This window comes from Pseudomonas sp. F2 (assembly GCF_057174385.1).
The window spans coordinates 1211104-1268774 of record NZ_CM169904.1 but is presented as its reverse complement, the minus strand read 5'-3'; the positions used below and the strand labels follow the sequence as shown (position 1 = coordinate 1268774).

The window sequence follows — 57671 nt, the reverse complement described above, 5'->3', positions numbered from 1 at the left end:
GCCCCGGACAGGCCATCGGCTTCTGTCTGGCCGTCTCCCTGTTTGAACTGCTGACCTACATGGCCAGCGACCTGATCATGCCGGCAATGCTGGCCGTTACCCTGGAATTAGAAGCAGACGCGCGGCACGTTCCCTACGCATTCAATCTGTACCTGATCGGTGGTGTCTGTCTGCAATGGCTGATAGGTCCACTCTCCGACCGTTTTGGCCGGCGGCGGCTGCTGTTGAGCGGGTGCCTGTTGTTCGGCGTGGCCTGTGCCGCGACCTTTGGCACCAGCAGCATTGAAGCGTTCAACCTGCTGCGGCTGATGCAGGGGATGGGCCTGGGCTTCGTTGTGGCCGTCAGTTATCCGGCCCTGCAGGAAGTTTTCCGTGAAGCGGATGCCGTGCGCTTGATGGCACTGCTGGGCAATGTGGCCTTGCTGTCGCCGCTGCTCGGGCCATTGCTTGGCAGCCTGCTGCTCGAATGGCTGAGCTGGCGGACGCTGTTTCTCGGCCTGGGCCTGGCGGCGGCCGTTGCCTGGCTGGGCCTGTATGTCTGCATGCCCGAAACCATCGACGTCATGCGCAACGACGGCCAACAACAGGCACCCGTTGCGTTCAACGCACGGCAGGTTGGACATCGCTATCTGACCCTGCTCGGCAACCGCCACTTCCTGTACGCCAGCCTCGCACTGGGCTTGATGAGCCTGCCGCTGATTGCCTGGATCGGGCTGTCGCCGCTGCTGCTGATGCAGTTGCTGGGCCTGTCCTCGCGCGAATACGGGCTGTGGCAGATCCCGATCTTTGGCGCCGTGATTGTCGGCAATCTGATCCTCGATCGTTTGCTCGCCAGCCACTCGTTGACCCGGGTCATTCGCATTGCGCTATGGCCACTGTGCCTGGGCCTGACCGGATTGATTGGCACAGCCCTGTCCAGCACTGCGCTGCCGCTGTTGATTGCCAGCCTGTCGCTGTATGCCATTGGCCTGGGCATGAGCAATACAGCGCTGTACCGGTTGGCACTCTTCGCCAGCGATGACAGCAAGGGCCTGGTTTCCGCGACCATCGGCATGCTCTCGATTGTCGTAATGGGCACGGGCGGTTCGCTGATAGCCGCTGTTGGCGGTGCCGACAGTCTCGAGGGTTTCGCCCTGTGCGCGGCACTCGCTGGTTTGCTGTGCCTGCCGCTGATCCAGCGCTTTGTGCACTTGTCAAAGCAACCCAGCCTTGCCCCGGCTACACCTGAGGAGGCCCGCTAATGCACCTTTTCCCTCACAGTGACGCACTCTGTGCATCCCCGGCCGCCTACTGTGCGGACTCGTTGGCGCCCGGTCTGTTTGATCGTGCGATGCTCGAAATCACCCGTTTTCACATCGAACAGACCCCAGGTTATGAGCGTTGGCTAAACGCCAATGGCATTGCATCCAAAGACCTCGAAACCCTGGAGGACTGGTCGCAGCTGCCACCGATTTTCGCCAATTTCTTCAAACAGCATTTGCTGCTCAGCCCCACGGGCGAGGACGCGCTGGAACTGACGTCCTCCGGCACCAGCGGGCAAAAAAGCCGCATGCGTTATGACGCGCGCAGCCTGGGTGCGGCGCAGTACATGGTCGAGCGGATCTTCGCGCAGTACGGCTGGATTACACCGCATACGCCCTGCAATTACCTGTTGCTGAGCTACGAACCCCAGGCGCGAATCACCTTGGGCACATCGTTCACCGATCAGTTTCTGTGTGGCTTTGCCCCCGTCAATCGGGTGGTGTATGCACTACGGGCCGACGGTGACGGCCATCGCTTCGATCTGTTCGGCGTGATAACAGCCCTGCAAGCCTTTGCTGAAGAAGGTTTGCCGGTGCGCATCTTCGGTTTCCCGGCCTTTCTCTGGGAAACCCTGCAACGCATGCGCGCCACCGGCGCGACGGATCTGCAACTGCCGGCCGGATCGCTGGCGTTCTTTGGTGGCGGCTGGAAAACCCGTGCCACCGAAGAAGTCCCCAAGCAACAGCTGTACGCGCGGATCCAGCAACAATTGGGCATTGATGCCAAAGACTGTCGCGATGGCTACGGCGCCGTCGAGCACGCGGTGCCTTACATCGAGTGCGCCCACCACCATTTTCATGTGCCGGTCTATTCGAAAGTGTACGTGCGCAGCCCCGTGGACTTTTCGGTCCTGCCCTATGGGCAGTGCGGCCTGCTCAGCCTGGTCTCGCCTTACATCTCGTCAAGTCCCGCCCACGCGGTGGTCATGAGTGACCTCGCCACGCTGCATCCCGCTGCAAGTTGCGGCTGCGGTCTGGCGAGCGACTGGTTCCAACTGCAAGGCCGTGCCGGCACGGCGGCCGCGCGAAGCTGCGCCATGGCCGCTTCGGAATTCCTGGGGAAACACTGATATGTACTTGATCAACGGAAAACTGCGCGGCGATTGCGATCTCGACAGTGCGTTGCAACAACTTTACCCGCTGCTGCCAAACCGGCTGCAGACGCCCCTTGAGACCTCCACTTTACTCACCGCTGCGCAGGCGTTCGCCGAACGCCTGCAACATCAATCTCTGGCGCTGTCACTCGACACCGGCCAGCGCCAAACCCTGATCGACTTTTGCCAGCCAGCGACGCTGCAGGCCAAGCTGGATCATGAGCTGGGCCTGCAACCCGATTCCCTGCGCCGCATCGACTATCGGCAGTCGCGTTTCGAGCGCTGGAGCCCTCTGGGACTGGTGGTTCACATCACGCCGGCCAACGCGCCGTTGCTGGCGTTCTGCGCAGTGCTGGAGGGTCTGTTGAGCGGCAACGTCAACTGGCTGCGGCCCAGCAGCAGCGACGGCGGACTCACTGCGCGCCTGCTCCAGAAGTTGCTGGAATGTGACCCGAGCGGGCAACTCGCTGGTTACGTCGCGGTGTTGCCGGCAACGACCGGACAAATCGGTCAGCTGTGCAGACACGCCAACGGTGTCTCCGCCTGGGGCGGCGACACCGCGCTGCAAGCCATCCGCCTGCAGATCCCGCCAGGCTGTCGCTGGATCGACTGGGGTCACCGCATCAGCTTCGCCTACTTGACCCCGGATGCGGCATCACCCGCCGTCCTCGATGCCATTGTCGATGAAGTCTGCCGCCTCGATCAGCAAGCCTGCTCCAGCCCGCAATGGTTGCTGGTCGACAGCGACGATGTGAGCGTATTGAACGATATCGGGGCGCAACTGGCTGCCGCGTTCGAGCGTCGCAGCGGGCACTGGCCGGCGCTCACCCCGACGCTCGAAGAAGCCTCACAAATCACCACCAGTACGGCGATGGCGCGGCTGGGGCAAAGTTTTGTCGGGCAGACCGGCCGGGTCTGGAGTACGCCGCACTGGCGGGTGATCTGGAGCCATGACCGTCAGCTCGAACCTTCTGCGCTGTTTCGCAGCCTGCTGCTCAAACCCCTGCCCCGCGAACTGCTGGGTACTACGTTGTTGCCGTGGCGCAACGTACTGCAAAGCTGTGCCTTGCTGTGTCCCGAGGCGCAAATCGCCGAACTGGCGCAGATGCTGATCGCCGCCGGTGTGACCCGCATCGCCCCGATTGAAGCCATCCACGACGGCTACGACGGCGAACCCCATGACGGTGTCTACGCCTTGCAGCGCCTGAGCCGTCGCGTGTCGGTCAGCCTGCCGCCGGACGCGCTGGCGGGGTGTGCCACGCTTGACCGCCAGCCGATTGCGCCAGCGCTATCAGGGGTGTCGATCATGGACAAGGCGACATTTGCAAGCCAGCCACCGAACGCCAAGGCACAACTGTACTTTCGGTCCGGCGGCAGCAGCGGTACGCCGACACTTTCCGCTTTCAGTTACCACGATTTCCAGCTTCAGATGCGTGCCACTGCCGACGGCCTGCTCGCGGCCGGCCTGGATCCGGCGCAAGACAATGTCATGAACCTGTTCTTCAGCGGCGGGCTGTACGGCGGATTTTCAAGTTTTGCCAAGGCGCTGGAACAACTGGAGGCCCGACACTGGCCCATGGGCGCTCCAGCGGATGACGATTACCGGGAGATCGCGCAACTGATCGTGGAACAACGGATCACGGTGCTGATCGGCATGCCCAGCACCGTGCACCGGTTGTTTCTCAATGAACAGCAGACGCTGCAGCGCTACGGCGCCATCGACAAGGTTTTTCTCGGTGGCGAGCACGTGAGCGCACCCACCCGCGAGTTGTTGCAACGCTGCGGAGTCAGGCTGATCCGGTCGGCAATTTACGGCAGTGTCGATGCCGGTCCGCTCGGCCATGCCTGCCAGGCCACGGCAGACGGTGTGTTCCACCTGATGAGCGACATCCAGCACCTGGAAATCGTCCATTTCGATCAGGACGCGCCGGTCGATCACGGTGAGTCGGGGCGTCTGCTGGTGACCTCCCGGGCGCGTCAGGGCCAGTCCGTGCAGCGCTATGACATCGGTGACAGCGGACGCTGGCTATCCGGCCCATGTCCCTGCGGTCTGACTTCGCCGCGCTTCGAGCTGCTGCAACGGCACGGCAAATTGCTGCGCATCGCCACTGACTTCATCTCGCTGGCAACGCTGGAGCAGCGCCTGCAAGCGCCGTTTCAACTGATCCTCGACCACGGCCCTGACGGCCGGGAACGCATGCGACTGCGCAGCCCACTGGAGCCGGCTCAGGCCCATCTTCAGCTGCAAGGCTATCAGACGCTGAGCACGCTGGTGCAGACCGGACTGCTCACCGTCGACGTCGAGCAATGTGCCGTTGCGCAATTTGCCCGAAACAGACACAGCGGCAAGACACCGTCCGTGATTGATTCACGCCGCTGAAAACGGGGCGCCTGCTTGCGCCCCACCGCTCCTTTCCATACGAAACCACCATGAACACCACCACAGATTTGAATGCCTTGCTCGATTTTGCCCGCCGACATTCGCCTTATTACCGTGATCACTTCAAGAACGTCCCAGTCCCCATCAACGGTTTGAACGAGCTGCCCCTGGTCGATCCCGGGCAGTACTGGCACGGCAGCCAGTCCCTGCAGCAGTGGTCGGCGTTGACCGGCCCGACCGCGGATGCGCTGGTGTTCCAGACCGGGGGGACCACCGGTTCAGGCAAACTGTCGCTGTTCACCCGCGGCGAATGGCAAACCCTGACGCGTGATTTCGGTAGCCACCTCACAGCACAACTGAACCCCGGCGACCGGGTCGCCAATCTGTTCTTCGTCGGTGACCTGTATGCCAGCTTCATTTTCGTCCACGATGCCCTGGCACATGTCGAGACACCCGTCAGCGAGTTTCCATTCACCGGGGCCGTCGATAGCGCTGTACTGGCCAGGTCGATCGTGGCGAACCGGATCAACGTGCTGGCTGGCGTGCCGGCGCAACTGTTGAAATTTGCCGCCTGGCTCGAGCGCCGGTCGCAGGTTCTGGAGGGTGTCGAGACCCTGCTCTACGGTGGCGAGAGCCTGTTCGAAGCACAGCTGCAAGTGCTGCGTCGGGTGCTTCCGAATGCGCGTATCGCCTCCATCGGTTACGCCAGCGTCGATGCCGGATTGATCGGCGTCAGCACTCGCGATTGCGCTCTGGGCGAACACCGAATGCTGGAGCGCCACAGCGTGCTGGAGATCATCGATGAGGTGAGCGGTACTGTCATCGAAGAATGCGACCGTAACGGCAAACTGGTCATGACCAATCTGACCCGTCGCCTGATGCCCGTCCTCCGCTATCCTGTCGGCGATCTGGCGTGCTGGCGTGAACCGCCCGGCACGCCCATGCGCAAATTCGCGCTGATGGGACGCAGCATGAGCAGCCAGCGCGTGCGGGTGGGCGTTTTGAGTCTGGACATGCGTGACATTGGCGATCTGGTGCAACGCCTCGGTAACCGCGCCGACTGGCAATTGGTCATCGAGCAACAGGGAAAAAAAGACCTGCTGAGTCTCAGATGGGTACCCGACAGGCACATGACTGATATCGCCCAGACCAGCGCAAACCTGCGCAGCACATTGATCGAGCAATATCCGTGGATCGAGAAGCTACAAGGCGAGCAATTGCTCGATCTGCATGTGATCGCCTGCGCCAGCGATGAACTGACGTGTCACCCACGTTCCGGCAAGCATCAGCGGGTCGTGGACCGGCGCGACTATCAGACTCCGTGCGAGCAGCAAGCCTGATGGCCAAGACCCTCCTGCGGCGTTATCGCATCACCGACGCACCGGCAGTCAGTGGCCTGTTCGAAGCCATTTACGGCACTCGTTATCCTCAACCGCATGTGTATCTGCCGTGCATGATCAATCAGAACCACAGTGACGGGCGCTGGCACTCGCTGGTGGCGGAGGTAAACGGGCAGATTCGCGGGCATGCCACCCTGTTTCGCCGGTCAGGCAGATCCTCACTGGCAGAACTGGCACTGACGGTGGTACATCCGGATACCCGCGGGCAGAACATCGCCACACGGTTGGGCCGGCAATTGCTGATTCATGCCCAGGCCCTGGATTGCCGGGGCGTCACCATCAAGCAGGTTACGCACCATCCGTACACTCAGCGTATGGCCGCCAGTCTCGGCTTTCACAGCTGCGGTCTGTTGCCGGATTACGCCGCTTCGCCCTTCGAAGGACAGGACCGAGAGAGCATCGTTGTCGGCCACTACGACATCGAGGGTTTTCGACGCCCGCTGCCCGCGCTGGCCTGGCCAACGGATTGTGGCGAATTGATGTCGCATCTGGAGGGGGCGTTTGGTACCACCGACAAAGCGGCGCCCTGGAGCGGCCCGAAGGTCCATGTCGAACACGCCTCGGGGCGCTATGACATTGTGCTCAAGGAACTCGATGACAACCTGCTCAGGCAACTTGAGCGACTGCCGGTGCAATGGCTGGTTTCGCTCAGACTCAGGCTCGCCCAAGGATTTCCCGGCTCACTGAGCCAACTTGCCGATGTGGGTTTCGCTTTCACCGGAATCGTTCCCGATGAGCGTAGCGAAGGCTGGCTTGGGCTGTTTCATCGCGGTTACCAGCCGTCAACGCTGACATTGCACTGTCCGCACATGCAACGCTTGCAGGACCAGGTCCGACAGGTCGGGCAAATGTACCGAGGCTGAAAAAAACGGCCCGCCCACAAAATGGGCGGGCCGTTTTCAAGATTCAGGCCTTGGCTTTGACGCCTTGATCCACAGGTTTCGGCGCGTTGCCTTCACCGTAGGTTTTCAGGTTCTGCAGCACGTAGATCGCCTTTTTGAATTCGGGGATCAGGTTCTTGCCGTAAGCGTTGCCATTGAGGCCATTGCTCTGGATCGCGTCGAGCTGGGTGGCGAAATATTCCAGTGCGTTGAATTTGGCATCGACGTCTTTGGTCACGCCGAACCGGTCGAACTTGTCACCGGCATTGAGCAAGGTGAACGAGGTGATCTCGGAGATCAGCCCGCGGCTGCGCAGGAAAACGCTCAGATTGCCCAGTTGTTTGACGGAAGTGTTCGACGGGTCGAAGCCCTTGATGTTCTTGCGCAGGCCCTGCTTGTCCATTTCTGCGGTGTTCAGCGCGTTCGGATCGTTGCCGACCATGGTCAGCATCTGCTGCACCTTGACGCTCTGACTCACCTGCTTTTTCGCGCCCGTATTGCGAACCAGCACCCCTGCCTTGCTTTCCCAACCACCGACAATGCCGATCGTCATGAGAAGACTCCCTGTGAAATAACCATGAAATGTCCTTGGTGACACTTTGAATGACGCGAAGTATCTACCGGCCAACTAGTGGCACCAACCCTTTTAGTGCAGTCGCTTACAATTTCTGTACATTCTCGATACAAATCACCGCAAGCTCACTATCACTGGGCTTCATGGCAGTTTGACGATGGCTGGCGATGCTTTTTCCGTACCGGTTAAACAGGCGGTCAATTCATTTGTATCAGGATCGATACGCCCCTTCTGTCAGCCCGAAACTTTCTTGCACGACAGTACCTAAAGCTTCCCCGCTCGCCGACGATACGCTGGTGTAACCCCGCCGTTTTTCCCTCGACCCCACAATAAGAATCGCAGCTCAAGGACCGGTCTCCATGCCCGCATTCCGCACCATTCAGGCTCGCTACACGTTATTTCTGGTTCTGTTCATCCTGCTGCTGTCGGTGCTGACCGTGGTCGGTATCAGCCAATTGGTCGCACCCAAGCTGCGACATACCGAAGAACAGGTGGTGCTCAATCGCATCGCCGAAGTCGCCGAGCAGATTCAGGGCGAACTCAATAAGGTTCAGTCGCAGCAACGCAGCATCACCCAGACCATTCCGCTGCTCGACAGCGCGGCCATCGACACGGTGTTGCCGGGGCTGGTGGATCAGTACGGCGAACTGAAAGTGTTTGGTGGCGGGATCTGGCCGTTGCCGGGCCAGCGCGAGGCCGGGCGTAACAAATTCAGCACGTTCTGGCACCGCGATGCCTCGGGCAAACTGGCGGTGAACACCTTCTGGAACAGCGACGCGGCGCCGAACTACTACGATCAGAGCTGGTACAAGGGTGGCATGCAGACCCCGCGCGGCCAGTGCGCCTGGGCGGCCGCCTATAAAGACGATGCGAGCGCCGAGCCGCGCACCAACTGCGCCATGGCGATCCAGAAAAATGGTGCAGCCTGGGGCGTATCGACCATCGACGTGACGCTGGGCTTCTTCAACGATCTGGTGGCGCGCAAGGAAAAAGACCTCAACGCTGAAATGCTGATCGTCGAGGCCGACGGCAAGATCATCAGCAACAGCTCGCGCATCAGCGGCCCGATCGTGCTGAAGAACATCAGCGAACTGACCGCTGGCTCGACCTTCGCCAGTCAGGTCAAAGCGGGTCTGCAAAACCGTGATCAGGCGCAACGTGTCGAGTTCGACAACAATGGCGAGGCCAGCACGTTCTTCATGCGCCCGATCGAAGGCACGCCGTGGTTCCTCGCCACCGCCCTGCCAACAAAAATGCTCACCGCGCAGCGTGACGACGTGCTCAGCAGCCTGAGCCTGCTGCAGATTCCGCTGGTGATTCTGCTGGTGCTGTTGCAGGTGTATGCGATCCGCCAACTGGTGTCGCGAATGAAAGCGCTCAAGGCCAATATCGACTCGTTGTCCAGCGGCGATGCCGATCTGACCCGGCGCATCACCATCCGCGCCGAAGATGAACTGGGCGCCATCGGCCACTCGGTCAATACCTTTATTGCCTACCTGCAGAACATGATCGGTGAAGTGACGCAGGCCACCGGCGCCATGGCCTCAAGCCTCGACGATCTGCAACGCACATCGGCCAACACCAGCCAGATTCTGCTGCGCCATGCATCGGAAACCGATCAGACCGTTACCGCCATCACCGAGATGAGCTCGACGGCTGAAAGCGTCGCGCAGAACGCCGCAGAAACCGCAGCGTTCACCCAACGCGCCAACGAAAACGCCGACCGTTCGCGGGTGGTCGTCGGTGAAGCCACCAACAGCGTGGTGGCCTTGATCGATGAAGTGGCCAGCGCCACCAAAAAAGTCGAGAACATGCAGCAGGACGCGCAGCGCATCACCGAGATTCTCGGAGTGATCGGCGCCATCGCCGGCCAGACCAACCTGCTGGCGCTCAACGCCGCCATCGAAGCCGCCCGGGCCGGTGAACAGGGTCGCGGCTTTGCCGTGGTGGCCGACGAAGTCCGCGCCCTCGCCGCCCGCACTCAGGCCAGCACCTCGGAGATCAACGAAATGCTGACTCGCCTGACCCAAGGCGTGAGCTCCTCGGTCAGCGCCATGGAAAACACCCAGGCCAGTTGCCAGTCTGCCGCCGACGCCACGGCGCGGGTCAACTCGGGCCTGGATGAAATGGCCGGCTCGGTCAGTCACATCAACAGCCTCAGCACGCAGATCGCCACCGCTGCCGAACAGCAGAGCGCAGTCACCGAAGAGATCAACCGCAGCATGGTGCAGATCCGGCACATGGTCGAAGAACTGGTGCACAGCGGCCAGGCCAGCGAACGCAACACCCACCAGCTGCTGGAAGCCAACAACCGGGTGAGCGCGATCATGGGGCGGTTCAAGGTTCGTTGAGCCTGACAGATTTGTAATCTCCCTCTCAGCAGGCTGTCAGGCTTGATCAATGATCATCCTGCCAGCCTGTCTTGTATCAACTTGAAACACTCCGTTGATGCCGGGCAGGATAATCCGGTCAAAATGCTTTCCTTTTTGATCGTCATCCGAGCCGAGAATCCATTATGCGAACCTCCCTGCGACTGGCCGCCCTCAGCGCCCTGCTCCTCTCCTCCCTGGCCCAGGCGGCCGACCTGATTCCGATCGAAGTCCATCGCGATGCCAATTGCGGCTGCTGCAAAAAATGGATCAGCCACCTCGAAGCCAACGGCTTCAAAGTCGAAGACCACGTCGAAAGCGACATGAGCAGCTTCAAGCAGCAACACGGCGTACCACCGCGCCTGGGCTCGTGCCATACCGCGCTGATCAATGGCAAGTTCGTCGAAGGCCACGTGCCGGCTGAACAAGTACTGGCCCTGAGCAAGCGTGACGATCTGTTGGGTATCGCCGCACCGGGCATGCCCATGGGGTCGCCGGGCATGGAAATGGACGGCATGAGCGATGCCTATCAAGTGATCGGCCTGAAGAAAGACGGCACGGATGTGGTGGTGGCGGACTACCCGGCGCATTGATGGCTGCCGGTTACCTCGGGCTGTTCGCGGCGGCGTTCGGCGCTGCGACGCTGCTGCCGCTGCAATCGGAAGCGTTGCTGGTCGGCCTGATCGCCAGCGACCGTTACTGGCTCTGGGGTCTGTTAGGCGTGGCGACGCTGGGCAATGTCCTCGGTTCGCTGGTCAACTGGTGGCTGGGGCGTGGCCTCGAACGGTTTCAGGATCGACGCTGGTTTCCGGTCAGCGCGAAACACATGGCCACCGCGCGCAAACATTACGAGCGGTACGGCCACTGGTCACTGCTACTCAGTTGGCTGCCGGTGATCGGTGACCCGCTGACCCTGATCGCCGGCGTCATGCGCGAGCCACTCGGGCGCTTTCTATTGATCGTCACCCTGGCCAAGGGCGCGCGCTACGCGGTGGTGGCGATGCTGACCCTGGGCTGGCTCGGTTGAACATTCTGCACGCAGCGTTGCCTGTGGTTAACGTCGCCCTAATCCGGGCGTTCCAGCATCGGCCGATTTTATGGAGTTTGTCCCTATGTCCGTCACGCTCTCCCGCTGGCTGCCCGGCCTGTTCCTCAGCGCCGCGCTGCCGCTGTTTGCCCATGCCGCCGCATCTGAAGCAGCCCCCGCCGACGGCCCGACCTATGGTCCGGAGCTGCAGGGTTTTCAGTATCCCTACACACTCAAGCACTTTGCCTTTCAGTCCCAGGGGAAATCCCTGCAGATGGGTTACATGGACGTCGCCGCCCACGGCAAGGCCAACGGCCGCACCGTGGTGCTGATGCACGGCAAGAATTTCTGCGCCGCCACCTGGGACAGCTCGATCAAGGCCTTGAGCGAAGCCGGTTACCGGGTGGTTGCGCCGGATCAGATCGGCTTCTGCACCTCGAGCAAGCCCGACCACTATCAGTACAGTTTCCAGCAACTGGCGACCAACACCCAACAACTGCTCAAGGCCCTCGGCATCCAGAAAGCCACGCTGCTCGGCCACTCCACCGGCGGCATGCTCGCCACCCGCTACGCGCTATTGTTCCCGGAACAGGTCGAACAACTGGCGCTGGTCAACCCGATCGGTCTGGAGGACTGGAAAGCCCTTGGCGTGCCTTATCGCACCGTCGATCAGTGGTACCAGCGCGAACTCAAGGTCACCGCCCAAGGCATTCGCGACTACGAACGCAACACCTATTACGACGGCCGCTGGAAACCCGAATTCGACCGCTGGGTCGACATGCTCGCCGGCCTGAGCAATGGGCCCGGCAAGACCCAGGTGGCATGGAACTCGGCGCTGATCTACGACATGATCTTCACCCAGCCGGTGTACTACGAGTTCAAGGACTTGAAAATGCCGACCCTGTTGCTGATCGGCACGTCCGACACCACGGCCATCGGCAAGGATCTCGCCTCCCCCGAGGTCAAGGCGAAAATCGGCCACTATGAGGTGCTCGGCAAGCAGGTCGCCAAGCTGATTCCGCAATCGACGCTGGTGGAGTTCCCCGGCATGGGCCACGCGCCGCAGATGGAGGAACCGGCGAAATTTCACCAGGCCTTGCTCGGCTGGCTGAACAACCCCAATCCCGTTCGTTGATGAGGTAAGGCTGATGGCGGTGCAGATTGCAGTAATCGATGACTGGCAAGACGTGGCGCGGGACGTGGTCGACTGGTCGGTGCTCGACAGCATCGGCGAAGTGACGTTTGTGCACGACTACCCGGCGGACAATGCCACCCTGGCCGAACGTCTTGGCCAGTACCAGGTGATCTGCGTAATGCGTGAGCGCACGCGTTTCGACCAGGACCTGCTGCAGCGCCTGCCCAACCTCAAGCTGCTGGTTACCGGCGGCATGCGCAACGCGGCGCTGGACATGCAGGCGGCTGCCGACCTCGGGATCAAGGTCTGCGGCACCGACAGCTACAAGCACGCGGCGCCGGAGCTGACCTGGGCGCTGATCATGGCCGCCACGCGCAATCTGTTGAACGAAGCCAATGCCCTGCGCGCCGGGGGCTGGCAGCAAGGGCTGGGCGGTGATTTGCACGGTAAGACCCTGGGCATTCTTGGTCTGGGCAGCATCGGTCAAAAGGTCGCGCAATTCGGTCAGGTGTTTGGCATGCGCGTGATTGCCTGGAGTGAGAACCTCACCGCCGAACGCGCTGAAGCCGTCGGCGTGACCCGGGTCAGCAAACAGCAACTGTTCGAGCAGGCCGATGTGCTGTCGGTGCATCTGGTATTGAGCGAGCGCAGCCGTGGGCTGGTCGACGCACAGGCGCTGGACTGGATGAAACCCGGCGCGCTGCTGGTCAACACCGCCCGCGGGCCGATCGTCGATGAAGCGGCGCTGATCAAGGCCTTGCAGAAACGCAAGATCGCTGCAGCGGCGCTGGATGTGTTCGATCAGGAACCGCTACCTGAACTGCACCCGTTTCGCACACTGGACAATGTGCTGGCCACACCGCATGTGGGGTATGTCAGCCGACAGAACTATGCGCAGTTCTTTGCACAGATGATCGAGGATATTCAGGGGTGGGCAGCGGATAATCCAATCAGGATCCTCAACTGACCCCGTGTAGGAGCTGCCGAAGGCTGCGATCTTTTGATTTTGATTTACTAAAAACAAGATCAAAAGATCGCAGCCTTCGGCAGCTCCTACAGGTGCATCCGTGTTCAGCAGATCAACAAACTGACCGCACCACAACAGTGCACCTTGCCTTTCCGCTAGCACAAAATCGTGACCGGCCAGTCACCGTTTTAGCCCTCCCCAGCAAAAAAACCTGCCCTTCGTCGGTGCGTTCCGGGTTGAACACCACGGTTTTCGCTGCCTGCAAACCGATTGTCGAACAATTTACCCGTTTGCTCTCGCCCGCTCTAGGATCTGGCCTAGACTGATTTTCGCGGGTTAAAACCGGTCAGTCACAAAGCCGAAAAATTGTCGAAACTTTTGCCGATGGCGGCGGGTCATCTGAAAGGCAGGGTCAACGCGACTGGTGCAATCCTTGCAACGGCCCTTTCACCCATTCTGCTTGCGCGTGTTGGGTAGCGTTTGCTCACCGATGCGTGGCGCGTTTGCGCCCGGCCACAGGATTTGGCCACAGCTTGTTCGATACAAGAATCAGATCAACGACACGGGAGATTCATATGATCAGTGCGGCATTGGATATTCAGGGAGAGCGTGCTCAGCAGGCGGTTGGTGAATCGAGCACCATGAGTCTTCCCGGCAGCCGGTCGATCAACGTCCCGGGCACCAAAACGCTGACGCCGGTCGCCAGCCAGAATCCGAACAAGAAGAAAGTGCTGTTCGTCACCTCGGAAATCGCCGACCTGGTGAAGACCGGCGGTCTGGGTGACGTCTCCGCCGCCCTGCCCCGCGCCATGGCGCACTTGCACGATGTGCGGGTGTTGATCCCCGGTTACCCGCAGGTGATGCACAGCGAGAACCCGATCCATATCATCGGCGAACTCGGCGGCCATGCCGCGCTGCCCCCGTGCAAGATCGGGCGCATGGACATGCCGGACGGACTGGTGATCTACGTCCTGATCTGCCCTGAACTGTATGAACGTGAAGGCTCGCCCTACGGCGCCAACAACGGTCGCGACTGGCCCGACAACCATATCCGTTTCGCCCGCCTGGGCCTGGCCGCTGCCGACATCGCCGCCAACCTCGCACAAATCCACTGGTGCCCGGATCTGGTGCACGCCCACGACTGGCCGGCCGGTCTGGCCCCTGCCTATATGCACTGGCGCGGGCAGCGCACGCCGACCCTGTTCACCATTCACAACCTGGCCTATCAAGGCGTGACCAGCCTCGGCTCGTGCCCGGAACTCGGCATCCCGACCCATGCCCTGCAACAGGAAGGCATGGAGTTCTACGGCAAGATGTCGTTCCTCAAGGCTGGCATGGCCTATTCGAGCCACATCACCACGGTCAGCGCGACCTATGCGCAAGAGATCACCACCCCGGATTTCGGCTGCGGTCTCGACGGTTTCCTCGCCGCCAAGACCCAGCAAGGCTTGCTCAGCGGCATTCCCAACGGCATCGACGAGAGCTGGGATGCGGCGACGGATCCGCACCTGTTCGCGCCGTTCGCCATCGGCGACTGGGAAGGCAAAGCGATCAACGCCGCCCATGTGCGTGAACTGTTTGGTTTGAGCGACTCCAGCGGCCCGCTGTTTGCCGTGGTTTCGCGACTGGTCTATCAGAAAGGTCTGGACCTGACGCAAGCCGTCTCCGAATACATCGTGCAGAACGGCGGCCAGATCGCAATCATCGGCCGTGGCGAGCCGGAAGAGGAACAGGCCATGCGTGAGCTGGCGCTGCGCTTCCCCGGGCAGATCGGCGTGCGCATCGGCTTCAATGAAACCGACGCCCGCCGCATGTTCGCCGGCAGCGATTTCCTGCTGATGCCGTCGCGTTACGAGCCTTGCGGCCTCAGTCAGATGTACGCCCAGCGTTTCGGCTCGTTGCCGGTGGCGCGCAATACCGGCGGGCTGGCCGACACCATCGAGAATGGCGTCACCGGTTTCCTTTTCGACGAATCCACCGCCGACAGCTACCGCGAAGCCCTGAGCCGTGCGTTCAAGGTCTTCGCCTTCCCCGAATTGCTCAACGCGATGCGCTGCCGGGCCATGGCCGCGCCGTTCAACTGGTGCAAAGCGGTCGAACCCTACGCCGAACTCTACGAACGACTGGTCGCCAAGGCGCTGGGTAAAGCCGGCCACAAATAACTCAAGGAGCTTTCACGATGCCGTTACGGACCCAAGAAAACTGGCCCCACGGCGCGATCATGCAGGACGCCGAACACACTCAGTTTGCGCTGTGGGCACCGGATGCGTTTTACGTCAGTGTCGAACTTGAAGACGGCCAGTCCCTGCCGATGTTGCCGCAGGGCGATGGCTGGTTCGTGATCAAGGCCCGGTGCCCGGCGGGCACCCGCTACCGCTTTAACATCGACGGTGAACTGGAGGTGCCCGACCCGGCCTCCCGTGCTCAGGACGGTGATCTTGACCGTCACAGCGTGGTGGTCGATCCGCTGGCCTACGAATGGCGGCACACCACCTGGCACGGCCGGCCGTGGAGCGAAGCGGTGATCTACGAGCTGCACGTCGGCGCACTCGGCGGTTTTGCGGAAGTCGAGCAGCATCTGGCACGTCTGGTCGAGCTGGGGATTACCGCCATCGAACTGATGCCTGTCGCGCAATTTCCCGGTACCCGCAACTGGGGTTACGACGGCGTCCTGCCTTTCGCACCGCAAGCCTCCTATGGCACCCCGGAACAACTCAAACACCTGATCGACAGCGCCCACGGCCATGGTCTCGCGGTAATTCTCGACGTGGTCTACAACCACTTCGGCCCCGCCGGCAATTACCTCGGTCGCTACGCCAAAGGCTTCTTCCGCGAGGACAAGCACACGCCCTGGGGGGCGGCGATCGACTTCCGCCGCCGTGAAGTGCGGGACTTCTTTATCGAAAATGCGCTGATGTGGGTGCTCGAATACCGTTTCGACGGTCTGCGCCTGGACGCAGTGCATGCGATCGAAAGCCCGGATTTCCTGCCGGAGCTGGCACAACGCATCCGTCAACAGATCGATCCGTCGCGTCACGTCTGGCTGACCGTGGAAAACGAGCTCAACCAGTCGAGTCTGCTCGAAGAGGATTACGACGCCCAGTGGAACGACGACGGGCACAACGCCCTGCACGTGCTGCTGACCGGCGAAACCGATGCCTATTACGCTGACTATGCGCTGCAACCCACTGAGCAACTGGCCCGCTGCCTGAGCCAGGGCTTCGTGTTTCAAGGCCACATCACCCGCCACGGCGAGCCTCGCGGTGAGCCCAGTGAACACCTGCCTTCGACCGCTTTTATCCTGTTTCTGCAGAACCACGACCAGATCGGTAACCGGGCCTTCGGCGAACGTCTGCATCACCTGGCCGACCCACGCGCCGTGCAGGCCGCCACTGTGCTGTTACTGCTGTCACCGATGATCCCGCTGATGTTCATGGGCGATGAATTCGCCGCCGAGCAACCGTTCCTGTTCTTCACCAGCCACCACGGTGAACTGGCGGATCTGGTGCGCGAAGGCCGGCGCAATGAGTTCGCCGCGTTCAGCGCCTTCACCGATCCGCACCAGCGCGAAAAAATTCCTGATCCGAATGCTGAACAGACCTTCCACGCCTCACAGCCACGCCTGGTCGGCAGCGGCAGCGCAAAACAGCAGGAAACCCTCGCGCTGTACCGACGCCTGCTGCAATTGCGCCATCAATACATCATTCCCAACCTGTCCGGCACTCAGGCGCTCGGGGCGCACATGCTCGGTCGTGGCGCGGTCAGTGCGCGCTGGCGCCTGGGCGATGGCAGTGAGCTGCGAATTGACCTGAACCTCAGCGACACGCCAGTGGTCAACCCAGCACAGAGCGACGCTGTGTGGCTGTTTCAGCAACCGCCCGCCGTTGCCCTGTCGGAACCGGGCCAACTGCCCGCGTATTGCGCGCTTGTCAGCCTCACGGCCGCAACCCCCTTGCAACCTCTGGATGGAGAGCGCCTATGAGCGATGCGCAACTGGAAATACTCGCAAGCCGCGCCGGCCTCGCCGTCGACTGGATCGACGCCAACGGCCGCCCGCAGAAAGTCGCCCCGGCGGTACTGCGCAACGTTCTTACCGGGCTGGGTCATCCGGCCAACACCGCGCAGGAAATCGATGCCAGCCTGCTGCAACTGCAACAAGTACAGCAAGATCGCCACTTGCCGCCGCTGTTGACCGCCGATGTCGGGGTCGGCGTTGATCTGGCTCGCTATTTCGAGCCCGAGACGCCTTGCGAAATCCACCTCGAAGACGGCTCACGCCTCAAACTCAAACTCGACGCCGAAGCGAAACTGCCCGGCTTGATCCCGGTCGGTTATCAGCAGGTGCATATCGCCGATCAGTATTTCACTCTGGCCGTGGCCCCCGAGCGCTGCTTCAGCGTGGGCGATGCGGTGGACAACCCGATCCCTCGCGTCTGGGGTCTGAGTGCGCAGCTGTACAGTCTGCGTCGCCCCGGCGACTGCGGCTTTGGTGACACCCAGGCGCTGGAGGAACTGGCTCGTGTAGCCGGCGAACGCGGCGCCGATGCGCTGGCGATCAGTCCGTTGCACGCGATGTTCAGCGCCGATACCGGGCGCTACAGCCCTTACTCGCCCTCCAGCCGTCTGTTTCTCAACCCCCTGTATGCCGCACCGGGCGCCATCCTTGGCGAACGGGCCTTGCGCGATGCGATCGACGCCAGCGGGCTGGCGGAACAATTTCGCCAACTGGAAGATTCGAAACTGATCGACTGGCCGACCGCCGCCAACGCCAAACAGGCATTGCTGCAAGCCTTGTACGATGGTTTTGTCGCCGGCGAGCATCCGTTGCACCCGGATTTCGCCAGTTTCCGTCATGCCGGTGGCGAAGCGCTGGAAAACCACTGCCGCTTCGAAGCGATCCAGGAAATGCGCGCCGCCCGTGGCGAAAGCCTCGACTGGCGCGAATGGCCGGAACACTGGCACGACCCGCGCGGTGCCGCCCTTGAAGCCTTTGCCGAGGAATATGCCGAACGCATCGGTTACTTCGCCTTCTGCCAATGGCTGATCCACCGCTGCCTGGAGCGCGCGCAGACGGCTGCCCGTAGCGCCGGCATGGGCATCGGCCTGATCGCCGACCTCGCGGTCGGTGCCGACGGCGCCGGCAGTCAGGCCTGGAGCTTTCAGGACGAATTGCTCGCCTCGCTCACCGTGGGCGCGCCCCCGGACATTCTCAACCGCTCTGGTCAGGGCTGGGGGATTTCCGCGTTTTCCCCCGAGGGCCTGATACGCAACGGCTTTCGCGCGTTCATCGACATGCTCCGGGCCAACTTCGCCCATGCCGGCGGACTGCGCATCGATCATGTGATGGGCCTGCAACGCCTGTGGGTGATCCCCAATGGCGCCGCTCCGGCCGATGGCGCTTATCTGTATTACCCGTTCGACGACCTGCTGCGTCTGCTGACCCTCGAATCCCATCGGCATCAGGCCATCGTCCTCGGCGAAGACCTCGGCACGGTGCCCGAGGGGCTGCGGGAAAAGCTCAGCGCACGTTCGATTCTCGGTATGCGCGTGCTGTTGTTTGAACAGGACAACACCCGTTTCAAGCCGATCCTTGACTGGCCGGACAACGCGCTGGCGACCACCAGCACCCACGATCTGCCGACGCTCAACGGTTGGTGGCACGGCCGTGACATCGACTGGAATGCGCGCCTGGGCTTTGTCGATGCCAACGGTGAAATCGACTGGCGCCGTCATCGCCAGCGCGAACGCGAAGGCCTGCGTGGAGCCCTGAGTCAGGACCCGCAGAACTTTCGCGAAGAGTCCCACGAAGCCGATCAGGTGGTGGACGCCAGCGTGCGTTTCCTCGGCCACACCCGCGCGCCGCTGGTGTTGCTGCCGCTGGAGGATGCGCTGGGCATCGACGAACAAGCCAACCTGCCGGGTACCATCGACAGCCATCCGAACTGGTCGCGGCGCCTGCCTGGCAACAGCGAAGCATTGCTCGACGGCACCGATGCTGCGCGGCGTCTGGAACTGCTGGCCTGTGCCCGCCTGCAAGCTGCCGAGCGTGACCAATGAACCAGACGCTCATCCAGCCCCTGCGCGCCACCCTGCGCCTGCAATTTCACAAGGGTTTCACGTTGGAACACGCGGTGCCGCTGGTGCCGTATTTTGCCCGCCTCGGCATCAGCCACCTCTACGCCTCACCGCTGCTCGCGGCCCGCGCCGGCTCGATGCACGGCTATGACGTGGTCGACCCGACCCAGGTCAATCCAGAACTCGGCGGCGAACCGGCGCTGCGGCGTCTGGTCAGCGCCCTGCGCGAACACAACATGGGGCTGATCCTCGACATCGTCTCCAACCACATGGCCGTCGGCGGCGGGGACAACCCGTGGTGGCTCGACCTGCTGGAATGGGGCCGACTCAGCCCTTACGGCGAGTTCTTCGACATCCAGTGGCACTCGCCGGATCCGTTGATGGAAGGCCAGTTGCTGCTGCCGTTTCTCGGCAGCGATTACGGCGTCGCGTTGCAGGAAGGCACGCTGAAACTGCACTTCGACGCACAGCACGGGCGCTTTTACGTCGAGCATTACGAACACCACTTCCCGATCTGCCCGAATGACTACGGTGAACTGCTCAAACCCATTGAGACGCTGAAGTCACTGGCTGATCGTTTCAGTGCGTTGAGCTACCAGAACGACGCGCATGCGCTGGCGATGCCGCTCAAAGCTGAATTGAAGGAGCTGGCAAGCGATCCGCAGATCTTCGCAGCGATCAAGGAAAGTCTCGCGCATTACGATTCCACCACTGCCGAAGGTTTCGACAAGCTGCATCAATTGCTCGAACGCCAGAGCTACCGTCTGGCCAGTTGGCGCACCGCAGCGGATGACATTAACTGGCGGCGCTTTTTCGACATCAACGAACTCGGCGGCCTGCGTGTCGAACGCCCGGCGGTGTTCGAAGCGACTCACGGCAAGATTTTCCAGTTGATCGCCGAAGGGCTGGTCGACGGTTTGCGCATCGACCACATCGACGGCCTCGCCGACCCGCGTGGCTATTGCCGCAAGTTGCGGCGGCGCCTCGACTTGCTCGCGCCGGGACGGCACTTGCCGATCTACGTCGAGAAGATTCTCGGTGAAGGCGAAACGCTGCGCACCGACTGGGCAGTGGATGGCAGCACCGGTTACGAGTTCATGAATCAGCTCTCGTTGCTGCAACACGACCCTGATGGCGAACACGTTCTCGGCGATCTGTGGCAGCGACGTACCGAGCGTCCGGCGGCGTTCATCGAAGAAGCGCAACTGGCGCGCCAGCAGATTCTCAATGGCTCGCTGGCCAGCGACTTCGAAAGCGTCGCTCAGGCGCTGCTGCAGGTTGCCCGGGACGACCTGATGACCCGCGACCTGACCCTCGGCGCGATTCGCCGTGTGTTGCAGGCGCTGATCGTGCATTTCCCGGTATATCGCACTTACATCAGTGCCCTCGGTCGCTCGGCGCAGGATGAACACTTCTTCCAGCAAGCCATGGACGGCGCCCGGCAGACCCTGAGCGAAGGCGACTGGCCGGTGCTCGACTGCGTGGCCACATGGCTCGGTGGCACGCCGTGGCGGCACACCCCGCGCGGGCGCTCGCGCAAGATTCTCAAGCACGCCTGCGTACGTTTCCAGCAACTGACCTCCCCAGCGGCGGCCAAAGCCGTGGAAGACACCGCGCTGTATCGCTCGGCGGTGCTGCTGTCGCGCAACGACGTCGGCTACAACACCGAACAGTTCAGCGCACCGCTGAGTGACTTCCACGCGATCAATCAACAGCGCATGGAGGCGTTTCCCGACAACTTGCTGGCCACCGCCACCCATGACCATAAACGCGGCGAGGACACTCGGGCGCGGCTGGCGGTGCTCAGCGAGCGCAGCCACTGGTACGCCGAACAGGTCGAGTTGTGGCGCGCCCTCGCCCGTCCGCTGCGTGACGATGATCAACAGCCCTCGTCCGCTGATGAACTGATCCTCTATCAAGCCCTGCTCGGCAGTTGGCCGCTGCACTTGCGCGATGACGATCAGGCCGGTTTGGCCGATTACGCCGAGCGGATCTGGCAATGGCAGCAGAAAGCCCTGCGCGAAGCCAAGCTGCAAAGCAGTTGGAGTGCGCCGAATGAAGCCTATGAAAACGCTGCGCAGACGTTCACTCAACGCCTGCTCACCGGTGAAGCAGGCGAGCTGCTGCGCGCCGCGCTGAGCAAGACCGTCAACAGCATCGCTGCGGCCGGCGCCCTCAACAGTCTGGCGCAAACCTTGCTGCGCATGACGGTGCCGGGAGTGCCGGATCTGTATCAGGGCAACGAGTTCTGGGATTTCAGCCTGGTCGATCCGGACAACCGCCGGCCGGTGGACTACGCCGCTCGCGAGCAGGCCCTGCATCAACGCATTGAAGTCGAGACGTTGCTGGCGAACTGGCGTGACGGGCGTATCAAGCAAGCGCTGATCGCCGAGGTGCTGAACCTGCGCGTCGAACACGCCGAGCTGTTCCGGCGCGGCGCGTACCAGGCCCTGGAGGTACTGGGCAGCCAGGCGCACAACGTGCTCGCGTTTGCCCGTGAGCTTGAGGGGATGTACGCCATCGTGATCGTCCCGGTGCGCTGCGCGACGCTGCTGGAAAACGGTGCCGTCCCTCAAGTTGATGCGCTGCGCTGGGGCGATACGCGGGTGGTTTTACCGTTCGCCGCCTCCGACACAAACCTGAAGGGACTTTTTCACAGCAGCGCAGTCACAAAAAACAGGGAGCTGAACGTCAGCGCCGCGCTGGGGGATATCCCGGTCAATCTGTTTATCCAACTCTTTACGTAACGACGAGTTCAGTTCAGGAGCATTGCGATGAGTACCGACGATAAACGCATCCGCGAGTTCGCCTATCAGATCTGGGAATCAGAGGGCAAACCTGAAGGTCATGAAGCACGCCACTGGGAGATGGCGCGCAAACTGGCTGAAGCCGAGGCTTTGGCGCCGAAGAAAGCACCGAAGGCAGCGGGCAGCAAGACTGCCGGCAAAGGAACTGACAGCAAGGCCCCGGCGGCCAAGCCCAAGGCGCCAGCGGCCGCCAAAGCCAAACCGGCAGGCGCCGCCAAAGTCGTCCCGCCGGGTGAGAAAGCCGCCGAGAAAAAGCCCCGCGTCCCACGCAAGCCCCCGGCCAACTGACACACCCGGATTATCGAACTGAATGACCGTGTGGCGGGTTCGCCCGCCACGCAGGGACAACTCGTCCTTAAAAAACCCAATAACCCCTGTCAGGGAGAGATGTCTGTGGTGAGGGGATTTATCCCCGATCGGCTGCAAAGCAGTCACAGGGCCGCTGCGCGACCCATCGGGGATAAATCCCCTCACCACAGATTCTTTTCCCACCGTTGATTATTCGAACCAACCCGTTTTGCAGGAGCAATCATGACCAGTCCAAAAAAAGCCGAGCCCGCAGCGCACGCTGAACCGTCGAGAATCCGTGAAGGCCTGCCCTTCCCGCTCGGTGCGACCTGGGATGGTCTGGGGGTCAACTTTGCGCTGTTTTCCGCCAATGCCACCAAGGTTGAGTTGTGCATCTTCGACGACGCCGGCGAAGTTGAACTCGAACGTATCGAACTGCCGGAATACACCGACGAGATCTACCACGGTTATCTGCCCGACGCCCACCCGGGGCTGATCTACGGTTACCGCGTCTATGGCCCGTATGACCCGGCCAACGGCCACCGCTTCAACCACAACAAACTGCTGATCGACCCCTACGCCAAGCAACTGGTTGGCGAATTGAAATGGTCCGAGGCGCTGTTCGGTTACACCATCGGCCATCCCGACGCCGACCTCAGTTTCGATGAGCGCGACAGTGCGCCGTTCGTGCCCAAATGCAAGGTCATCGACCCGGCGCACACCTGGGGTAACGACCATCGCGTCAGCGTGCCGTGGGACAAAACCATCATTTATGAAACCCACGTACGCGGCATCAGCATGCGTCATCCGTCGGTGCCGGAGAACGTGCGTGGCACCTTCGCCGGGTTGATGGTCGATGATGTGCTCGAACACATCCGCAAACTCGGCGTGTCGTCGGTGGAACTGCTGCCGATTCACGCGTTCGTCAATGACCAGCACCTGCTGCACAAGGGCATGACCAACTACTGGGGCTACAACAGCATCGCCTTCTTCGCCCCCGACCCGCGCTATCTGGCCAGCGGCAAGATCGCCGAGTTCAAGGAAATGGTCGCGCACCTGCACGAGGCCAATCTGGAAGTGATCCTCGACGTGGTCTACAACCACACCGCCGAGGGCAACGAACAAGGCCCGACCCTGTCGATGCGCGGTATCGACAACGCCTCGTATTACCGGTTGATGCCGGACGACAAGCGCTACTACATCAACGATTCCGGCACCGGTAACACCCTCGACCTGAGCCACCCGTGCGTGCTGCAGATGGTCACCGACTCGCTGCGTTACTGGGCCAGCGAAATGCATGTCGACGGTTTCCGCTTCGACCTGGCAACGATTCTCGGGCGTTATCACGACGGTTTCGACGAACGCCACAGTTTCCTCGTCGCCTGCCGTCAGGATCCGGTACTGCGCCAAGTGAAAATGATCGCCGAGCCGTGGGACTGCGGCCCCGGCGGTTATCAGGTCGGCAACTTCCCACCGGGCTGGGTAGAGTGGAACGACAAATTCCGCGACACCGTGCGCGCGTTCTGGAAAGGTGACGATGGCCAGGTTGCCGACTTCGCCAGCCGCATGACCGCGTCCGGCGAGATGTTCAACCAGCGCGGGCGACGGCCGTATTCGTCGGTGAATTTCATCACCGCCCACGACGGTTTCACCCTCAACGATCTGGTGTCGTACAACGACAAGCACAACGAGGCCAACGACGAGAACAACCAGGACGGCAGCAACAACAACCTGTCGTGGAACCACGGCGTCGAAGGCCCGACTGACGATCCGGAGATCAACGCGCTGCGCCACCGGCAGATGCGCAACTTCTTCGCCACGCTGCTGCTGTCGCAGGGCACGCCGATGATCGTTGCCGGCGACGAGTTCGCCCGCACGCAGGACGGCAACAACAACGCCTATTGCCAGGACAGCGAGATCGGTTGGGTCAACTGGGACCTGAGCGAGGATGGCAAGGCGCTGCTCAAGTTCGTCAAGCGCCTGATCAAATTGCGTATGGCTTATCCGATTCTGCGCCGTGGGCGGTTCCTGGTCGGCGAATACAACGAGGACATCGGCGTCAAGGACGTCACCTGGCTGGCGCCGGATGGCACCGAGATGACCACCGAACACTGGCATGACGCGCATAACCGTTGCCTGGGCATGCTGCTCGATGGCCGTGCGCAGGAGACCGGGATCCGCCGCAAGGGTGCCGACGCGACGCTGCTGCTGGTGGTCAACGCCCATCACGACATCGTCAATTTCAGCCTGCCGGAAGTGCCGGAAGGCAGTTTCTGGACCTGCATGATCGACACCAATCAGCCGGCCATTCGCGGTCAGGAGCGCTTCGAGTTCGGCCATGAATACTCGGTCACCGGCCGTTCGCTGCTGCTGTTCGAACTGCAACGCGAAGAAGAAGACTGATATGGACCTGCAACACTATCTGGCGCGCCGCCCGCCGGACTACGCCGACACCGCCGCCCTCGGCCACTGCCTGCGGGCGTTGGTCGAAGCCGGGCTGGATCAACTGCCGTTACCGGGCAGCGGCCTTACGCTGGAGCGTTTTCAGCGTCTGGCCGAAGTCGGCGGACACGACCTGGGCTTGTGCAAACTCTACGAAGGCCACACCGACGCACTGGCGATCATCGAGCAGCTGGGGGGTACGCCCACGCCGGGCAGCACTTGGGGCATGTGGGCGGCGGAACCGCCGCAGGCGCGGGTGCACGTGCGACCGGCCGGGCACATGGTGCGTCTCGACGGGCGCAAGGCCTGGTGTTCCGGGGCGGCGGTGCTCAGCCATGCGCTGCTCACCGCGTGGGACGCCGAAGATCGTCAGCAACTGGTGGCGGTGGCGCTTGATCAACCGGGCGTGACCATCACCGATCAGGGCTGGCAAGCGGTCGGCATGGGTGCCACCGGCAGCGTCGAAGTGTTGTTCGACGGCGCCGAAGCCCAGGCCATCGGCGAACCCGGCGACTACCTGAAACGTCCGGGTTTCTGGCAAGGCGGGATCGGCATCGCGGCGTGCTGGTACGGCGCGGCGCGGCAGATCGCCGAGGCACTGCGGCAACACTGCGCGCAACGCCAGGAGCCACACGCCCTCGCCCACCTCGGTGCGGTCGATGCGGCGTTGTACGCAGCGGCGAATGTGCTGCGTTTCAGTGCGCTGCACATCGATGCGCACCCCGAAGCCGATGCCCGACTGTTGGCCCAGCGCGCCCGCGCGGTGGTCGAACAATCCGCTGAGCAGGTGATGCGCGATGTCGGCCGGGCGCTGGGGGCCGGACCATTCTGCAAGGATCGACACTTCGCCCGGTTGAACGCCGATCTGCCGGTGTTCCTGCGTCAGAGCCATGCCGAGCGTGACCTTGCCGCGCTCGGCCAAGCGCTGGCCGAATACCCTGAGGAGGCGTGGACGCTATGAATGTCGCGAACAAACCCGATCCGATCATCGGCCACCAAGGCACGTCCCTGCTGCAATGGCAACATTCCCGGCACCTGGCGGCGCTGGACAGCGTCGATGTCCTCAGTCTGGTGCCACCGGGCGCGCGGGCGGTGATTGTCGCGCCGCACCCGGACGACGAAGTGCTCGGCTGCGGCGGGATGCTGCAGTTGCTGGCCGCCGCCGGGCGTCAGTTGCAGTTGATCTCGGTCACCGATGGCAGCGCCAGTCACCCCGGCTCCGAGCGCTGGCCGGTGGAACGTCTGAGCGTGGTGCGGCCGCAGGAATCGGCCGAAGCCCTGCGCCGTCTCGGCGTTCCTCTGCACCGGATGAAATGGCTGCGCGGCGGTTTCAGCGATAGCCAGGTCGCTGCGGATGAGCCATCGCTGGTTGCGTTCATCGAACGCCACCTGCGCCCCGGCGATGTGGTGTTCAGCACCTGGTGCGAGGACGGTCATTGCGATCACGAAGCCGCCGGCCGTGCCAGTATCGAAGCCGCACGCCGGGTCGGCGCCACCTGCCACGAACTGCCGGTATGGACCTGGCATTGGGCTTCCCCCGAGGACGCCGCGGTGCCGTGGCAGCGCGCACGCAAAATCCTGTTATCACCCGAGCAAGTGGCGCGCAAACGCCACGCAGTGCATGCCTTTGCCAGCCAACTGGAAGGCGACCCGCAAGCCGGGCTGCAACCGGTGCTGGCGCCGTACGTGCTGGATCGGCTGTTGCAACCTTTCGAAGTGGTGTTCCTGTGAGTGTCGATGATCGCTACTTCGAAGGCTTGTTCCGCGCCAGCGATGACCCTTGGGCGTTTCGCGAGCGCTGGTACGAACAACGCAAACGCGCGATCACCCTCGCGGCCCTGCCCCGCGCGCATTATCGGGCGATCTTTGAACCCGGTTGCGCCAATGGCGAATTGAGCGCCGAGCTGGCTGGCCGCTGCGACCGCCTGCTGTGTTGCGACACTGCCAGCGCGGCGGTGAATCTGGCGCGCAGCCGATTGAGCCTGTTCGACCACGCCGAAGTCCGCCAGAGTCGCCTGCCCGGCGACTGGCCGGAAGAAAAATTCGACCTGATTGTATTAAGCGAAATCGGCTACTACCTCGATGCCCAGGATCTGACAGACGTGATCCGGCGCATCAGCGATTCCCTGACCGCAGACGGGCAATTGCTCGCGTGCCACTGGCGCCCGCCCATCGACGGCTGCCCGCTCAATGCCCGCCAGGTGCATGACCTGATTCACGAACAATTGCCGCTGCCGCGTCTGGCGCTGCATCAGGAAGCCGACTTCATCCTTGAGGTCTGGAGCCGCGAGCCGCGCTCGGTGGCCGCACTGGAGGGCCTGCGATGATTGGCATTCTGATTCCCGCGCACAACGAAGAAGACTTGCTCGAGCAGTGCCTGACAGCCGCCCTGCGCGCCAGCAAACACGGACTGCTGGCCGGCGAACCGGTGGAGGTGCTGGTGGTGCTCGACAGTTGTACCGACCGTTCGGCACAGATCGTCAGCGGCTTTCCGGTACTGAGCCTGCACATCGACGCTCGCAACGTTGGCCAAGCCCGTGCCGCCGGCGCGCAGGTTTTGCTGGAGCGTGGTGCACGCTGGATCTCCTGCTCCGACGCCGACAGCCGCGTGGCCGACGACTGGCTGGTGGCGCAGTTGGGCCTGGGCGCCGACGCGGTATGCGGCACGGTAACCGTCGAACACTGGGATCAATCGTTCGACGAAGCCGCGCAAATCCGCTATCACAGCCACTATCAGGCGCGTGACGGGCATCGGCACATTCACGGTGCCAACCTCGGAATCAGCGCAGACGCCTATCGTTGGGCCGGGGGTTTCAAACCGTTGGCCTGCGATGAAGATGTCCAACTGGTGCGGCAACTGGAGCTGTCCGGTGCCGACATCGCCTGGAGTCATCGCCCGCAAGTGCACACCAGCGCCCGTCTGGACAGCCGAGCCCGGGGTGGATTCGGTGATTACTTGCGGAAAATGGTACAGATAGACATAAAAAAAGCGGATCAGATTGATCTGTGACGCGACGAATCAACTTTCATGAGCAATACTCTGCTGCGCGGCAATCCAGGGTTCGGAGCGACGCACGGCAATTCATCCGCCTTCACGGGTCGCGCGCACCTGGTTTTCCACGGTGTCTGCACGACTGAGGGCCAGAGACAACAAGGACGTAATACCCATGAAACCGTTATTCCTCAGCGAACACTCGCTGCCGGCGCAGATATGGAACAGCGCCCCGCAGCTGGACAACATTCCCGTCATCAACACCCACAGCCTCGTTCCCCCCGGTGCCCGTGCCGTCGTGGTCGCCCCGCATCCGGGTGATGAAGTGGTGACCTGTGGCGGTCTCCTGCAACTGCTTTCCAGCCTCGGTCATCCGCTGCAACTGCTGTCGATCACCGACGGCAGCGCCAGCCATCCGGGTTCACGACAATGGTCGGAAAAACGCCTGAGCGTATTCCGTCCCCAGGAAAGCGTCGAAGCCCTGCGCCGGCTCGGCCTGCCGATGCACAGTCTGAAATGGGTACGCGGCGGGTTTACCGACAACGCGCTGCTCGACTGCGAGGCTGACATCACCCACTTCATCGCGCGCTACCTGCGCCCCGGCGACGTGGTGTTCAGCACCTGGCGCAACGACAGCAACGACGACCATGAAGCGGTCGGCCGTGCCAGTGCCCAGGCGGCTGCGCAAGTCGGCGCGACCTTCCATGACGTGCCGGTCTGGGCCTGGCACTGGCCGGAACGCGAGCAGAACCTGATTCCCTGGGAACGTGCGCGCAAACTGCGACTCGACACCTGGACCGTGGCGCGCAAAAGTCACGCCACCCACGCCTATGCCAGCCAGCTCAAGGGCGAACCGGCGATCGGCATTGCGCCGATGCTGCCGCGGGTGATCCTCGAGCGCATGCGCTTGCCGTACGAAATCGTGCTCATCTGAAACACGTTTCCCCTGTGGGAGCGGGCTTGCTCGCGAAGAGGCCAGTACTGCCGGCGCCTATTCCTTTGGCACCACATTATCCAGTGCCTGATTCACCGCCAGCTCCCCCAGCATCACCACCTGCGCGATGCCCAACACCGTATGACGGCCCGGCCCTTCGAGCGTGCCGGCGAAATCACCGAGCATCACCGTGGCCGAGGCCAGGGACTCGCAGGCGTTGGCCAGCAGCGATTCGGTATCGGTTTGCGGGTTGACCAGGAACATGCTGCTGGGGGTGTACGGCGTTGCCATGATGTGCGCGGGCGCGAGGTAGTGGTCGAGGGCGCGTTCGGCAGCTTCGTGGAGTTTTCTGGAGTTGAGGGATTCGTAGGGTGATACCGGGTCTGTAGCGGGTGGATTGGGGGTGGTTTCGGGCATCATCAGTTGGAACTCCGATCGAGGCACTTTGAAAAAATGAGTCTCTGTAGGAGCTGCCGCAGGCTGCGATCTTTTGATGTTGCTTTTAAAAAAACAAGATCAAAAGATCGCAGCCTGCGGCAGCTCCTACAGGGGGGCCGGTCAGTTAGTTCAGCACGCGGCGGCTGTCCAGTACCCGGTTGACCATCAGTTCACTGAGCATGATCACCTGATGCAGCATCAGCATGGCCCGGCGCTGTGGGTGGTCGGCGACGTCGCTGATGTCCCGGGCCATGTCGCTGGCGGCGGCTAATGATTCGCAGGCTTCGACGAGCAAGGTTTCCTCGTCCACGGTGGGGTCGATGAGGAAGATTCTGCTGGGTTTGCGTGACGAGGCTGAAGGGATCGAGATCTTCAGGGCGCCGGAGTTGAGGTAGAAGTTGATGGCGCGGTCGGTTGCCGCTTTTATCTTCTGCGGGTCGAGGGCCGGGTCGTACGGGATTGAGGCGTCCGGGGGATTGGGCGTGGCTTTGAACATGGATGAAACTCCGTATCGAGAAATAGGAGCCATCACCCTCGCTACCAAACGATGGGTGGCGGCCATGCGCGGGTTGGTAGACCGGTCGATACGGAACCCGGCGCTCACGAATGAGCCCCACGCATGTCCACCATAAAACTGAGCCCCAAAAAGAGGCTACATAAGGTGACGCCATACGACCGTACCGAAATGGGCTACCAAACCCGATCACTGTTTTCCAGTGACAGGGAAACGATAAGCCCAACGCATAGCCGTGTAAGCCGGCGGATTCTGGCGTACGCGTAGGTAACGGCGCAAGGCGTTGTAGCCGGTATGGCGTAACGGTTCGTGTACTTTAAACGTGGTTGCGCGGTTATGTTTATGTGCGGGGTTTGCTCTGTTGTTTTGATTTTGTCTGGCAGGCCGCTTTCGCGAGCAGGCTCGCTCCCACAGTTGGAATGCTTGCATTCAGTGGGAGGTTGGTCGGCTTGTGAGCCGTCATCGCTGGCAAGCCAGCTCCCACAATTTGACCGAGTGCATTCAGTCAGAGATTGGTCGATCGGCAGGCCGCTTTCGCAAGCAGGCTCGCTGCCACCGGTTTTCTGGCGGCTCGGGTGATTTGTGTTACGGCCTGAGGCATCTGGAAGGAACTGCCCGCGCACAGACCAGTCGCATGAACAGGAAGCCGTTTTTTCAGAGGAGTGAACGTGTCCAGCGATCCCGAGCGTCACGCCGTCGACGCCCCCGTCATTCATCGCCTGCGCGTGCTGACGGTCAATACCCACAAGGGCTTCACCGCCCTCAATCGGCGCTTCATCTTGCCGGAACTGCGCGAAGCGGTGCGCAGCACCTCGGCCGATCTGGTGTTTCTCCAGGAGGTCGTGGGCGAACACGAGCGCCATTCCAACCGTTACAACGAATGGCCACAAACCTCGCAATACGAATTTCTTGCCGACAGCATGTGGAGCGATTTTGCCTACGGACGCAACGCGGTGTACCCCGATGGCCATCACGGCAATGCCCTGCTGTCAAAATACCCGATCCGCGAATACCGCAACCTCGACGTGTCGATCACCGGCCCCGAGCGCAGAGGCCTGCTGCACTGCGTGCTGGACGTACCGGGCCACGCCGAAGTCCACGCCATCTGCGTGCACCTGAGTCTGCTGGAAAGCCATCGCCAGTTGCAGTTGCAACTGCTTTGCCAGTTGCTCGAATCCTTGCCCGAGGACGCGCCGGTGATCATTGCCGGCGACTTCAACGACTGGCAATTGCAAGGCAATGTCGCCCTCGCCCGCCGCGATTACCTGCACGAAGCGTTCGAACGCCACCATGGCCGTCCGGCCAAGACCTATCCAGCGCGTTTTCCACTGTTGCGCCTGGACCGCATCTACCTGCGCAATGCCAGCAGCCACGACCCGCAGATCCTCGGCAACAAACCGTGGACGCATTTGTCGGACCACTTGCCACTGGCGGTGGAAGTGCACCTGTAATCCTGCTGCGGCAGCGATCCCCGGATCACCGAAAACGCCTGTGGGAGCAGGCTTGCCCGCGATGACGGCGGATCAGGCAACAGAGATGTTGAATGTTCCGACCTCTTCGCGGACAAGCCCGCTCTCACAGGGTTAGCGGTGGCTGGACTAGCCCTCCGGCTTGAGAATCAACACCGCCAGCGGCGGCAGATTCAGTTCCAGCGACAGCGACTGCCCATGGCTCGGCACCTCTTCGGTAAACGCCCCGCCGCCATTGCCATAGTTGGAACCGGCGTAGGTGTCGGCATCGCTGTTGAGCAGTTCATTCCAGCGTCCGGCAAACGGCACGCCGACGCGGTACGACTGACGCGGCACCGGGGTGAAGTTGGCGACCACCAGCACCGGTTTGCCGTCTTTGCTCCAGCGCAGCCACGCGTACACGCTGTTGATCGCGTCATCACCGATCAACCACTGGAAGCCCTGCGGCGCGTCGTCCTGATCGTGCAGCGCCGGTTCTTCGCGATACAGGCGATTGAGGTCGCCGACCAGTTTCTGCACGCCTTTGTGTTCCGAGTATTGCAGCAGGTACCAGTCCAGTTGCTGATCATGGTTCCACTCGCGCCACTGGCCAAATTCGCAGCCCATGAACAACAGCTTCTTGCCCGGGTGAGTCCACATGAAACTCAGATAGGCGCGCAGGTTGGCAAATTTCTGCCAGCGATCGCCGGGCATCTTGTCGATCAACGAGTGCTTGCCATGCACCACTTCGTCGTGGGAAATCGGCAGGATGAAGCGCTCGGACCAGGCGTAGACCAGACCGAAACTCAGTTCGTTGTGATGGTGCGCGCGGTACACCGGGTCTTGCTGAATGTAGTGCAGCGAATCGTGCATCCAGCCCATGTTCCATTTGTAAGCGAAACCGAGGCCACCCTGCTGGGTGCTCTGGCTGACGCCCGGCCAGGCGGTAGACTCTTCGGCGATCACCAGCGCCCCCGGGGCTTCCAGCTCGACCACGTCGTTCAAGTGCCGGAGGAAATCGATCGCCTCAAGGTTCTCGCGCCCGCCGTGGCGGTTCGGAATCCACTCGCCGGCCTTGCGCGAATAATCGCGATAAAGCATCGAGGCCACCGCATCGACGCGCAGGCCATCCACGTGAAAGTGCTTCAACCAGTGCAGGGCCGATGCCAGCATATAGCCGTGTACTTCGGTGCGCCCCAGGTTGTAGATCAGCGTGTCCCAGTCCTGATGGAAGCCTTCCAGCGGGTTGCCATATTCGTACAACGCCGTGCCGTCGAACTGCGCCAGACCATGGGTATCGGTAGGAAAATGCGCCGGTACCCAGTCGAGAATCACCCCGATTCCGGCCTGGTGACAGGCGTTGACGAACTCGCCGAACTGCTCGGGTGTGCCATATCGCGCGCTCGGGGCGAATTGCGAGAGCAGTTGATAGCCCCACGAACCGCCAAACGGGTGCTCCATGATCGGCATCAGTTCGATGTGGGTGAAGCCCAGTTCCTTGACATAAGGAATCAGCCGCTCGGCCAGCTCCGGCCAGGTGTACTGTCGGGCGACTTCGCCCAGATCGTCCAGTTCACACTGCCACGATCCGGCGTGCAGCTCATAGATCGACAGCGGCTGCGAATGCTGTTGCCGTTCGCGACGACCGCTCATCCATTCCTGATCCTGCCAGTCGACTTGCAACGGCGCGGCGACTTTCGAGGCGGTGTCCGGCGGCAGGCTGGTGGCCAGCGCCATCGGGTCAGCCTTCAGCGGCAGAATGCCGTGGGCGCCGAGGATCTCGTATTTGTACAACTCCCCCGCCTGCAGGCGCGGAATGAACAACTCCCAGACCCCGGATGGATGGCGCAGGCGCATCGGATGGCGACGCCCGTCCCACACGTTGAAATCGCCGACCACCGAGACGCGCCGGGCGTTCGGCGCCCACACGGCGAAACGCACGCCGTCAACGCCATCGACGGTTTGCAGCTGGGCGCCGAGGCAACTGCTCAGATCGCGGTGATTGCCTTCGGCGAACAGATACAAATCCATTTCGCCGAGCAACTGACCAAAGCTATAGGGATCTTCCGCCACTTGCTCGCCGCCGGCCCAGCGCGTGCGCAGCAGATAGGGCCGGGCCTGGGCGAAGTGCCCGACAAACAGCCCCGGGGTTTCCGTGGCGGTCAGTTCGCCACGTTCTTCACCGCTGTCCTTGTCCAGCACTTCAACTTTCAACGCACCCGGCAAATAGGCGCGGATGAACTGCCCGCCGGCACCATCACCGTGCGGGCCGAGAATGGAAAACGGGTCGCGATGTTCCGCACGTACCAACGCGTCGATGTCTTGCGCCGTCGGCAATAACGCTTCTTTAGCGTGACCCTGTTCCTTGTTCGAGACACTCATGACTACTCTCCACCAAGATCGGAAAAGGGTTTAAGCCCCGTCAATAACCCATACAAACCGTGCAACGGCACGGGCAGCCACGTGGGGCGATTTTCGGCTTCATAGGCCACTTCATAGGCCGCCTTCTCCAGGCCGAACAGCGCCAGCGCTGCGTCGGCACCCGCAGGATCCTGCCAGGCATGATCAAGACTAGCCGCCGCTTGGCGATATGCCTGAACAAATGCCTCGCGCGCCTCACGCAGGTAGCGCTCGGCGACCCGATGCCGGGCCGCTTCCGACTCTGCACTGTGATCGACGTTATGCACGTTGATGGTCATGGCCGCCGCGTAATCGAAGGATCGCAGCACGCCGCTGACGTCCTTGTACGGACTGTGTTTGCCGCGCCGCTCGTGCAGCGGCCGCGCCGGTTCACCTTCGAAGTCGATCAGATAGGCATCGCCCTTGATCACCAGCACTTGGCCCAGGTGCAAGTCGCCATGCACACGAATACGCAAGCCGCCCACGGCTTTTTGCGCGAGTTCCTGCACATGGCCAAGGATGATTTTTTTGTTGTCCAGCAGCCGCGCGACCATTTTCTGATCCGCCGCGCTCAGATGACTTTGATGTTGCTTGAGCAGCTTCAGCGCATGCTCGACCTGCGCCGCAACGTCCTTGCCGGTGGCTTGGGCGTCCTTGGCGCTGGTGATTTGCGGGGCGAAATCGGGATTGTCGCTCGGCGCCGCCAGCACTTGATGCATCTCGCCCAGACGCTGGCCGAGCATGCCGGCAAAGTCCTTGAGCTCGCCGAGGGCGTTGTAATGCTGTTCCTGCTCGGACATGGCGTCGGCCAGTTCATCGCGCAGCGCCCGTTCGAGGTTGTTCTGCGTCCATTCCCAGGCATCACCCTGATTGCTCAGATAGCCTTGGGCGATCATCAGCAGATTGTCTTCGCCCTGGGCATCACGACGAATCACCGAACCCAACAGCGGCGAGATGTTCTCGAACCCGGCCTCGGTCAGGTAGGCGCTCATTTCCAGTTCCGGGTGCACCCCCGAGGCGACTTTGCGGATCAGTTTCAGCACCAGGCTGTTGCCGATCACCACCGAACTGTTCGACTGCTCAGCCGACAGATAACGCACCTCGGATTCAGCGCCGAGGCCAAGTTTTTCCAGCTGCGCAGTCGGTGCGAAACGGATCTCGCCCTGCTCGGAGTTGAGCACGGTGCTGCTCTGCATGCCGTGCAGCACGGCGTGCACAAACGTTTCGAGGCTGAACGCATCAGTGATCAGGCCCACCTGACGTCCGCGGCGTACCCGGGACAAGGCCAATTGCTGCGGCAGCGCCGCCCCGACCTGATCTTCCGAGATAAACCCGAACGGCAGTTGATAGCGGCTGGTCTGCCCGGCGCTGGTGACTTCGATCTCACTGAGCAGCACCGGATGCTGGGCATCGCCGAAGCGCACGCCGTAGGCCAGATTGACCTGCTCGATGGCCGCGTCCTTGCCGGCGAACCAGCGGCGGTTCTGCAGCCAGCTCGGCAAGATGCTCTGCTCCAGGGTGTTGCGGGTGGGCGCTTCAAGCAGTTCTTCCATGCGTTTTTTCAGCACCAGCGTGGTGAAGTCCGGCAGGCTCTGCGCCGGTTCCACGTGCCAGCTCGGCATCTGGTTTTCCGCCGCGAGGGCAAACCAATAGAAGCCGTACGGCGCCAGGGTCAGCAGGAAGTTCAACTGACCGATGGGCGGGAACGCGTTACCGCCAAGCATCTCCACCGGGACCATGCCCACATACGCAGACAGATCCAGCTCCGCCGCTTGCGCGCTGCGCGAGACGTTGGCCACGCAGAGAATGATTTCGTGCTTGCCGTCAGCGTCGGTGAACTCGCGGGTGTAGGCCAGGATGCGCCGGTTGCTCGGCGAGAGCATCTTCAGCGTGCCGCGCCCGAAAGCCTTCGACTGCTTGCGCACGGCGAGCATGCGTCGCGTCCAATTGAGCAGCGAATGCGGGTCGCCGGCCTGGGTTTCGACGTTGACCGACAGGTAACCGTATTGCGGGTCCATGATCGGTGGCAGCACCAGGCTTGCCGGGTCGGCCCGGGAAAAACCGCCGTTGCGGTCGATCGACCATTGCATCGGCGTGCGCACGCCGTCGCGGTCGCCGAGGTAGATGTTGTCGCCCATGCCGATTTCGTCGCCGTAATACAGGGTTGGCGTGCCCGGCATCGACAACAGCAGGCTATTGAGCAGTTCTACGCGGCGGCGGTCTCGCTCCATCAACGGCGCCAGACGTCGACGAATGCCGAGGTTGATCCGCGCGCGACGGTCAGCGGCGTAGTAGTTCCACAGGTAGTCGCGCTCCTTGTCGGTGACCATCTCCAGCGTCAGCTCATCGTGGTTGCGCAGGAAGATTGCCCACTGGCAATTGGCAGGAATCTCCGGGGTTTGCCGCAGAATGTCGGTGATCGGGAAGCGATCTTCCTGGGCCAGCGCCATGTACATGCGCGGCATCAGCGGGAAGTGAAAGGCCATGTGGCATTCGTCACCGTTGACGCCTTCGGCATCGGTGTCGCCGAAGTACAGCTGAGTGTCTTCCGGCCATTGGTTGGCCTCGGCCAGCAGCATGCGGTCAGGGTAATTGGCGTCGATCTCGGCACGGATCTGCTTGAGGACGTCGTGGGTCTCGGGCAGGTTTTCGTTATTGGTGCCGTCGCGCTCGATCAGGTACGGAATGGCGTCGAGACGCAGACCGTCGATGCCCATGTCCAGCCAGTAGCGCATCACCGACAGCACGGCTTTCATCACTTGCGGATTGTCGAAATTCAGATCGGGCTGGTGCGAATAAAAGCGGTGCCAGAAGTATTGGCCGGCGACCGGGTCCCAGGTCCAGTTGGACTTTTCAGTGTCGAGAAAGATGATCCGGGTGCCGTCGTACTTCTGATCGTCATCCGACCACACATAGAAGTCCCGCGCCGCCGAGCCGGGTTTGGCCTTGCGCGCCCGCTGGAACCACGGGTGCTGATCGGAGGTGTGGTTGATGACCAGCTCGGTGATCACCCGCAAGCCACGTTTGTGCGCCTCGGCGATGAAGCGCTTGGCATCGGCCATGGTCCCGTAGTCGCTGTGCACGCCGCGGTATTCGGCGATGTCGTAACCGTCATCGCGGCGTGGCGACGGGTAGAACGGCAACAGCCAGATGGTGTTGACGCCGAGTTCGGCGATGTAGTCGAGTTTGGCGATCAGGCCGGGAAAGTCGCCGATCCCGTCATTGTTGGAGTCGAAAAACGATTTGACGTGAACTTGATAGATCACCGCATCCTTGTACCAGAGCGGGTCTTTGATGAAGGTGGCTGCCTTGGGTTTCTTCGCCATGTGAAACTCCTGAAAAATTCGTCTCTGCACATAATGTGATCGTGCTGATACTTCTGTAGGAGCTGCCGAAGGCTGCGATCTTTTGATCTTGCTTCTAAAAAATCAAAGGCAAAAGATCGCAGCCTTCGGCAGCTCCTACACGGGTCGGTGTCTGTCTTACGCGGCAGTAATCCGCCATATCCCGAACGGCTGGTACGCCGGGTCTATGCGCATGAACTGATACTTGCCGTGCCAGTCCCAGCGATGCCCGTTCATCAAGTCTTCACCGTGGGTGGTTGCGTCGTCGGGCAGGCCCATCTCCCACAGCGGCAATTCGAAATTGGCTTCCTGCACGTTGTGCGGATCGAGGCTCACCGCCACCAGAATGAAATTGCTGCCGTCGAAGCTGCGCTTGCCGAAGTACAGAATGTTGTCGTTCCAGGCGTTGTAGATTTTCAGGCCCAGGTGCGTGTGCAGCGCCGGGTTCTGCCGGCGGATGCGATTGAGCTGGGCAATTTCGGCAATGATGTTGCCCGGCGCATTGAAGTCGCGGACGCGGATCTCGTACTTCTCCGAATCAAGGTATTCCTCCTTGCCCGGCACCGGTGCCGATTCGCACAGTTCATAACCGGAATACATGCCCCACAGGCCCGAACCCATGGTCGCCAGCGCCGCGCGAATCAAAAAGCCCGGACGCCCCGACTCATGCAGGAACGCCGGGTTGATGTCCGGCGTATTGACGAAGAAGTTCGGCCGATAGCATTCACGCCATGGCGACTGGTTGAGCTCAGTGAAGTAGGTCGCCAGCTCCGACTTGGTGTTACGCCAGGTGAAATAGGTGTAGCTCTGGCTGTAACCGACCTTGCCCAGCCGCGCCATCATTGCCGGCGTGGTGAACGCCTCGGCGAGGAAGATCACTTCCGGGTGCAGTGCCCGCACATCGGCAATCAGCCATTGCCAGAACGGCAGCGGCTTGGTGTGCGGATTGTCGACGCGAAAGATCTTCACGCCTTCGTTGACCCAGCCGACCACGATATCGCGCAGCTCGACCCACAGACTGGGGATCGCGTCCGGCGCATAGAAGTCGACGTTGACGATGTCCTGGTATTTCTTCGGCGGGTTCTCCGCGTACTTGATCGTGCCGTCCGGGCGCCAGTTGAACCAGCCCGGATGCTGCTTGAGCCACGGGTGATCCTGGGAACACTGAATGGCAAAATCGAGGGCGATTTCCAGACCATGCTCAGCGGCAGCGGCCACCAGTCGGCGGAAGTCTTCGCGAGTACCGAGCTGCGAGTGAATCGCTTCGTGACCACCCTCCTCGCTTCCGATCGCATACGGGCTACCGGGATCATCGGGACCTGCGGTGAGGGAATTGTTGCGGCCCTTGCGGTGGGCGCGGCCGATGGGGTGAATCGGCGTGAAATACAACACGTCAAACCCCATGTCCTGAATCATCGGCAGACGCGCGTGCACGTCGTTGAACGTGCCGTGACGGTTGGGATCGTCGGTGATCGAGCGCGGAAACAGCTCGTACCAACTGGCAAACTCGGCCAGTTCCCGTTCCACGTCCACCGGGAATTCGGCACTCAGGCTCAGATAGGCGCGGTGATCGGCCTGCGCCATCAACTGCGCACTGCGCGAGTGCAGAAACAACGCCACCTGCTCGGTTTCGAGCAGGCCGGACAATTCATGGTGCAGTGCGGCGAGTTGTTCGCTGAGCTGACCGTCGCTGCGCTCGGCGGCCTGCTGCACCATGGTGCGGCCTTCCTGCAGTTCGAGCGACACCGGGACGGCGGCGTTGTGCTTTTTCTCCAGTTCGTACTGGAAACTGGCGAAGTGATCGATCCACGCTTCGATGCAATACAGGTAGCGACCCTGGCGTTCGGGACGAAACTGCCCCTGCCAACTGTTGTTGCCCAGCTCGTTCATCACTTCGCTGTGCCAGCTCTCTTCGCCCTCCGCGCGCCAACGGATGCGCACCGCCAGCTTGTCGTGGCCGTCGGCAAAGACCTTGCTGGTGACGATCACGTCACGCTCGACGATCGACTTGACGGCAAACTGTCCGCCATCCAGGGTCGGCATGGTGTTTTCGATCACGATGCGCGGCAGCAGTAACGCCTGCGACAGCGGCATATGCGGGTTATAGCTCTGCTCTGAAGGTTTTTCAGCGGACATCGAGCCTCTCTCCTTTACGCCCCAAGGACGCTCTTGTGCCGGATCCGTGTCCACAAGGAGGCACCGGCCCCGACATGAACTCACTTAGGTTCCGAGCGACCGGCGCGGGGAAAAGTTCACAGGGATTTGCCTGGGCAAAAAAGCGGATCGAATTCGCCAGCAGGTGGTCAATCCACTTAAGCACTTCTCACGCCATGTGCCACACGGAGGTCTACAGATGAACATCCCGATCCCGGCAGAAACGCCTGATCCGAACATCGACAAACCCACCTTGCCCGAGACCGAGCCGCAGCCGATTCCCGAGCAGGAACCCCCAGGCACCACGCCACCGCCGAAGGAAGAACCGCCGACGACAATGCCCCCCGTCATCGTCTGAGCAGCACGCCCCCCCTGTAGGAGTTGCCGCAGGCTGCGATCTTTTGATCTTGTTTTTAAAAATCAAAGTCAAAAGATCGCAGCCTGCGGCAGCTCCTACAGGTTGTTCGCGGTGTTCACAGATGCTGGTTTTTCTCGCCTTCTTTCTCGAACAACCTGACCACCCGCGGCATTACGCTGAAAATCCCCAGTGCCAACAGGGTACTGAGCAGTGCCGTCGCCTCCTTGCCCAACCCGGTCGCCACGCCGATCGCCGCCGTCATCCACAATCCGGCTGCAGTGGTCAGCCCTTTGACATGGCCCTCATCGCCTTCCTTGTTTTTCAGGATGGTTCCGGCGCCAAGAAAACCGATGCCGGCGATCACGCCCTGCAACACCCGGCTCATCGCATCGGACTCCGCCCCGCTGGTTTGCGGCACCAGCACGAACAGCGCCGCGCCGAGTGCCACCAGCATGTGCGTACGTACCCCGGCGGCCTTGCCTTTGTGCTCACGTTCGAAACCGAGAATTCCGCCCAGCACGGCGGCCATCAGCAGACGCACGGTGATGCGCGTCAGTTGCGAAGCGTCGCCGATGTCGGCGAACTCCGCTTGCAGCGTTTCCCACACTTCATCCCACCAGGCGTTCATCGCTCCGTCCTTTTTATTTGTCGTTAGTGCATGGACAGCGGCGACCATTAATCAGTTGCGCAGAACGATCGGCCCCGCGCGCGCCCTAACCTCTCAGGTACCCATGAAAAAAGGACAGCCTCATGCCCGTTCGAATCGATGAATCCAACCCCGAATCAAAAGTGTGTTTTTTCACCGTCGAAAATGGCGAAGAAATTCGTATCTGCGACACCCTGGAAGTCAAAACGGATAGCGAAAAAGCCATGTCGTTCGTGGAAATTGAAAACCGGCGCGTTTACATCACTGAAGCGGAGGCGGATGCCTTGACCGTCGCTGGCGCGAAAGACGGCCGCAAGCACCTGAAGGCTGACGACAGTGATTCGGTGATTTGACTGACCCTGATCAACACCTGGAGCAGACGCCTGCGATAGGCGTTTGCGCCTGCGTCTGCGGGCTGCTTCAAGTTGTCGCAGGGCGTCGCTCAGACGCCATCTGATCCGCTTTTTATTCAAATAGCTGAGTCTGTTATGCAAACAGATCGGCGCTCATAGTTCGTTCGCCTGATGGAGGCTGATGAGCGAATGACCATGAGCGAACAAATCCCCGTCCGAACCGTAGAAGCAAGCCCCACCATTAAAAATGTGCCAGGTCGCCCAATGAAGGCGAAGGCCGGCTCCACCGACAAGCAGATCCACACCCGCAGTTTCACCGGGCTGTTCCGCCGCCTGCGCATCAGCGGCGCAGGTTTTCTGTTTTTGCTGTTTTTCGGCACCGTGTGGTTGAACTGGGGCGGTCGTCAGGCCGTACTGTGGGACCTCGCCGAAAGCAAATTCCACATCTTCGGCGCGACCTTCTGGCCACAGGATTTCATCTTGCTCTCGGCGCTGCTGATCATTGCTGCGTTCGGTCTGTTCGCCATCACCGTGTTCGCCGGCCGGGTCTGGTGCGGTTACACCTGCCCGCAGAGCTCGTGGACATGGATTTTCATGTGGTGCGAGAAAGTCACCGAAGGCGAACGCAACCAGCGCATCAAACTGCAAGCAGCGCCGTGGGGCCTGAACAAACTGGCGCGGCGCGCCGCCAAGCACACCTTGTGGCTGGCGATCAGCGTGATGACCGGGCTGACCTTCGTCGGCTACTTCACACCGATTCGCCCGCTGGCCGAAGAGCTGTTCACCCTGCAGATCGCCGGGGTCAGCCTGTTCTGGGTGTTGTTCTTCACCGCTGCCACGTACATCAACGCCGGCTGGCTGCGCGAAGCGGTGTGCATGCACATGTGCCCGTATGCGCGATTCCAGAGCGTAATGTTCGACAAGGACACCCTGGCGATTTCCTATGACGCGGCCCGTGGCGAAAACCGTGGCCCGCGCAAACGCGACGTGAAGCCCGCCGAAGCCGGTCTCGGCGATTGCATCGATTGCCAGTTGTGCGTGCAGGTCTGCCCGACCGGCATCGACATCCGCGACGGTTTGCAGATGGAATGCATCGGCTGCGCGGCGTGCATCGACGCCTGCGATTCGATCATGGACAAAATGAATTACCCGCGCGGCTTGATCCGCTACAGTTCCGAGCGCGAATTGCAGGGTGGCAAGACCCACCTGCTGCGGCCAAGGCTGATCGGCTACGTCGCGGTGCTGCTGGTGATGATCGGCGCACTGGCACTGGCTTTGGTTGAACGGCCCATGGTCTCGCTCGACGTGACCAAGGATCGCGGGCTGTTCCGCGAGAACGGTCAGGGCCAGATCGAAAACATCTACACCCTGAAGGTGATCAACAAGACCCAGCAGCGCCAGGACTACACCCTGAGTCTGGTGGATGGCGAAGGCTTCCAGTTGCAGGGCAAGACCGAACTGAGCCTGGCGCCGGGTGAGATTGTCGATGTGCCGGTATCGGTGGCGATGACCACCGAACGCCCGGCCAGCAGCTCGCAGACCTTGAGCTTCAAGATCGCCGACAGCGACGAGCCGCAGATTTACAGCGTGGCGAAAAGCAGGTTTGTGGCGCCGATGAATCGCTGAGCCTTTAAGATGCAGCTCTCTTTTGACACTGCGATACCTGTGGCGAGGGAGCTTGCTCCCGCTGGGCTGCGTAGCGGCCCCAAAAACTGTGAGTGTTACGCACTCAAGCGGGAGCAAGCTCCCTCGCCACAACAAGCAATCCGAATTCAGTCCATCGCGGGATACCGATGAAACGCTACGAAAAATTCGCCGACGACATCGCTGAACTGATCCGCTCCGGCGTACTCGGCCCCGGGCAGCGAGTGCCGTCGGTGCGCTACGCCAGCCAAACCTACGGGGTCAGCCCGTCCACGGTGTTCCAGGCCTATTACCTGCTCGAACGTCGCGGTCTGATCCGCGCGCGGCCGCGCTCCGGCTACTTCGTCAACACCCACGCGCCGAGTCCGTTTTCCGAGCCGGTGATCAGCAGCCACGTCAACGACTCCACCGAAGTCGACGTCAGCGAACTGGTGTTCTCGGTGCTCGAATCGATCAAGGACCCGAGCACCGTGCCCTTCGGCTCGGCGTTCCCCAGCCCGACCCTGTTCCCGTTGCAGCGTCTGTCGCGCTCGCTGGCCAGTGCGGCGCGGGAGATGGACCCGCGCATGGTGGTCACCGACATGTCGCCGGGTAACCCGCAACTGCGTCGGCAGATTGCCCTGCGCTACATGGTCGGTGGGCTGATGCTGCCCATGGAAGAACTGCTGATCACCAACGGCGCCCTCGAAGCGCTGAACCTGTGCCTGCAAGCAGTGACCGAACCGGGCGATCTGGTGGCCATCGAAGCCCCGGCGTTCTACGCCAGCCTGCAAGTGCTGGAGCGCCTGAAACTCAAGGCCGTGGAAATCCCCGTGCACCCGCGCGACGGTATCGACCTCGGCGTGCTCGCCCAGACCCTGGAACGCCATCCGATCAAGGCTTGCTGGTGCATGACCAGTTTCCAGAACCCGATGGGCGCGACCATGCCCGAGGCGAAGAAACAGGAACTGGTGGAACTGCTGCGCCGGCATCAGGTGCCGCTGATTGAGGACGACGTCTACGCGGAGCTCTATTACGGCCAGCAAGCGCCGAAACCGGCCAAGGCGTTCGACACCGAAGGACTGGTGATGCACTGCGGTTCGTTCGCCAAGAGTCTGGCCCCCGGCTACCGTATCGGCTGGGTCGCTGCCGGGCGCTACGCGCAGAAAATCGAACGGCTGAAACTGATGACCTCGCTCTGTGCTTCAATGCCGGCGCAAGCGGCGATTGCCGACTACCTGCAACACGGCGGCTACGACCGCCACTTGCGCAAATTGCGCTACGCCCTGGAAGAACAGCAAAGCGCGATGCTCGCGGCGATTGCCCGCTACTTCCCGGCGCAGACCCGGGTCAGCCAGCCGGCGGGTGGCTACTTTTTGTGGCTGGAATTGCCGCCGCAGATGGATTCCTTGAAGTTGTTTCAGATGGCGTTGGCGCAAGGCATCAACATCGCGCCGGGGCCGATTTTCTCGCCGACCCAGCGCTTCAGGAATTGTATTCGCTTGAATTACGGCAGCCCGTGGACCGAGGATTCGGAGAAGGCAATGGAGACATTGGGGCGGATTGTGCGGTCGTTCTGACAGTCAGATATTGCCTGTGCAGGCCCTATCGCTGGCAAGCCAGCTCCCACAGTGATCGATGTCAGTCGCAAATATTGTGTACGACACAGAAACCTGTGGGAGCTGGCTTGCCAGCGATGGGGTCGGATCAGGCAACACAAAGGCCGAAGATCAACGCCCACCACCCAGATCAACAAACGTCCCGGTCGCATAAGAAGCCTTATCCGACAACAACCAGACAATCGCCTCCGCCACCTCATCCGGGCGCCCGCCCCGAGCCATCGGAATCGCCGACTCAAGCTTGCTGACCCGATCCGGATCACCGCTCAGCGCATGGAAGTCGGTGTAGATGTAGCCCGGACGCACCGCATTAACGCGAATGCCCTCGCCCGCCACTTCCTTGGACAGACCGATGGTGAAGGTGTCGAGCGCGCCTTTGGACGCGGCATAGTCGACGTATTCGTTGGGCGAGCCCAGGCGTGCGGCGACCGACGACACGTTGACGATACTGCCGCCCTGGCCGCCATGTTTGGGCGACATGCGCAGGATCGCGTGCTTGGCGCAGAGGATCGGCGCCAATACGTTGGTTTTCATGATTTTAAGGATGCGGAATTCGGACATTTCATCGACCCGCGACTTGTGCCCGACGGTGCCTGCATTGTTCACCAGTGCGGTGACCCGTCCCAGTTCGGTGTCGACCCGGTGAAACAGTGCGATGACTTCGTCTTCGATGCTGACATCGGCGCGCACCGCAATGGCTTGCGCCCCCAGCGCCCGCACTTGCTCCAGCACGCTTTGTGCGGCCTGTTCATCCGACTGATAGTTGATGCAGATCCGATAGCCCTGCCCGGCAGCCAACAACGCTGTAGCGGCGCCGATTCCGCGGCCGCCACCGGTGATTACCATGACTTTATCCATGCTGGCCCTTCCCCCAATGCACACGTAACAGTCGGGATGAAGAATAACCGCCATTGGGCGGTTTTGCATGGGCTCTGTCCAAGACAAAACCCTGCATGAGACTGAGATGTTTTCTGTAGCGAGTGAGCTTGCTCCTTCGCCACCGTTTGCAGTCAGACAGCCGCCTGAGCCTTTCCACGGGTGAGGTTCTGCATGAACGCGTCCGCCGGCATCGGATGCCCCAACAGATAGCCCTGCAACGAATCACAGCCCAACTGCGTGAGGAAGTCCTGCTGTACGCCAGTCTCCACGCCCTCGGCAACAATGCGCAAACCGAGCGCCTGGCCCAGCGCCACAATCGCCGAGACGATGGCCGCATCATCGCTGTCGTGCTCCAGATCGCGGACAAACCCTCGGTCGATTTTCAGTTCGTTGGCCGGCAAACGCTTGAGGTACATCAGGCTCGAATAGCCGGTACCGAAGTCGTCGATCGACAGGTCGACGCCCATGTCCGACAACTCCTGCAACACCGTCATGCTGGCATCGGCGTCACTCATGGCCGTGGTTTCAGTGATTTCCAGGGTCAGGCTGTTGGCCGGCAAATGATGCGTGGCCAGCGCCCTGGCCACGCTTTGCACCAGTCCCGCATGGCAGAACTGTAGCGCCGAGAGGTTCACCGCGATGCGCCAGTCGGTGTAACCGAGCACATACCATTCGCGCATCTGCCGGCAGGCCTCGTTGAGTACCCAGTCGCCGATGGCGATGATCAGGCCGGTCTTCTCCGCCAGATCGATGAACTTGTCCGGCAGCAACATGCCCTGGGTCGGATGCTGCCAGCGCAGCAACGCTTCGGCCCCCACCGGACGACCGCTGGCAGCGTCGAATTTGGGTTGGAAATACAGGCTGAACTGCCGGTGTTCCAGCGCGGCGCGCAGATCTTGCAGCAACTGCAGCTGCTTGCGTGCGTTGCTGTTCATCGAGGCATCGAAGAAGCTGTAGCCGTTTTTACCGCCGCCCTTGGCGTGATACATCGCCGCATCGGCGTTCATCAGCAGTTCCTGAGCGCTCTGGCCATTCCCCGGGTACAGGGCAATGCCGACGCTGGCGGAAATCTGCAACTCATGCTCGGCCACGCGGAATGACTGGCCGATCAGGCCGACCTGACGCGCTGCCAGGCTCAGGGCATCGTTGGGCTCGGTCAGACGCACCAGCAGCACGAACTCGTCGCCGCCAATTCGCGCCAGCGTGTCCTGACTGCGCAAATCTTCGCGCAGGCGCACACCGACTTCGCGCAGCAACTGGTCGCCCATGTGGTGGCCGAAGGCATCGTTGACCGGTTTGAAACCGTCCAGATCGATGAACATCAACGCAAAACAGCCGCCCTGCTCCTCGACCTTCTTCATCGCCTGATTGATCCGGTCGTCCAGCAGCATGCGGTTCGGCAGACCTGTGAGGGTATCGTGCAACGCCAGTTGCGTCAGTTCACGATTGGCCAGGGTCAGCGAATGCGCCAGATCGGCAGTGCGTGCTTCGAGGCGAGCATCGAGAATCGAGGTCAGCAAGGCGATCGACAGCACCGCCAGCGTGGTGATCAGCACCAGATTGTCGAGGCCGTTACCCTTGAGACCGTCGAGCGTCGCGCCGCAGAAACTGCCATCAGGAAACTGCGCGGCGGCCATGCCCGTGTAGTGCATGCCGACAATCGCGATGCCCATGATCACCGCCGCACCGCCGCGAATCAGGCGCACATAAGGCGACTGCTGGCGCAGGCGAAAGGCGATCCACAACGCCGCCGCCGAAGCACCGACCGCAATCAGCAATGAGGCGCCGAACAGGGTCGGGTCGTAGTCGATGCCCGGCGTCATGCGCAGTGCCGCCATGCCGGTGTAATGCATGGCGCTGATGCCGGCGCCCATGATCAAGGCGCCGAAACCCAACTGCAGAATCGGCAGTTTCGGCTGGCTGACCAGCCACAGGGCAAACCCGCACGACAGAATGGCAATCAGCAGCGACAGCGCGGTCACCGGAATGTCGTAGCCCAGTTCGATCGGCAACTTGAAGGCCAGCATGCCGATGAAATGCATCGACCAGACGCCAACCCCCATCGCCAGTGCGCCGCCCGCCGTCCAGAAATGCACCGCGCGCCCACGGGCACTGGCAATGCGCCCGGTCAGGTCGAGCGCGGTGTAGGACGCGAGGATCGCCACACACAAAGAAATGAAAACCAGGGTGAAGGAATAATTACCGATGAGCATGAAGATTCTCGCGACCACCCGCGCCGTACTGCGTCCATTCTCGGCCGGGCAAATGCGGCGATTGTACTGATTGCGCGGAAGAACGCACTGACAAAGTAATCATTTTGCCATCAACCCGATGAAACGCTTGTTTGATGGTTTTGCGAGGCTCTGGAGCAACCATCACAGCCTGTAGGAGCTGCGGCACGCTGCGATCTTTTGACCTTGTTTTTTAAGATCAAAAGATCAAAGCGTGCCGCAGCTCCTACACGATTTATTCGGTGGCCAGTTGACCGTCCCAGCCGCCACCCAGCGCGGCAATCAATTGCACACTGGCAATCAAGCGATTCTGCAGAATATTCAGCACAGTCCTCTCGTTGCTCAGCGCCGTGGCTTGCACCACAACCACATCGATGTAGGCGATCAGCCCGGCCTTGTACTGGTTCTGGGTCAGGCGCAGCGAGTCGCGCGCCGCATCCAGTGCTTCCTGACGCACCGCCGCCTCGTCTTCATACACCTTCAGTTGCACCAGATAGTTTTCCACTTCACGGAAACCATCGAGCACCGTCTGGCGGTACTTGGCGACAGTCTGGTCGTACACCGCCTCGGTACGGTCAACCTCGGCCGAACGGATGCCACCGTCGAAGATCGGCAAGTCCAGCTTCGGCCCGACCGACCAGAAACGGTTGGGTATGGTCAAAAGATTTTTCGAAGTACTGCTGCTGTAGCCACCGCTCATGCTCAACGTCAGATCCGGGTAATAGGCGGCTTTGGCCACACCGATATTGGCGTTGGCAGCGATCACCGAGCGCTCCGCCGAGGCAATGTCCGGGCGCCGTTCCAGCAACTGCGACGGCAGGCTCAGAGGAATTTGCGGCAGGTTCGGGATGTTCTGGGTCTCGGCAATGCTGAACTCGGCCGGCGCCTGCCCGGTGAGCACGGCGATAGCGTTTTCGAACTGTGCACGTTGCCAGATCAGGTCCACCAGATCGGCCTGGGTGGTTTTCAACTGGGTCTGTGCCTGCGCCACCGCATCGCGGCCGGAGATCCCGGCACGGTACTGGTTCTGGGTCATTTGCAGGGATTTCTCGTAGGCCGCGACCGTGGCCTCAAGCAAGCGTTTCTGCTGATCGATCACCCGCAGTTGCAGGTAGTTCTGCACCAGTTCCGACTGCTGGCTCAGACGCATCGCGGCCAGATCGGCGAAGCTCGCCTGGGCGCTGGCCTCGTTGGCCTCCAGGCCTCGGCGTAATTTGCCCCAGATATCCGCTTCCCAACTCACGCCCAACTGCGCGTTGTAGGTATCGCGAATCCCGCTGGCGGAACTGCTCAGGCTCGAACTGCTGCTGCCGGTGCCCTGACTGGAGCGGGTCTTGCCTACGCTCAGGTCGACACTGGGGTAAAACGCCCCACGGGCACTGCGCACCAAGGCCTGGGCCTGACGGTACTGCGCTTCGGATTGCGCCACGGTTTGGTTGGAGCTGTTGAGTTTCTCGATCAGGCCATTGAGCTGCTGATCGCCATACAACTCCCACCAGGCACCGCGCGCCAGCGCGTCACTCGGATTGGCCTGGCGCCAGCCCTCGGCCTCTTTGTACTGCGCAACCTCGGCAGTCTGCGGGCGCTGATAGTCCGGGCCGACGGCGCAGGCACTGAGCATCGCCACGCACAGCGACAGGCTCAACAGGCGCGAACCGCGCGCAGTGGCCAGATTGAGAAGCGAACGGTCGGTCATAGCGGAGTTTCCAGAGCAGCGTCAGTACGCACGCCACGCCACTTGTTGAAGCGGTGGCGCAGCTTGTCGAGATAGAGGTAAACCACAGGCGTGGTGTAAAGGGTCAGGACCTGACTGAAGATCAGGCCGCCGATGATGGTCAGGCCCAGGGGCTGGCGCATTTCCGCGCCTTCCGCGCGGCTGAGCAACAGCGGCAAGGCGCCGAGAATGGCCGCCAGGGTGGTCATCAGAATCGGCCGCAGCCGTTGCAGGCAGGCGCTACGGATCGACTCCAGCGGCGACAGGCCCTGATGGCGCTCCAGTTGCAGAGCCAGGTCGATCATCAGAATGGCGTTCTTCTTCACCACCCCGATCAGCAGGAACAGTCCGAGCAGCGAAATCAGACTGAATTCGCCGCCCAGCGCGTAGATCGAGAGCAATGCGCCGACCCCGGCCGAGGGCAAGGTCGAGAGGATCGTCAGCGGGTGAATGTAGCTTTCATACAGCACACCGAGCACCAGATACACTGCGAGCAATGCACCGAGGATCATGAACGGCTGGCTCTTCTGCGTCGCGGCAAAGGCATCGGCGGTGCCGGCCATTTTCGCGATCACGTCTTCCGGCAGACCGACCTTGGCAATCGCCCGCTCGATGGCGGCACTGCCCTGCTCCACAGTCACGCCTTCGGCCATGTCGAAGGCGATGCTTTCGGACGCAAACTGGCCTTCGTGGCTGACGCGGTCGTCTTCCAGGCTGTTTTCGTAATGGGCAATGGTCGACAACGGAATCCGCGCACCGTCAGCGGTAATCACCTGCACCTGATTGAGGGTCACCGGATCCTGCGCGTACTTCTGATTGACCTCCATCACCACCTGATACTGGTTGAGGCTGTCGTAGATCGTCGAAATCTGCCGCTGGCTGTAGGCGTTGTTCAGCACCGCCGTGACCATGTTCATGTCGACCCCGAGGCGCTTGGCCTGATCGCGGTCTACGATCAGCGTCACCTGCTGCGCACCGCGTCCTTCGCGGGCATCAATCGCAGTCAGCTCCGGCAGTGCGCGCAGCGCAGTCACCACTTTCGGGTACCACTCGCGCAGGGCGCCCAGGTCCCCGCTTTGCAGGATATAGCTGTATTGCGAGGTGGTCTGTTCGCGACCGCCGCCGAACTGCAGGTCCTGATCCGCCATCAGCATCAACTGGGCCCCGGGGACCTTGGGCATCTCCTTGCGCAGGCGTTCGATGACTTTCTGCGCCGACAGGTTGCGTTCCTTGATCGGTTTCAGGCGCACCAGCATGAACGCGTTGTTGGTGCCGTTGGTGCCACCGATGAACCCGGCCACGCTCTCCACCGCTTCGTCCTTGAGCACGGCGCGGCGGAAGGTTTCCATTTTCGGCTGCATCACGCTGAACGACAGACCGTCGTCACCCCGCACGAAACCGATCAACTGGCCGGTGTCCTGCTGCGGCATGAACGTCTTCGGCACCACCACGTACAGCCCGACGTTGACACCTACGGTGATGATGAGGCTGAGCAAGGTCAGGCGGCGGTGGCGCAACACCCAGTCGAGGCTGGTCGCATATTTGCCGACCATCCAGTCGTTGGTCTTGCGGCTCCAGCGTTGCAGGCGGTTTTCCTGGCCCGGCGTATGCGGTTTGAGCCAGCGCGCGCAGAGCATCGGCGTCAACGTCAGCGAGACCACCAGCGACACCACAATCGCCGCCGCCAGGGTGATGGAAAACTCACGGAACAGGCTCTCGACAATGCCGCCCATGAACAGGATCGAGAGGAACACCGCCACCAGCGACACGTTCATCGACAACAAGGTAAAACCGACTTCCTTGGCCCCGAGGTACGCGGCCTTCATCGGTTTGACGCCTTCGTCGATGTGCCGGGAAATGTTTTCCAGCACCACGATGGCATCGTCCACCACCAGCCCGGTGGCCAGAATCAACGCCATCAGCGACAGGTTATTCAGCGAAAAACCGTAGAGGTACATCACCGCGAACGTGCCGACCAGCGACACCGGCACCGCCAGCGTCGGAATCAGCGAGGCGCGGAAGTTACCCAGGAACAGGAACACCACCAGAATCACCAGCGCCACAGCGATCAGCAAGGTCATTTCCGCTTCGTGCAGCGTGGCCTTGATCACCGGCGAGCGGTCCATCGCCAGATTCAGCTTGACGCTGGCCGGCAGCACCGCTTGCAAGGCCGGCAACTGCGCCTTGATCTCGTTGACCGTCTCGATGATGTTGGCGCCGGCCTGGCGGTTGATCACTAGCAACACCGCCGCGTCATCGTTGAAGAAACCGCTGTTGTAACGGTCTTCGACGCCGTCGCTGACCTTGGCCACGTCCTTCAGACGCAGGGCCGCGCCGTCCTTGTAATGGATGATCAGCGACTCGTAATCCTTGGCTTTTTCCAACTGGTCGTTGGCCTGGATCTGCCACAGGCGCTCGCCGTCTTCGACCGAGCCCTTGGGCCGGCGCACGTTGGCCGCGGCGATGGTCTTGCGCACATCGTCGAGCGCCACGCCGTACTGGTTGAGCGCCTGCGGTTCGAGTTCGATACGCACCGCCGGCAGCGAACTGCCACCGATCTGCACCTCACCCACGCCCTGCACCTGGGACAGGCTCTGCGACAGGATGGTCGAGGCCAGGTCGTAGAGCTGGCCTTTTTCCAACACATCCGAGGTCAGCGACAGCACCATGATCGGCGCCTGCGACGGGTTGACCTTCTTGTAGGTCGGCATGCTGCGCATCCCGCTCGGCAACAGGTTGCGCGAAGCGTTGATGGCTGCCTGCACCTCGCGCGCTGCGCCGTTGATGTCGCGGTCAAGGTCAAATTGCAGAATGACCCGGGTCGACCCCTGGCTGGAACGGCTGCTCATGGTATTGACGCCGGCTATCGCGCCGAACGAGCGCTCCAGCGGCGTCGCCACCGTGGACGCCATCACTTCGGGACTGGCACCGGGCAGACTGGCCTGGACCACGATCACCGGAAAGTCCATTTGCGGCAGCGGCGATACTGGCAGCAGGCCGAAACTGACGCCGCCCAGCAACATGATCGCCAGGCTCAGGAGCATGGTCGCGACCGGACGCTTGATGAAAGGACCGGACAAGTTCATTGACCGCAATCCCCATCAAAACAACTACCCACTGTGGGAGCGAGCCTGCTCGCGAAGACGGTCTGACGTTCAACCTTGATGGTGACTGATCCAGCGCTTTCGCGAGCAGGCTCGCTCCCACAGTGGATGAGGTGCTGCAACGTCATACCACCACCTCATCACAGTCAGCATTGGTCTTGCCAAAGCGCCGACCGAGGCGGTCGAAATACAGGTAGATCACCGGCGTGGTGAACAGGGTCAGCACCTGACTCACCAGCAGGCCGCCGACCATCACCAGACCCAGCGGCTGACGCAGTTCAGCCCCGGAACCGGTGGCGAGCATCAACGGCACCGCACCGAACAACGCCGCCAGCGTCGTCATCAGAATCGGCCGGAAGCGCAGCAGCGCCGCCTGATAGATCGCCTGTTCCGGCGCCATGCCCTGGGTGCGTTCGGCGTCGAGGGCGAAGTCGATCATCATGATCGCGTTTTTCTTCACGATGCCGATCAGCAGGATGATGCCGATGATCGCGATCATGCCCAGGTCATTGCCGCTGAGCAGCAACGCGAGCAAGGCGCCGACCGCCGCCGACGGCAGGGTCGAGAGAATGGTGATCGGGTGAATGTAACTTTCGTACAGCACGCCGAGCACGATGTACATGGTCACCACCGCCGCCAGAATCAGCAGCAAGGTGCTCGACAGCGAGGCTTGAAACGCTTCGGCCGCGCCCTGGAACTGGGTCTGCACGCCAATTGGCATGCCGATGTCCTTCTGTACCTGTTCGATGATGTCCACCGCATGCCCCAGCGCCACGCCGGGCGCCAGGTTGAACGACATCATCACCGCCGGGAACTGGCCGATGTGGGTGATCGCCAGTTGCGCCTGACGCTCTTCGACATGGGCCAGACTCGACAGGCGCACCTGTGCACCGTCAGTGGTCTTGACGTGAATCTGGTCCAGCGCCGCCGGCCCGATCTTCTCCCCCGCCTGTGCCTGCAGTACCACGCGGTACTGGCTGGCCTGGGTGTAAATGGTCGAGATCTGCCGCTGGCCGAAGGCGTCATACAGCGCATCGGTGATGTTCTGCACCGAAACGCCGAGGCGCGACGCCGCATCGCGGTCGATCACCAGATAGACTTGCAAGCCTTTGTCCTGCAAGTCGCTGGCAACGTCGGTCAATTCTGGTTGCTGCGCCAAGGCTTCGACCAGACGCCCGCTCCACTGGCTGAGCAATTCGGCGTCCGGTGAGGACATGCTGAACTGGTACTGGGTACGGCTGACCCGATCCTCAATGGTCAAATCCTGCACCGGTTGCATGAACAGACGGATGCCGACCAGTTTGTCCAGTTGCGGCTGCAGGCGCGCGATCACCTCGGTGGCGCTCAGGTCACGCTGGCCGTGAGGCTTGAGGTTGATCAGCAGACGACCGCTGTTGAGCGTGGCGTTGTCGCCGTCGACACCGATGTAGGACGACAGACTCTGCACCGCCGGATCTTCAAGAATCACCTTGGCCAGCGCCTGCTGACGCTCGCCCATGGCCGCGAAGGAAATCGACTGCGGTGCTTCGGATATACCCTGGATCACCCCGGTGTCCTGCACCGGGAAGAAGCCCTTGGGCACCACCATGTACAGGAACACGGTCAGTGCCAGCGTGCCGATGGCCACCAACAGGGTCAGCGGCTGGTGTTTGAGCACCCACTGCAACTTGCGCCCGTAGGCGGCGATCATCCAGTCGATGAAGCCGCCGCTGGCCCGGTAGAAACGGCCCTGTTCGTGGGGCTCTGGCTCTCGCTTGAGCAGGCGTGCACACATCATCGGCGTCAACGTCAGCGAAACCACCAGCGAAATCAGGATCGCCACCGCCAGAGTGATGGCGAACTCGCGGAACAGCCGACCGACCACGTCAGCCATGAACAGCAGCGGAATCAGTACCGCGATCAGCGACAGGGTCAGGGAAATCAGGGTGAAGCCGATCTGTTTCGCGCCTTTGAGCGCCGCCTGCATCGGGCTGTCGCCCTCCTCGATGAAGCGCGCGATGTTTTCCAGCATCACGATCGCATCGTCGACCACGAAACCGGTCGCGATGGTCAGCGCCATCAAGGTCAGGTTGTTGACCGAAAAGCCGGCCAAGTACATCACGCCAAACGTACCGATCAGCGACAGCGGCACCGCCACCGACGGAATGATCGTCGCGCTGGCCCGCCGCAGAAACAGGAACGTCACCATCACCACCAGCGCGATGGCGATCAGCAGTTCGTGCTGCACGTCGGTGACCGAGGCGCGGATGGTCTGGGTGCGGTCGGTGAGCACGGTGACGTCGAGGCCAGCCGGCAGGTTGTCAGTGATGCTGGGCAGCAAGGCCTTGATCCGGTCGACCACCTCGATCACGTTGGCGCCCGGCTGACGCTGGATGTTCAGCAGCACCGCCTGATTCTGGTTGGCCCACGCGGCTAGACGTTCGTTCTCGGCGCCGTCGACGATTTCCGCCACATCCTTCAGGCGCAGCGGCGCGCCATTCTTGTAGGCGAGAATCAGGTTGGCGTAGTCCTTGGGCGACGTCAGCTGGTCGTTGGCATCAAGCATCGAGACCCGGGTCGGGCCGTCGAAGTTACCCTTGGGCTGGTTGACGTTGGACGCACCGATCAGGGTGCGCACGTCTTCCAGATTCAGGCTGTTCGCCGCCAATGCTTCCGGGTTGACCTTGATCCGCACGGCCTGACGCTGACCGCCGGCAATACTGACCATGCCGACGCCACTGATCTGGGCGATCTTCTGCGCCATGCGCGTGTCGACCAGGTCATTGAGCTTGGGCAGCAGCATGGTCTTCGACGTGATCGCCAGGGTCAGCACCGGGGTGTCCGCCGGGTTGACCTTGTTGTACACCGGCGGTGCCGGCAAGTCGGTCGGCAACAGGTTGGTCGCGGCGTTGATCGCGGCCTGCACCTGCTGTTCGGCAACGTCCATGTTGATGTCGAGGCTGAAACGCAGGGTCAGCACCGACGCGCCGCCGGAACTGGTCGAGGCCATTTGCGTCAGGCCCGGCATCTGCCCGAACTGGCGTTCGAGCGGTGCGGTCACGGCGCTGGTCATCACGTCGGGACTGGCGCCGGGGTACAGGGTCATGACGCGAATGGTCGGGTAATCGACCTGCGGCAACGCCGAGACCGGCAGCAGGCGATAGGCAATCAGGCCGGCCAGCACAATGGCCAGCATGCTCAGGGTGGTGGCTACCGGACGGAGGATGAACAGCCGCGAAATGTTCATGCGCCCTTCTTGGCCTTGTCAGCCGCAGCAGCGTCCGGTGCACTGGCGGCGGGTTTGCCCTGCAGGTGCCCGGTCGGGGTGGTCGGCACGTCATTGCTGTCGTTGACCACTTCCACTTCGCTGCCTTCCTTCAGGCGGTCGGTGCCTTCCAGCACCACGCGATCGCCCGCGGCGAGGCCTTCGGTGACCACGGTGTTGGTGCCGTCGCTGGCGCCGATCTTCAATTGGCGGATGGTGACTTTCTTGTCGCCGTCCAGCGCGTAGACGAAGGTGCCGTTGGTGCCGAACTGAATCGCCGCCGACGGTGCGAGTACCACGCCTTTCAAGGTATCGGCCAGCAGATGGACGTTGACGAACTGATTGGGGAACAGCGACTGGTCGCGGTTATCGTAACGGGCCTTGAATTTCAGGGTGCCGGTGGCGACGTCGATCTGGTTGTCGAGGCTTTGCAGCACGCCGCTGGCCTGGATCTTGGTATCGCCGCGATCCCATGCCTCGGCCGGCAGCCTGGCGCCGCTGTGGTAGCGGGCCAATACGGTTTCGAGGCTGTTTTCCGGCAGGGTGAAGACCACGCTGATCGGTTGCGTCTGAGTGATCACTGCAAGGAACGTGGTGTCGTTGGCCGCAACGAGGTTGCCGACGTCGACCTGACGCAGACCGACGCGGCCGGCAATCGGTGCGCGGATCTTGGTGAATTCGAGATTGAGTTTGGCGTCGTTGACCGCCGCCTGGTTGGTCTTGACCGTGCCCAGGTACTGGCCGACCAGCGCCTCGGCGGTGTCCAGGGTTTGCTTGGCGATGCTGTCTTCCTTGTACAGGCCGCGATAACGCTCGACGTCGACCTGCGCATTTTTCAACTGCGCCTGATTCTGCAGCAAGGTGCCTTCAGCCTGGAGCAAGGCGTTCTGGTACGGACGCGGATCGATCTCTGCCAGCAAGTCGCCAGCCTTGACCATCTGTCCTTCTTCGAAATTGATCTTCACCAGTTCGCCGCCGACCCGGCTGCGCACGTTGATGGTGTTAAGTGCAGTCACCGTGCCCAGCGCCTTGTAATACAGCGGGAAGTCACCGGTGACCGCCGGGGCCACCCGCACCGGAATCGGACCGGCCGCACCGCCGAAGCCTGGCCGCATCATCCCCGAACGCCCGGTATGGCCGGCTGCGGCCTTGTCGGCGCCCTCCTTGTGGGCCGAACCGGCGGGCCAGAATTTCCAGCACAGGACGGCGATGACCAACAGGACGAGCAGGCTGATCAGCCAGCGACGGGCGTTATTAGGGGACGATTGCATGGATTGATTGACCATTGGGCGCGTGGGCTTCTTTTACGGGAGGCTGAACGATAAGCACTGGTGGGATTTAAGCAAAGCAGCTTTACCGGCAATTTACCTTCAACTTACGTTTCAAGGTGTGAGGCAAAACACTGATACACAAATGAAAACGGCCTGGACAGGGCCAGGCCGTTAACAATTGTAAAAGCGCTTACTTGAGTACGGCGAGTGCTGCGTCGTAGTTCGGCTCTTCAGCGATTTCCTTGACCAGCTCGCTGTGCAGCACGTTGTCGTTCTCGTCCAGAACCACTACGGCACGGGCGGTCAAGCCTTTGAGCGGGCCGTCAGCGATGGCTACGCCGTAGTTTTCGATGAACTCGGCACCGCGCAGGGTCGACAGGTTCTGCACGTTTTCCAGGCCTTCGGCGCCGCAGAAACGGGCCTGGGCGAATGGCAGGTCAGCCGAGATGCACAGCACCACGGTGTTGTTCAGTTCGTTGGCCTGAGCGTTGAACTTGCGTACCGAAGTCGCGCAGGTCGGGGTGTCGACGCTTGGGAAGATGTTCAACACTTTGCGCTTGCCGGCGAAGTCTTTCAGGGTGACGTCGGACAGATTGCCGGCAACCAGGGAAAAGGCTGGCGCCTTGGAACCGGCTTGTGGCAACTGGCCGTTGACTTGAACCGGGTTGCCTTTGAGGGTGACTTGAGCCATGACTTTAGTCCTTCTTAACGTGGTGATTGAGCATGCAAGAGGCCGAAGTTAACCACGAAATTGTCCGACGACCTATGCCCTGACTGAAAATTGTCAGGGGCCTGCGCAAAAAATTGTATACAACTGCGAATCATGTGGGAGCGAGCTTGCTCGCGAAAGCAATCTGCCAGTCAACGCTATGCTGAATGTGCCGCCGTCTTCGCGAGCAAGCTCGCTCCCACAGTGATCTTCACGGATCCTGAGTCTGCATCATTTATTCAGAAGTTCTGTCGATTCGTGAGGTGCCCGTTCGACTAAGCAGTGAATCAACCCCATTCCCTGGAGAAACCACCATGCGATTCATGATCCTTGTCAAAGCCAGCGCCGACTCCGAAGCCGGCATCATGCCCAGTGAAGAGCTGATCACTGCCATGGGCAACTTCAACGAAGAACTGGTCAAGGCCGGCGTTCTCATCGACGGCAATGGCCTGCACCCGAGCAGCAAAGGCACCCGCGTGCATTTCTCCGGCGACAAGCGCACCGTCATCGATGGCCCTTTCATCGAGACCAAGGAGTTGGTGGCCGGGTACTGGATCTGGGAAGTGAAGTCGAAAGAAGAAGCTATCGAGTGGGTCAAGCGCTGCCCGAACCCAATGCCAGGCGACTCTGATATCGAAATCCGCCAGATTTTCTCCGCCGAGGATTTCGGTGCCGAGTTCACGCCTGAGGCGCGGGCGCAGGAAGAGCGTGTTCGCGAGCTGGCGAAGAAAAATCTGTAATCCCCGCCCCCTGTAGGAGCTGCCGCAGGCTGCGATCTTTTGATCTGGCTTTTAAAAAATCAAAGTCAAAAGATCGCAGCCTGCGGCAGCTCCTACAGGGGCGTAAAAATTCAGCGCCCACCTTTAGTGTGACTCTGTAGACAAAACCAAAGAATTAATCCCTTCGACTGGCTAACTCCCCATTAGCTGCTAGCGTCATTCAGACGTGTCCTACAG

General features: G+C 61.5%; 41 protein-coding genes (1 of these 41 running past the window's edge). 27 read left to right on the top strand and 14 right to left on the bottom strand.

The annotated features are described in order from the left end of the window. The 5 genes in view from AC193Q_RS05520 to AC193Q_RS05500 are tightly spaced (at most 50 nt apart) and all read left to right on the top strand, a layout consistent with a single transcriptional unit that may run on beyond the window. Positions 1-1241, top strand: partial view of an MFS transporter gene (locus AC193Q_RS05520; RefSeq protein ID WP_483879271.1) — the 3' portion only. It extends 25 nt beyond the left edge of the window; only the last 1241 of its 1266 coding nucleotides appear in the window; its start codon lies beyond the left edge, outside the window; it ends in the stop codon at positions 1239-1241. After that, positions 1241-2371: a LuxE/PaaK family acyltransferase gene (locus AC193Q_RS05515; RefSeq protein ID WP_121185300.1), complete on the top strand. Its 1131-nt coding sequence runs from the start codon at positions 1241-1243 to the stop codon at positions 2369-2371. Before AC193Q_RS05520 ends, AC193Q_RS05515 begins: the two co-directional genes overlap by 1 nt. Position 2372: 1 nt before the next feature. Then, a complete protein-coding gene (locus tag AC193Q_RS05510; protein WP_121185298.1) occupies positions 2373-4775 on the top strand; it encodes an aldehyde dehydrogenase family protein in 2403 nt (800 codons plus the stop codon). 50 nt (positions 4776-4825) lie between these two features. After that, positions 4826-6115 carry a phenylacetate--CoA ligase family protein gene (locus AC193Q_RS05505; protein ID WP_121185296.1) on the top strand — a complete coding sequence of 430 codons (1290 nt, stop codon included), beginning with the start codon at positions 4826-4828 and terminating at the stop codon, positions 6113-6115. After that, a complete protein-coding gene (locus AC193Q_RS05500) occupies positions 6115-7038 on the top strand; it encodes a GNAT family N-acetyltransferase (protein WP_047294208.1) in 924 nt (307 codons plus the stop codon). The genes AC193Q_RS05505 and AC193Q_RS05500 overlap by 1 nt, the downstream gene beginning before the upstream one ends. 43 nt (positions 7039-7081) lie before the next feature. Here AC193Q_RS05500 and AC193Q_RS05495 read toward each other — a convergent pair whose 3' ends face one another. Next, on the bottom strand, positions 7082-7609 hold the full coding sequence (locus AC193Q_RS05495) for a hypothetical protein (RefSeq protein WP_047294205.1): 528 nt from the start codon (positions 7607-7609) through the stop codon (positions 7082-7084). A gap of 380 nt (positions 7610-7989) precedes the next feature. Here AC193Q_RS05495 and AC193Q_RS05490 point away from each other — a divergent pair, with 380 nt between their 5' ends. From AC193Q_RS05490 to AC193Q_RS05415, 16 genes are all read left to right on the top strand, one after another. Beyond that, positions 7990-9981: a methyl-accepting chemotaxis protein gene (locus AC193Q_RS05490; protein ID WP_121185294.1), complete on the top strand. Its 1992-nt coding sequence runs from the start codon at positions 7990-7992 to the stop codon at positions 9979-9981. Positions 9982-10145: 164 nt separating this feature from the next. Beyond that, entirely contained in the window at positions 10146-10592 is a 447-nt protein-coding gene (locus AC193Q_RS05485; protein ID WP_095135615.1) for a DUF411 domain-containing protein, read from the top strand. Continuing rightward, a complete protein-coding gene (locus tag AC193Q_RS05480; RefSeq protein WP_483879270.1) occupies positions 10592-11026 on the top strand; it encodes a YqaA family protein in 435 nt (144 codons plus the stop codon). The genes AC193Q_RS05485 and AC193Q_RS05480 overlap by 1 nt, the downstream gene beginning before the upstream one ends. Positions 11027-11111: 85 nt before the next feature. Then, a complete protein-coding gene (locus AC193Q_RS05475) occupies positions 11112-12161 on the top strand; it encodes an alpha/beta fold hydrolase (protein WP_095666662.1) in 1050 nt (349 codons plus the stop codon). A 13-nt stretch (positions 12162-12174) separates the two neighbouring features. After that, positions 12175-13128 carry an NAD(P)-dependent oxidoreductase gene (locus AC193Q_RS05470; RefSeq protein ID WP_315437774.1) on the top strand — a complete coding sequence of 318 codons (954 nt, stop codon included), beginning with the start codon at positions 12175-12177 and terminating at the stop codon, positions 13126-13128. Positions 13129-13703: 575 nt separating this feature from the next. After that, positions 13704-15290 (top strand): glycogen synthase GlgA, encoded by a 1587-nt coding sequence (gene glgA / locus AC193Q_RS05465; protein WP_095666664.1) that lies wholly within the window; start codon positions 13704-13706, stop codon positions 15288-15290. A gap of 17 nt (positions 15291-15307) precedes the next feature. Further along, complete coding sequence (gene treZ / locus AC193Q_RS05460) at positions 15308-17110, top strand: malto-oligosyltrehalose trehalohydrolase (protein WP_483879269.1); 1803 nt, start codon at positions 15308-15310, stop codon at positions 17108-17110. Further along, positions 17107-19185 carry a 4-alpha-glucanotransferase gene (gene malQ, locus AC193Q_RS05455; RefSeq protein ID WP_483879268.1) on the top strand — a complete coding sequence of 693 codons (2079 nt, stop codon included), beginning with the start codon at positions 17107-17109 and terminating at the stop codon, positions 19183-19185. The genes treZ and malQ overlap by 4 nt, the downstream gene beginning before the upstream one ends. Further along, complete coding sequence (locus tag AC193Q_RS05450; RefSeq protein ID WP_483879267.1) at positions 19182-21950, top strand: malto-oligosyltrehalose synthase; 2769 nt, start codon at positions 19182-19184, stop codon at positions 21948-21950. The genes malQ and AC193Q_RS05450 overlap by 4 nt, the downstream gene beginning before the upstream one ends. Before the next feature lie 27 nt (positions 21951-21977). Beyond that, positions 21978-22298 (top strand): DUF2934 domain-containing protein, encoded by a 321-nt coding sequence (locus AC193Q_RS05445; protein ID WP_483879266.1) that lies wholly within the window; start codon positions 21978-21980, stop codon positions 22296-22298. Between the two features lie 243 nt (positions 22299-22541). Beyond that, positions 22542-24701, top strand: a complete 2160-nt coding sequence (gene glgX, locus AC193Q_RS05440) for a glycogen debranching protein GlgX (protein WP_041067046.1) — start codon at positions 22542-22544, stop codon at positions 24699-24701. A gap of 1 nt (position 24702) precedes the next feature. Then, a complete protein-coding gene (locus AC193Q_RS05435; protein WP_121185286.1) occupies positions 24703-25701 on the top strand; it encodes an acyl-CoA dehydrogenase family protein in 999 nt (332 codons plus the stop codon). Then, positions 25698-26471: a PIG-L family deacetylase gene (locus tag AC193Q_RS05430; RefSeq protein ID WP_121185284.1), complete on the top strand. Its 774-nt coding sequence runs from the start codon at positions 25698-25700 to the stop codon at positions 26469-26471. Before AC193Q_RS05435 ends, AC193Q_RS05430 begins: the two co-directional genes overlap by 4 nt. Next, positions 26468-27067, top strand: coding sequence for an SAM-dependent methyltransferase (locus AC193Q_RS05425; protein ID WP_047294179.1), 600 nt, complete (start codon positions 26468-26470; stop codon positions 27065-27067). The genes AC193Q_RS05430 and AC193Q_RS05425 overlap by 4 nt, the downstream gene beginning before the upstream one ends. Continuing rightward, entirely contained in the window at positions 27064-27750 is a 687-nt protein-coding gene (locus tag AC193Q_RS05420; RefSeq protein WP_041067035.1) for a glycosyltransferase family 2 protein, read from the top strand. The genes AC193Q_RS05425 and AC193Q_RS05420 overlap by 4 nt, the downstream gene beginning before the upstream one ends. Before the next feature lie 157 nt (positions 27751-27907). Next, complete coding sequence (locus AC193Q_RS05415) at positions 27908-28666, top strand: PIG-L deacetylase family protein (protein ID WP_047294177.1); 759 nt, start codon at positions 27908-27910, stop codon at positions 28664-28666. A 57-nt stretch (positions 28667-28723) separates the two neighbouring features. Here the strand turns inward: AC193Q_RS05415 and AC193Q_RS05410 are convergent, their stop codons facing one another. Continuing rightward, the gene (locus AC193Q_RS05410) at positions 28724-29083 is read right to left on the bottom strand and encodes a DUF6124 family protein (protein WP_121187749.1); all 360 of its coding nucleotides are present in this window, start codon (positions 29081-29083) and stop codon (positions 28724-28726) included. A 145-nt stretch (positions 29084-29228) separates the two neighbouring features. Then, complete coding sequence (locus AC193Q_RS05405; protein WP_483879265.1) at positions 29229-29600, bottom strand: DUF6124 family protein; 372 nt, start codon at positions 29598-29600, stop codon at positions 29229-29231. A 686-nt stretch (positions 29601-30286) separates the two neighbouring features. On the opposite strand from AC193Q_RS05405, the gene AC193Q_RS05400 reads away from it, so the two are divergent. Beyond that, a complete protein-coding gene (locus AC193Q_RS05400) occupies positions 30287-31069 on the top strand; it encodes an endonuclease/exonuclease/phosphatase family protein (protein ID WP_095669223.1) in 783 nt (260 codons plus the stop codon). A gap of 147 nt (positions 31070-31216) precedes the next feature. Here the strand turns inward: AC193Q_RS05400 and glgB are convergent, their stop codons facing one another. The 3 genes from glgB to AC193Q_RS05385 all read right to left on the bottom strand — a co-directional run bounded on the left by glgB (position 31217) and on the right by AC193Q_RS05385 (position 38946). After that, complete coding sequence (glgB, locus tag AC193Q_RS05395; RefSeq protein WP_121185278.1) at positions 31217-33448, bottom strand: 1,4-alpha-glucan branching protein GlgB; 2232 nt, start codon at positions 33446-33448, stop codon at positions 31217-31219. Positions 33449-33450: 2 nt separating this feature from the next. After that, the gene (gene treS / locus AC193Q_RS05390) at positions 33451-36792 is read right to left on the bottom strand and encodes a maltose alpha-D-glucosyltransferase (RefSeq protein ID WP_121185276.1); all 3342 of its coding nucleotides are present in this window, start codon (positions 36790-36792) and stop codon (positions 33451-33453) included. A gap of 156 nt (positions 36793-36948) precedes the next feature. Next, positions 36949-38946 (bottom strand): alpha-1,4-glucan--maltose-1-phosphate maltosyltransferase, encoded by a 1998-nt coding sequence (locus tag AC193Q_RS05385; protein WP_121185274.1) that lies wholly within the window; start codon positions 38944-38946, stop codon positions 36949-36951. 217 nt (positions 38947-39163) lie between these two features. Here AC193Q_RS05385 and AC193Q_RS05380 point away from each other — a divergent pair, with 217 nt between their 5' ends. Next, a complete protein-coding gene (locus AC193Q_RS05380; protein ID WP_003224520.1) occupies positions 39164-39322 on the top strand; it encodes a hypothetical protein in 159 nt (52 codons plus the stop codon). A 115-nt stretch (positions 39323-39437) separates the two neighbouring features. Here the strand turns inward: AC193Q_RS05380 and AC193Q_RS05375 are convergent, their stop codons facing one another. Continuing rightward, positions 39438-39950, bottom strand: a complete 513-nt coding sequence (locus tag AC193Q_RS05375; protein ID WP_121185272.1) for an MgtC/SapB family protein — start codon at positions 39948-39950, stop codon at positions 39438-39440. A 122-nt stretch (positions 39951-40072) separates the two neighbouring features. Here AC193Q_RS05375 and AC193Q_RS05370 point away from each other — a divergent pair, with 122 nt between their 5' ends. The 3 genes from AC193Q_RS05370 (at position 40073) to mapR (ending at position 43524) form a co-directional block, all read left to right on the top strand. After that, a complete protein-coding gene (locus AC193Q_RS05370; protein ID WP_095669224.1) occupies positions 40073-40321 on the top strand; it encodes a DUF3203 family protein in 249 nt (82 codons plus the stop codon). A gap of 195 nt (positions 40322-40516) precedes the next feature. Then, positions 40517-41947 carry a cytochrome c oxidase accessory protein CcoG gene (ccoG, locus tag AC193Q_RS05365; protein WP_121187747.1) on the top strand — a complete coding sequence of 477 codons (1431 nt, stop codon included), beginning with the start codon at positions 40517-40519 and terminating at the stop codon, positions 41945-41947. Positions 41948-42114: 167 nt separating this feature from the next. Continuing rightward, on the top strand, positions 42115-43524 hold the full coding sequence (mapR, locus tag AC193Q_RS05360) for a GntR family transcriptional regulator MpaR (RefSeq protein WP_483879264.1): 1410 nt from the start codon (positions 42115-42117) through the stop codon (positions 43522-43524). Between the two features lie 150 nt (positions 43525-43674). On the opposite strand, the gene AC193Q_RS05355 is transcribed toward mapR, so the two are convergent. From AC193Q_RS05355 to tpx, 7 genes are all read right to left on the bottom strand, one after another. Continuing rightward, positions 43675-44421: an SDR family oxidoreductase gene (locus tag AC193Q_RS05355; protein ID WP_047294160.1), complete on the bottom strand. Its 747-nt coding sequence runs from the start codon at positions 44419-44421 to the stop codon at positions 43675-43677. A gap of 152 nt (positions 44422-44573) precedes the next feature. Further along, the gene (locus AC193Q_RS05350) at positions 44574-46655 is read right to left on the bottom strand and encodes a bifunctional diguanylate cyclase/phosphodiesterase (RefSeq protein WP_121185268.1); all 2082 of its coding nucleotides are present in this window, start codon (positions 46653-46655) and stop codon (positions 44574-44576) included. 253 nt (positions 46656-46908) lie between these two features. Next, positions 46909-48369, bottom strand: coding sequence for an efflux transporter outer membrane subunit (locus AC193Q_RS05345; protein WP_121185266.1), 1461 nt, complete (start codon positions 48367-48369; stop codon positions 46909-46911). Beyond that, positions 48366-51473 carry an efflux RND transporter permease subunit gene (locus tag AC193Q_RS05340; protein WP_121185264.1) on the bottom strand — a complete coding sequence of 1036 codons (3108 nt, stop codon included), beginning with the start codon at positions 51471-51473 and terminating at the stop codon, positions 48366-48368. Before AC193Q_RS05340 ends, AC193Q_RS05345 begins: the two co-directional genes overlap by 4 nt. Positions 51474-51615: 142 nt before the next feature. Then, a complete protein-coding gene (locus AC193Q_RS05335; protein ID WP_121185262.1) occupies positions 51616-54717 on the bottom strand; it encodes an MdtB/MuxB family multidrug efflux RND transporter permease subunit in 3102 nt (1033 codons plus the stop codon). Further along, on the bottom strand, positions 54714-56021 hold the full coding sequence (locus AC193Q_RS05330) for an MdtA/MuxA family multidrug efflux RND transporter periplasmic adaptor subunit (RefSeq protein ID WP_047294150.1): 1308 nt from the start codon (positions 56019-56021) through the stop codon (positions 54714-54716). The genes AC193Q_RS05335 and AC193Q_RS05330 overlap by 4 nt, the downstream gene beginning before the upstream one ends. 175 nt (positions 56022-56196) lie before the next feature. After that, positions 56197-56697 (bottom strand): thiol peroxidase, encoded by a 501-nt coding sequence (gene tpx / locus AC193Q_RS05325; protein ID WP_041066982.1) that lies wholly within the window; start codon positions 56695-56697, stop codon positions 56197-56199. Between the two features lie 332 nt (positions 56698-57029). Between tpx and AC193Q_RS05320 the strand changes: the two genes are divergently transcribed. Beyond that, positions 57030-57455 (top strand): YciI family protein, encoded by a 426-nt coding sequence (locus AC193Q_RS05320; protein WP_041066976.1) that lies wholly within the window; start codon positions 57030-57032, stop codon positions 57453-57455. The last annotated feature ends 216 nt before the right edge of the window (positions 57456-57671 follow it).

What these genes read in the sequence shown, in the direction of transcription:
- AC193Q_RS05515 (WP_121185300.1), top strand. Translation starts at nt 1,241, where the DNA reads ATGCACCTTTTCCCTCACAGTGACGCACTCTGTGCATCCCCGGCCGCC.
- AC193Q_RS05510 (WP_121185298.1), top strand. Translation starts at nt 2,373, where the DNA reads ATGTACTTGATCAACGGAAAACTGCGCGGCGATTGCGATCTCGACAGT.
- AC193Q_RS05505 (WP_121185296.1), top strand. Translation starts at nt 4,826, where the DNA reads ATGAACACCACCACAGATTTGAATGCCTTGCTCGATTTTGCCCGCCGA.
- AC193Q_RS05500 (WP_047294208.1), top strand. Translation starts at nt 6,115, where the DNA reads ATGGCCAAGACCCTCCTGCGGCGTTATCGCATCACCGACGCACCGGCA.
- AC193Q_RS05495 (WP_047294205.1), bottom strand. Translation starts at nt 7,609, where the DNA reads ATGACGATCGGCATTGTCGGTGGTTGGGAAAGCAAGGCAGGGGTGCTG.
- AC193Q_RS05490 (WP_121185294.1), top strand. Translation starts at nt 7,990, where the DNA reads ATGCCCGCATTCCGCACCATTCAGGCTCGCTACACGTTATTTCTGGTT.
- AC193Q_RS05485 (WP_095135615.1), top strand. Translation starts at nt 10,146, where the DNA reads ATGCGAACCTCCCTGCGACTGGCCGCCCTCAGCGCCCTGCTCCTCTCC.
- AC193Q_RS05480 (WP_483879270.1), top strand. Translation starts at nt 10,592, where the DNA reads ATGGCTGCCGGTTACCTCGGGCTGTTCGCGGCGGCGTTCGGCGCTGCG.
- AC193Q_RS05475 (WP_095666662.1), top strand. Translation starts at nt 11,112, where the DNA reads ATGTCCGTCACGCTCTCCCGCTGGCTGCCCGGCCTGTTCCTCAGCGCC.
- AC193Q_RS05470 (WP_315437774.1), top strand. Translation starts at nt 12,175, where the DNA reads ATGGCGGTGCAGATTGCAGTAATCGATGACTGGCAAGACGTGGCGCGG.
- glgA (WP_095666664.1), top strand. Translation starts at nt 13,704, where the DNA reads ATGATCAGTGCGGCATTGGATATTCAGGGAGAGCGTGCTCAGCAGGCG.
- treZ (WP_483879269.1), top strand. Translation starts at nt 15,308, where the DNA reads ATGCCGTTACGGACCCAAGAAAACTGGCCCCACGGCGCGATCATGCAG.
- malQ (WP_483879268.1), top strand. Translation starts at nt 17,107, where the DNA reads ATGAGCGATGCGCAACTGGAAATACTCGCAAGCCGCGCCGGCCTCGCC.
- AC193Q_RS05450 (WP_483879267.1), top strand. Translation starts at nt 19,182, where the DNA reads ATGAACCAGACGCTCATCCAGCCCCTGCGCGCCACCCTGCGCCTGCAA.
- AC193Q_RS05445 (WP_483879266.1), top strand. Translation starts at nt 21,978, where the DNA reads ATGAGTACCGACGATAAACGCATCCGCGAGTTCGCCTATCAGATCTGG.
- glgX (WP_041067046.1), top strand. Translation starts at nt 22,542, where the DNA reads ATGACCAGTCCAAAAAAAGCCGAGCCCGCAGCGCACGCTGAACCGTCG.
- AC193Q_RS05435 (WP_121185286.1), top strand. Translation starts at nt 24,703, where the DNA reads ATGGACCTGCAACACTATCTGGCGCGCCGCCCGCCGGACTACGCCGAC.
- AC193Q_RS05430 (WP_121185284.1), top strand. Translation starts at nt 25,698, where the DNA reads ATGAATGTCGCGAACAAACCCGATCCGATCATCGGCCACCAAGGCACG.
- AC193Q_RS05420 (WP_041067035.1), top strand. Translation starts at nt 27,064, where the DNA reads ATGATTGGCATTCTGATTCCCGCGCACAACGAAGAAGACTTGCTCGAG.
- AC193Q_RS05415 (WP_047294177.1), top strand. Translation starts at nt 27,908, where the DNA reads ATGAAACCGTTATTCCTCAGCGAACACTCGCTGCCGGCGCAGATATGG.
- AC193Q_RS05410 (WP_121187749.1), bottom strand. Translation starts at nt 29,083, where the DNA reads ATGCCCGAAACCACCCCCAATCCACCCGCTACAGACCCGGTATCACCC.
- AC193Q_RS05405 (WP_483879265.1), bottom strand. Translation starts at nt 29,600, where the DNA reads ATGTTCAAAGCCACGCCCAATCCCCCGGACGCCTCAATCCCGTACGAC.
- glgB (WP_121185278.1), bottom strand. Translation starts at nt 33,448, where the DNA reads ATGAGTGTCTCGAACAAGGAACAGGGTCACGCTAAAGAAGCGTTATTG.
- treS (WP_121185276.1), bottom strand. Translation starts at nt 36,792, where the DNA reads ATGGCGAAGAAACCCAAGGCAGCCACCTTCATCAAAGACCCGCTCTGG.
- AC193Q_RS05385 (WP_121185274.1), bottom strand. Translation starts at nt 38,946, where the DNA reads ATGTCCGCTGAAAAACCTTCAGAGCAGAGCTATAACCCGCATATGCCG.
- AC193Q_RS05380 (WP_003224520.1), top strand. Translation starts at nt 39,164, where the DNA reads ATGAACATCCCGATCCCGGCAGAAACGCCTGATCCGAACATCGACAAA.
- AC193Q_RS05375 (WP_121185272.1), bottom strand. Translation starts at nt 39,950, where the DNA reads ATGAACGCCTGGTGGGATGAAGTGTGGGAAACGCTGCAAGCGGAGTTC.
- AC193Q_RS05370 (WP_095669224.1), top strand. Translation starts at nt 40,073, where the DNA reads ATGCCCGTTCGAATCGATGAATCCAACCCCGAATCAAAAGTGTGTTTT.
- ccoG (WP_121187747.1), top strand. Translation starts at nt 40,517, where the DNA reads ATGAGCGAACAAATCCCCGTCCGAACCGTAGAAGCAAGCCCCACCATT.
- mapR (WP_483879264.1), top strand. Translation starts at nt 42,115, where the DNA reads ATGAAACGCTACGAAAAATTCGCCGACGACATCGCTGAACTGATCCGC.
- AC193Q_RS05355 (WP_047294160.1), bottom strand. Translation starts at nt 44,421, where the DNA reads ATGGATAAAGTCATGGTAATCACCGGTGGCGGCCGCGGAATCGGCGCC.
- AC193Q_RS05350 (WP_121185268.1), bottom strand. Translation starts at nt 46,655, where the DNA reads ATGCTCATCGGTAATTATTCCTTCACCCTGGTTTTCATTTCTTTGTGT.
- AC193Q_RS05345 (WP_121185266.1), bottom strand. Translation starts at nt 48,369, where the DNA reads ATGACCGACCGTTCGCTTCTCAATCTGGCCACTGCGCGCGGTTCGCGC.
- AC193Q_RS05340 (WP_121185264.1), bottom strand. Translation starts at nt 51,473, where the DNA reads ATGAACTTGTCCGGTCCTTTCATCAAGCGTCCGGTCGCGACCATGCTC.
- AC193Q_RS05335 (WP_121185262.1), bottom strand. Translation starts at nt 54,717, where the DNA reads ATGAACATTTCGCGGCTGTTCATCCTCCGTCCGGTAGCCACCACCCTG.
- AC193Q_RS05330 (WP_047294150.1), bottom strand. Translation starts at nt 56,021, where the DNA reads ATGGTCAATCAATCCATGCAATCGTCCCCTAATAACGCCCGTCGCTGG.
- tpx (WP_041066982.1), bottom strand. Translation starts at nt 56,697, where the DNA reads ATGGCTCAAGTCACCCTCAAAGGCAACCCGGTTCAAGTCAACGGCCAG.
- AC193Q_RS05320 (WP_041066976.1), top strand. Translation starts at nt 57,030, where the DNA reads ATGCGATTCATGATCCTTGTCAAAGCCAGCGCCGACTCCGAAGCCGGC.